This is a genomic window from Limimaricola sp. G21655-S1, assembly GCF_027213785.1.
Lineage (GTDB): Bacteria > Pseudomonadota > Alphaproteobacteria > Rhodobacterales > Rhodobacteraceae > Limimaricola.
The window spans coordinates 1-53,969 of the sequence record NZ_JAPWGO010000010.1 but is presented as its reverse complement, the minus strand read 5'-3'; the positions used below and the strand labels follow the sequence as shown (position 1 = coordinate 53,969).

56 protein-coding genes, 2 tRNA genes and 1 riboswitch are annotated in these 53,969 nt (G+C 69.1%); of the genes, 24 read left to right on the top strand and 34 right to left on the bottom strand.

The annotated features are described in order from the left end of the window. Positions 1 to 46: 46 nt before the first annotated feature. The 4 genes from O4G76_RS11490 to O4G76_RS11475 form a co-directional block, all read right to left on the bottom strand. Positions 47 to 268, bottom strand: coding sequence for a hypothetical protein (locus tag O4G76_RS11490; RefSeq protein ID WP_085895362.1), 222 nt, complete (start codon positions 266 to 268; stop codon positions 47 to 49). A gap of 100 nt (positions 269 to 368) precedes the next feature. Then, positions 369 to 992, bottom strand: coding sequence for a YjbF family lipoprotein (locus tag O4G76_RS11485; RefSeq protein ID WP_269397454.1), 624 nt, complete (start codon positions 990 to 992; stop codon positions 369 to 371). A 14-nt stretch (positions 993 to 1,006) separates the two neighbouring features. Continuing rightward, complete coding sequence (locus O4G76_RS11480; protein ID WP_269397453.1) at positions 1,007 to 3,154, bottom strand: YjbH domain-containing protein; 2,148 nt, start codon at positions 3,152 to 3,154, stop codon at positions 1,007 to 1,009. An 88-nt stretch (positions 3,155 to 3,242) separates the two neighbouring features. Next, the gene (locus tag O4G76_RS11475) at positions 3,243 to 4,427 is read right to left on the bottom strand and encodes a TIGR03862 family flavoprotein (protein ID WP_269397452.1); all 1,185 of its coding nucleotides are present in this window, start codon (positions 4,425 to 4,427) and stop codon (positions 3,243 to 3,245) included. A 94-nt stretch (positions 4,428 to 4,521) separates the two neighbouring features. Here O4G76_RS11475 and O4G76_RS11470 point away from each other — a divergent pair, with 94 nt between their 5' ends. Next, positions 4,522 to 4,869, top strand: coding sequence for an HNH endonuclease (locus tag O4G76_RS11470; protein ID WP_269397451.1), 348 nt, complete (start codon positions 4,522 to 4,524; stop codon positions 4,867 to 4,869). Positions 4,870 to 4,875: 6 nt separating this feature from the next. Here O4G76_RS11470 and O4G76_RS11465 read toward each other — a convergent pair whose 3' ends face one another. Continuing rightward, positions 4,876 to 5,619 (bottom strand): SDR family oxidoreductase, encoded by a 744-nt coding sequence (locus tag O4G76_RS11465; protein ID WP_269397450.1) that lies wholly within the window; start codon positions 5,617 to 5,619, stop codon positions 4,876 to 4,878. A gap of 124 nt (positions 5,620 to 5,743) precedes the next feature. On the opposite strand from O4G76_RS11465, the gene O4G76_RS11460 reads away from it, so the two are divergent. From O4G76_RS11460 to lpxK, 6 genes are all read left to right on the top strand, one after another. Continuing rightward, positions 5,744 to 7,255, top strand: a complete 1,512-nt coding sequence (locus tag O4G76_RS11460) for a DUF2125 domain-containing protein (protein WP_269397449.1) — start codon at positions 5,744 to 5,746, stop codon at positions 7,253 to 7,255. Between the two features lie 79 nt (positions 7,256 to 7,334). After that, the gene (locus O4G76_RS11455) at positions 7,335 to 8,681 is read left to right on the top strand and encodes a TldD/PmbA family protein (protein ID WP_269397448.1); all 1,347 of its coding nucleotides are present in this window, start codon (positions 7,335 to 7,337) and stop codon (positions 8,679 to 8,681) included. Continuing rightward, positions 8,668 to 9,471, top strand: a complete 804-nt coding sequence (locus O4G76_RS11450; RefSeq protein WP_269397447.1) for a 3'(2'),5'-bisphosphate nucleotidase CysQ — start codon at positions 8,668 to 8,670, stop codon at positions 9,469 to 9,471. The genes O4G76_RS11455 and O4G76_RS11450 overlap by 14 nt, the downstream gene beginning before the upstream one ends. Before the next feature lie 76 nt (positions 9,472 to 9,547). Beyond that, on the top strand, positions 9,548 to 9,793 hold the full coding sequence (locus O4G76_RS11445; protein WP_085895354.1) for a DUF4170 domain-containing protein: 246 nt from the start codon (positions 9,548 to 9,550) through the stop codon (positions 9,791 to 9,793). Then, on the top strand, positions 9,790 to 10,935 hold the full coding sequence (locus tag O4G76_RS11440; RefSeq protein WP_269397533.1) for a 3-deoxy-D-manno-octulosonic acid transferase: 1,146 nt from the start codon (positions 9,790 to 9,792) through the stop codon (positions 10,933 to 10,935). Before O4G76_RS11445 ends, O4G76_RS11440 begins: the two co-directional genes overlap by 4 nt. Next, positions 10,935 to 11,936: a tetraacyldisaccharide 4'-kinase gene (gene lpxK, locus O4G76_RS11435; RefSeq protein WP_269397446.1), complete on the top strand. Its 1,002-nt coding sequence runs from the start codon at positions 10,935 to 10,937 to the stop codon at positions 11,934 to 11,936. Before O4G76_RS11440 ends, lpxK begins: the two co-directional genes overlap by 1 nt. Here lpxK and O4G76_RS21920 read toward each other — a convergent pair. After that, positions 11,923 to 12,801 carry a DsbA family protein gene (locus O4G76_RS21920; protein WP_306467279.1) on the bottom strand — a complete coding sequence of 293 codons (879 nt, stop codon included), beginning with the start codon at positions 12,799 to 12,801 and terminating at the stop codon, positions 11,923 to 11,925. The genes lpxK and O4G76_RS21920 overlap by 14 nt on opposite strands. A 13-nt stretch (positions 12,802 to 12,814) precedes the next feature. Further along, positions 12,815 to 13,324: a DUF721 domain-containing protein gene (locus O4G76_RS11425; protein WP_269397445.1), complete on the bottom strand. Its 510-nt coding sequence runs from the start codon at positions 13,322 to 13,324 to the stop codon at positions 12,815 to 12,817. 46 nt (positions 13,325 to 13,370) lie between these two features. Here O4G76_RS11425 and mutY point away from each other — a divergent pair, with 46 nt between their 5' ends. Together mutY and O4G76_RS11415 are read left to right on the top strand one after the other, a co-directional pair. Beyond that, positions 13,371 to 14,447: an A/G-specific adenine glycosylase gene (mutY, locus tag O4G76_RS11420; RefSeq protein WP_269397532.1), complete on the top strand. Its 1,077-nt coding sequence runs from the start codon at positions 13,371 to 13,373 to the stop codon at positions 14,445 to 14,447. 10 nt (positions 14,448 to 14,457) lie between these two features. Next, positions 14,458 to 15,600 carry an alkane 1-monooxygenase gene (locus O4G76_RS11415; protein WP_269397444.1) on the top strand — a complete coding sequence of 381 codons (1,143 nt, stop codon included), beginning with the start codon at positions 14,458 to 14,460 and terminating at the stop codon, positions 15,598 to 15,600. Here the strand turns inward: O4G76_RS11415 and O4G76_RS11410 are convergent. The 3 genes from O4G76_RS11410 to O4G76_RS11400 all read right to left on the bottom strand — a co-directional run bounded on the left by O4G76_RS11410 (position 15,597) and on the right by O4G76_RS11400 (position 18,627). Continuing rightward, positions 15,597 to 16,706: a site-specific DNA-methyltransferase gene (locus O4G76_RS11410; protein WP_085895348.1), complete on the bottom strand. Its 1,110-nt coding sequence runs from the start codon at positions 16,704 to 16,706 to the stop codon at positions 15,597 to 15,599. The genes O4G76_RS11415 and O4G76_RS11410 overlap by 4 nt on opposite strands. A 90-nt stretch (positions 16,707 to 16,796) precedes the next feature. Beyond that, positions 16,797 to 17,426, bottom strand: a complete 630-nt coding sequence (locus O4G76_RS11405; protein WP_269397443.1) for a ribonuclease HII — start codon at positions 17,424 to 17,426, stop codon at positions 16,797 to 16,799. Between the two features lie 196 nt (positions 17,427 to 17,622). Then, entirely contained in the window at positions 17,623 to 18,627 is a 1,005-nt protein-coding gene (locus O4G76_RS11400; RefSeq protein WP_269397442.1) for a hypothetical protein, read from the bottom strand. Between the two features lie 181 nt (positions 18,628 to 18,808). On the opposite strand from O4G76_RS11400, the gene O4G76_RS11395 reads away from it, so the two are divergent. Next, positions 18,809 to 19,093 carry a hypothetical protein gene (locus O4G76_RS11395; protein ID WP_085895345.1) on the top strand — a complete coding sequence of 95 codons (285 nt, stop codon included), beginning with the start codon at positions 18,809 to 18,811 and terminating at the stop codon, positions 19,091 to 19,093. After that, complete coding sequence (locus O4G76_RS11390) at positions 19,065 to 19,769, top strand: hypothetical protein (protein ID WP_269397441.1); 705 nt, start codon at positions 19,065 to 19,067, stop codon at positions 19,767 to 19,769. The genes O4G76_RS11395 and O4G76_RS11390 overlap by 29 nt, the downstream gene beginning before the upstream one ends. A gap of 27 nt (positions 19,770 to 19,796) precedes the next feature. Here O4G76_RS11390 and O4G76_RS11385 read toward each other — a convergent pair whose 3' ends face one another. Both O4G76_RS11385 and O4G76_RS11380 read right to left on the bottom strand, forming a co-directional pair. After that, positions 19,797 to 20,513, bottom strand: coding sequence for a Crp/Fnr family transcriptional regulator (locus O4G76_RS11385; RefSeq protein ID WP_269397440.1), 717 nt, complete (start codon positions 20,511 to 20,513; stop codon positions 19,797 to 19,799). Between the two features lie 172 nt (positions 20,514 to 20,685). Beyond that, positions 20,686 to 20,762: transfer RNA gene (locus O4G76_RS11380), tRNA-Arg, on the bottom strand. Positions 20,763 to 20,868: 106 nt separating this feature from the next. On the opposite strand from O4G76_RS11380, the gene O4G76_RS11375 reads away from it, so the two are divergent. Continuing rightward, the gene (locus O4G76_RS11375) at positions 20,869 to 21,894 is read left to right on the top strand and encodes a LacI family DNA-binding transcriptional regulator (protein ID WP_269397439.1); all 1,026 of its coding nucleotides are present in this window, start codon (positions 20,869 to 20,871) and stop codon (positions 21,892 to 21,894) included. Between the two features lie 158 nt (positions 21,895 to 22,052). Next, the gene (locus O4G76_RS11370; protein ID WP_269397531.1) at positions 22,053 to 23,045 is read left to right on the top strand and encodes a histidine kinase dimerization/phosphoacceptor domain -containing protein; all 993 of its coding nucleotides are present in this window, start codon (positions 22,053 to 22,055) and stop codon (positions 23,043 to 23,045) included. Positions 23,046 to 23,195: 150 nt separating this feature from the next. Here O4G76_RS11370 and O4G76_RS11365 read toward each other — a convergent pair. After that, positions 23,196 to 23,271 (bottom strand) — tRNA-Lys (locus tag O4G76_RS11365). A gap of 95 nt (positions 23,272 to 23,366) precedes the next feature. On the opposite strand from O4G76_RS11365, the gene dapF reads away from it, so the two are divergent. The 3 genes from dapF to O4G76_RS11350 all read left to right on the top strand — a co-directional run bounded on the left by dapF (position 23,367) and on the right by O4G76_RS11350 (position 26,249). Next, positions 23,367 to 24,185 carry a diaminopimelate epimerase gene (gene dapF, locus O4G76_RS11360; protein WP_269397438.1) on the top strand — a complete coding sequence of 273 codons (819 nt, stop codon included), beginning with the start codon at positions 23,367 to 23,369 and terminating at the stop codon, positions 24,183 to 24,185. Then, positions 24,185 to 25,456 carry a tRNA (N(6)-L-threonylcarbamoyladenosine(37)-C(2))-methylthiotransferase MtaB gene (mtaB, locus tag O4G76_RS11355; RefSeq protein WP_269397437.1) on the top strand — a complete coding sequence of 424 codons (1,272 nt, stop codon included), beginning with the start codon at positions 24,185 to 24,187 and terminating at the stop codon, positions 25,454 to 25,456. The genes dapF and mtaB overlap by 1 nt, the downstream gene beginning before the upstream one ends. Before the next feature lie 184 nt (positions 25,457 to 25,640). Next, entirely contained in the window at positions 25,641 to 26,249 is a 609-nt protein-coding gene (locus O4G76_RS11350) for a glutathione S-transferase N-terminal domain-containing protein (protein WP_269397436.1), read from the top strand. 22 nt (positions 26,250 to 26,271) lie between these two features. Here the strand turns inward: O4G76_RS11350 and O4G76_RS11345 are convergent, their stop codons facing one another. Beyond that, positions 26,272 to 26,919: an outer membrane protein gene (locus tag O4G76_RS11345; protein ID WP_085895338.1), complete on the bottom strand. Its 648-nt coding sequence runs from the start codon at positions 26,917 to 26,919 to the stop codon at positions 26,272 to 26,274. A 329-nt stretch (positions 26,920 to 27,248) separates the two neighbouring features. Between O4G76_RS11345 and petA the strand changes: the two genes are divergently transcribed. The 3 genes from petA to O4G76_RS11330 are packed head-to-tail and all read left to right on the top strand — an operon-like array spanning position 27,249 to position 30,024. Continuing rightward, positions 27,249 to 27,809, top strand: a complete 561-nt coding sequence (gene petA / locus O4G76_RS11340) for a ubiquinol-cytochrome c reductase iron-sulfur subunit (RefSeq protein WP_085895337.1) — start codon at positions 27,249 to 27,251, stop codon at positions 27,807 to 27,809. 11 nt (positions 27,810 to 27,820) lie between these two features. Then, the gene (locus tag O4G76_RS11335) at positions 27,821 to 29,164 is read left to right on the top strand and encodes a cytochrome b N-terminal domain-containing protein (protein ID WP_269397435.1); all 1,344 of its coding nucleotides are present in this window, start codon (positions 27,821 to 27,823) and stop codon (positions 29,162 to 29,164) included. 14 nt (positions 29,165 to 29,178) lie between these two features. Continuing rightward, the gene (locus O4G76_RS11330; RefSeq protein ID WP_269397434.1) at positions 29,179 to 30,024 is read left to right on the top strand and encodes a cytochrome c1; all 846 of its coding nucleotides are present in this window, start codon (positions 29,179 to 29,181) and stop codon (positions 30,022 to 30,024) included. 174 nt (positions 30,025 to 30,198) lie between these two features. Here O4G76_RS11330 and O4G76_RS11325 read toward each other — a convergent pair whose 3' ends face one another. From O4G76_RS11325 to O4G76_RS11315, 3 genes are read right to left on the bottom strand one after another with little or no spacing between them, the layout of a single operon-like run. Continuing rightward, entirely contained in the window at positions 30,199 to 30,894 is a 696-nt protein-coding gene (locus O4G76_RS11325; RefSeq protein WP_269397433.1) for an ATP-binding cassette domain-containing protein, read from the bottom strand. Further along, the gene (locus O4G76_RS11320; RefSeq protein ID WP_373568033.1) at positions 30,881 to 32,425 is read right to left on the bottom strand and encodes a thiamine/thiamine pyrophosphate ABC transporter permease ThiP; all 1,545 of its coding nucleotides are present in this window, start codon (positions 32,423 to 32,425) and stop codon (positions 30,881 to 30,883) included. The genes O4G76_RS11325 and O4G76_RS11320 overlap by 14 nt, the downstream gene beginning before the upstream one ends. An 8-nt stretch (positions 32,426 to 32,433) precedes the next feature. After that, on the bottom strand, positions 32,434 to 33,420 hold the full coding sequence (locus O4G76_RS11315) for a thiamine ABC transporter substrate binding subunit (protein ID WP_269397432.1): 987 nt from the start codon (positions 33,418 to 33,420) through the stop codon (positions 32,434 to 32,436). A 34-nt stretch (positions 33,421 to 33,454) separates the two neighbouring features. Further along, a riboswitch (TPP riboswitch) is annotated at positions 33,455 to 33,553 on the bottom strand. 93 nt (positions 33,554 to 33,646) lie between these two features. Between O4G76_RS11315 and aroC the strand changes: the two genes are divergently transcribed. Beyond that, a complete protein-coding gene (gene aroC / locus O4G76_RS11310; protein ID WP_269397431.1) occupies positions 33,647 to 34,747 on the top strand; it encodes a chorismate synthase in 1,101 nt (366 codons plus the stop codon). A 102-nt stretch (positions 34,748 to 34,849) separates the two neighbouring features. Here aroC and O4G76_RS11305 read toward each other — a convergent pair whose 3' ends face one another. The 4 genes from O4G76_RS11305 to O4G76_RS11290 all read right to left on the bottom strand — a co-directional run bounded on the left by O4G76_RS11305 (position 34,850) and on the right by O4G76_RS11290 (position 39,117). Beyond that, positions 34,850 to 35,206: a PRC-barrel domain-containing protein gene (locus tag O4G76_RS11305; RefSeq protein ID WP_269397430.1), complete on the bottom strand. Its 357-nt coding sequence runs from the start codon at positions 35,204 to 35,206 to the stop codon at positions 34,850 to 34,852. A 207-nt stretch (positions 35,207 to 35,413) separates the two neighbouring features. After that, positions 35,414 to 35,704 carry an HU family DNA-binding protein gene (locus O4G76_RS11300; RefSeq protein WP_017927686.1) on the bottom strand — a complete coding sequence of 97 codons (291 nt, stop codon included), beginning with the start codon at positions 35,702 to 35,704 and terminating at the stop codon, positions 35,414 to 35,416. A gap of 132 nt (positions 35,705 to 35,836) precedes the next feature. Then, the gene (locus tag O4G76_RS11295; protein WP_269397429.1) at positions 35,837 to 37,312 is read right to left on the bottom strand and encodes an AMP nucleosidase; all 1,476 of its coding nucleotides are present in this window, start codon (positions 37,310 to 37,312) and stop codon (positions 35,837 to 35,839) included. 5 nt (positions 37,313 to 37,317) lie between these two features. Then, positions 37,318 to 39,117: an adenine deaminase gene (locus tag O4G76_RS11290; RefSeq protein ID WP_269397428.1), complete on the bottom strand. Its 1,800-nt coding sequence runs from the start codon at positions 39,115 to 39,117 to the stop codon at positions 37,318 to 37,320. 197 nt (positions 39,118 to 39,314) lie between these two features. Here O4G76_RS11290 and O4G76_RS11285 point away from each other — a divergent pair, with 197 nt between their 5' ends. From O4G76_RS11285 to O4G76_RS11275, 3 genes are read left to right on the top strand one after another with little or no spacing between them, the layout of a single operon-like run. Further along, entirely contained in the window at positions 39,315 to 40,295 is a 981-nt protein-coding gene (locus O4G76_RS11285) for a DNA topoisomerase IB (protein ID WP_269397427.1), read from the top strand. Further along, positions 40,292 to 40,702: a DUF1810 domain-containing protein gene (locus tag O4G76_RS11280; protein ID WP_269397426.1), complete on the top strand. Its 411-nt coding sequence runs from the start codon at positions 40,292 to 40,294 to the stop codon at positions 40,700 to 40,702. Before O4G76_RS11285 ends, O4G76_RS11280 begins: the two co-directional genes overlap by 4 nt. 24 nt (positions 40,703 to 40,726) lie before the next feature. Continuing rightward, positions 40,727 to 41,584 (top strand): SDR family oxidoreductase, encoded by an 858-nt coding sequence (locus O4G76_RS11275; RefSeq protein ID WP_269397425.1) that lies wholly within the window; start codon positions 40,727 to 40,729, stop codon positions 41,582 to 41,584. Positions 41,585 to 41,636: 52 nt separating this feature from the next. Here O4G76_RS11275 and dxs read toward each other — a convergent pair whose 3' ends face one another. From dxs to O4G76_RS11245, 6 genes are all read right to left on the bottom strand, one after another. Beyond that, positions 41,637 to 43,577 (bottom strand): 1-deoxy-D-xylulose-5-phosphate synthase, encoded by a 1,941-nt coding sequence (gene dxs, locus O4G76_RS11270; protein ID WP_269397424.1) that lies wholly within the window; start codon positions 43,575 to 43,577, stop codon positions 41,637 to 41,639. 16 nt (positions 43,578 to 43,593) lie between these two features. After that, on the bottom strand, positions 43,594 to 44,460 hold the full coding sequence (locus tag O4G76_RS11265; RefSeq protein WP_269397423.1) for a polyprenyl synthetase family protein: 867 nt from the start codon (positions 44,458 to 44,460) through the stop codon (positions 43,594 to 43,596). Beyond that, the gene (locus tag O4G76_RS11260; protein WP_085895322.1) at positions 44,453 to 44,695 is read right to left on the bottom strand and encodes an exodeoxyribonuclease VII small subunit; all 243 of its coding nucleotides are present in this window, start codon (positions 44,693 to 44,695) and stop codon (positions 44,453 to 44,455) included. Before O4G76_RS11260 ends, O4G76_RS11265 begins: the two co-directional genes overlap by 8 nt. Beyond that, entirely contained in the window at positions 44,692 to 45,618 is a 927-nt protein-coding gene (locus tag O4G76_RS11255) for a histone deacetylase family protein (RefSeq protein ID WP_269397422.1), read from the bottom strand. Before O4G76_RS11255 ends, O4G76_RS11260 begins: the two co-directional genes overlap by 4 nt. A gap of 145 nt (positions 45,619 to 45,763) precedes the next feature. After that, entirely contained in the window at positions 45,764 to 46,465 is a 702-nt protein-coding gene (locus tag O4G76_RS11250) for a response regulator (protein ID WP_269397421.1), read from the bottom strand. Continuing rightward, positions 46,462 to 46,971 carry a MarR family winged helix-turn-helix transcriptional regulator gene (locus O4G76_RS11245; protein ID WP_085895319.1) on the bottom strand — a complete coding sequence of 170 codons (510 nt, stop codon included), beginning with the start codon at positions 46,969 to 46,971 and terminating at the stop codon, positions 46,462 to 46,464. Before O4G76_RS11245 ends, O4G76_RS11250 begins: the two co-directional genes overlap by 4 nt. Before the next feature lie 156 nt (positions 46,972 to 47,127). Between O4G76_RS11245 and O4G76_RS11240 the strand changes: the two genes are divergently transcribed. Further along, entirely contained in the window at positions 47,128 to 47,997 is an 870-nt protein-coding gene (locus O4G76_RS11240) for a branched-chain amino acid aminotransferase (protein WP_269397420.1), read from the top strand. A 63-nt stretch (positions 47,998 to 48,060) separates the two neighbouring features. On the opposite strand, the gene O4G76_RS11235 is transcribed toward O4G76_RS11240, so the two are convergent. From O4G76_RS11235 to mtgA, 7 genes are all read right to left on the bottom strand, one after another. Further along, on the bottom strand, positions 48,061 to 48,519 hold the full coding sequence (locus O4G76_RS11235; protein WP_269397419.1) for a DUF1294 domain-containing protein: 459 nt from the start codon (positions 48,517 to 48,519) through the stop codon (positions 48,061 to 48,063). 9 nt (positions 48,520 to 48,528) lie between these two features. Continuing rightward, positions 48,529 to 49,440, bottom strand: coding sequence for a DMT family transporter (locus tag O4G76_RS11230; protein ID WP_269397529.1), 912 nt, complete (start codon positions 49,438 to 49,440; stop codon positions 48,529 to 48,531). 196 nt (positions 49,441 to 49,636) lie between these two features. Then, positions 49,637 to 49,822: a hypothetical protein gene (locus tag O4G76_RS11225; RefSeq protein ID WP_085895315.1), complete on the bottom strand. Its 186-nt coding sequence runs from the start codon at positions 49,820 to 49,822 to the stop codon at positions 49,637 to 49,639. Between the two features lie 128 nt (positions 49,823 to 49,950). Then, positions 49,951 to 51,153, bottom strand: coding sequence for a PQQ-dependent sugar dehydrogenase (locus tag O4G76_RS11220; protein ID WP_269397418.1), 1,203 nt, complete (start codon positions 51,151 to 51,153; stop codon positions 49,951 to 49,953). Positions 51,154 to 51,174: 21 nt separating this feature from the next. Further along, a complete protein-coding gene (gene queG / locus O4G76_RS11215) occupies positions 51,175 to 52,239 on the bottom strand; it encodes a tRNA epoxyqueuosine(34) reductase QueG (protein WP_269397417.1) in 1,065 nt (354 codons plus the stop codon). 46 nt (positions 52,240 to 52,285) lie between these two features. Continuing rightward, positions 52,286 to 52,972, bottom strand: a complete 687-nt coding sequence (locus O4G76_RS11210; RefSeq protein ID WP_269397416.1) for a glutathione S-transferase family protein — start codon at positions 52,970 to 52,972, stop codon at positions 52,286 to 52,288. A 46-nt stretch (positions 52,973 to 53,018) separates the two neighbouring features. After that, positions 53,019 to 53,789 (bottom strand): monofunctional biosynthetic peptidoglycan transglycosylase, encoded by a 771-nt coding sequence (gene mtgA / locus O4G76_RS11205; RefSeq protein ID WP_269397415.1) that lies wholly within the window; start codon positions 53,787 to 53,789, stop codon positions 53,019 to 53,021. Positions 53,790 to 53,969: the final 180 nt, after the last annotated feature.

Genomic DNA, 53,969 nt, shown 5'->3' with positions numbered 1-53,969 from the left:
GCCCGCCGTCTCAAGCATCCGGCCCGAAGGCCGGATGGTCCTGAAATCAGGAGTCGTCCGAAGCGGCCAGAGCGACCAGACCGGCGACAGCGGCCAGCGGCAGCAGGAAGCCGAGCGGGCCAGCCAGGGTGCCGCGGGGCTCGGCTTCGGGCTCGACCACGACGACCGGGGGCTCGACGATCTCGACGGCCAGGCCACCGGCGAAAGCCGAAGAGGCGGTCATGGTGCCGGCGAGGGCGGCGGCGACGAGGGTCTTGGTGAGGCGCATGTCTCTACTCCAGTTGATAACAAAGCGTTAGGTCGGCTATAGCCAAGATAGGTGTATCACACAAGCTGGATGACCAGTGTGGCGCGGCCCGAATGCGAAACTAAAGATCGCTGCTGCGCAAATATGCAACACTTTGGCTGATGAACTGACGTGACGAAATGATCTCCCCCGCAGCGTCAAGCCAATAATAGTTCGTGAAGATCAGGCCCGTGCCTTGGCATTCCTCGTCGAAGCGCCGGGCGGTCACCTGACGATTGCCGAGATTAACGGCCTCGGCCCCTTGCAAGCTCACGGTGCAGTTGAACTCGGCCCGCTCGATTCGATCCAGCCCGTCGAGCGTCTCGTGCACCCGCAATGCCTGCCCGCCGCCGGCGCGCAGCGCGGCGCGGCTCTGGCGGGCATCGGCGGCCATCAGGTCGGGGCCGAGGCCGCGGGTCGAGACCAGCATCCCGTCACGCAGCGTGTAGGTGAAGCCGGCCGGTCCCGAAAAGCTCTTCGAGACACCGTTGTCGATCACCTGCCGCGCCGTGCCCGACAGGCCGAGCGCCGCGATCTCGACCCGGCGCGAGGTCGCGGGATCCGCAGGGGCAGCGGCGGCCGCGGCCCCCGCCGGGGCCGCCTGCGTGCCGACCAGCGGCGCGATCGCACCTTGCAGCGCCGCGGTGACCCCCGCGCCGCCACCGCAACCCGCCAGCAGCGCCAGAGCCGTGAGAGCGCCCGTCATCCTGATCCGCATCGTCATTTCCAGAACCGTCCCCAGCCATCGTCGAGATCGTTCAGGTGGCCGTCGCGGACCACCTCGTAGAGCCGCCCGTCCACGCGCAGCTTGGCGCCGCCATCGCGCTGCAGAGAGGCGAGCGCGCTCGACGCCTCGCGGCGCGTCGGCTGGCCGACCACGTAATCGAGCGGAATCGTCACCCGGATGCCCTTGTCGAAGGAGCCTTCGCCGTAATCCTCGAACGGCACGTCGGTCAGGGTGAAATAGCCCCCGACGCTCCAGCCGTTCTCGAATTCGCGGTCGAGCGTGAAGGTGGCACCCCAATCCCCGGCGAGATAGCGGCCGACATCGATCTGGCCGTAGAAGCGGTTGTCGAAGTCGTAATAGGCCGAGGCATGGCCCGTCACGACGTCGTAATCCTGAAAGCCGAAGCCGAGGTCGAAATCGCGCTGCCGCGCGTAGTTGACCTCCGCGCCGAGGCCGAGACGGCTGTCGGCGGGCTTCCACAGCACCTCGGTCGAGACGCCGCCATACATCTCCTCGAGATAGCCCAGAGTGGTGCGGGCGTAGACGTCCGGCGCGAGGCGTCCGTATTGCGCCAGCGTCAGGTCGCGGAAGCCGGTGGTGCCTTCCTTGGCGTAGAGCGCGGCGTTGCGGCGCACCGGATAGGGCTCGTCGCCCTCGGCCACGATCAGCTCGGGATCCTCGCGGTTGGTATAGAGCTGCTGGCGCAGCGTGCCCGAGGCGACGAGGCTGTCGGTGATCTCGTAGCTGGCGGTGACCTGCGCGCCGAGCTCGACCTGGAACGGCGCGTCGCCGTCGAAGACGGTGATACGGGCATAGGGCGCGAGCCCCCAGGAGAACCGGTCATCGACGCGCGGCAGCGGCTTCAGCCCCACCGACGGGCCCGCATCGTCGAGCACGAGGCGCCGGGACAGCGCCTCGGTGCCGCCGGCGGTGTCGGCGAAGGCCTCGATGTCCGACCGGCTCAGCGTCACGGCGGAGAGCGGCACGCCGCGCTGCATCGGCTCGAGCGTGAAGCTCTCGATCGAATCGGGCAGGCCGATGCTCAGCATCCGCGCGATCCGCCCCATCGCCTGCGCCTCGGCGCGGTAGCGGGTGTTGGTATAGCGCAGCCGCACGGCGCGGTCCGACAGCTGGATCGAGGACAATTCGACCCCTTCGGCAGCCAGCGCCTGCTGCAGCGCCGTGCCGATCGTCGCTTCGGGCAGCGCCGCGCGATTCCAGCTCTGGGCCGCGCGGGCGTCGCCCTGGCGGATCTTCACCGGTGCCGGAGCGGGGTCGAGACCGGGCCCATAGGGCCGCTCGCTCGGATCGATCAGGAAGGTGCCGGTCAGCGCCAGCTCCGAGCCGTAGAGCCAGGACGCGCCGAGCTGCACCCCCGGCAACGGCCGGTAGACCGCCCCGAAATTAAGCGGGGAATCGCGATCGATCAGCCCCAGCTCGGTCTCGCGCTCATAGGCGTCCGAGGAGTATTCGGCCTTGAGCGTGAGCTTTTCGGTCGGGGCGTATTCGAGCCCCGCGAACAGCGCCGCGTCGCCCCTGAACAGCTGGTCGAAGGCCAGCGTGCCGCCTTCCTCGAAATCGAGATCCGGACGTTCGTCGAAATCCGAGGCAAGCACGCCCAGCGGGTTGTCGAAACCGTTATGGGAGCCGAAGCGACCCCAGCCGAGACCCGCCGAAACCCGCAGCGTATCGCCGAAGGTCTTGGTCGCGACGAGATACTCCGCCCCATAGGCACCGGTCCCGAGGAAATCCTGCAGGCCGATGGCAAAGGCGGGCATCACCGCCGTCTCGTCGTTGAAGCGATAGCGCAGGTCGAAGCTGCGGTCGAAATAGGTGTCTTCCTGCCCCCGCTGCCCCGGCAGGCTGTAATCCTCGATCCGGCTGTAGCGGAAGCTGCCCGAGAGGCGCGGCAACAGCTGGAAGGTGAATGTGGTGCGGGTCTGGCCGTCGAAATTGCCGATCGTCGCGGCGATCTGGCCATCCTTGGCGCTCAGCGCCGAGGGCATCTCGATCAGCCCCGGCGTGCCATAAAGCGTGTAGCTCAGGCCCCTGTCGGACACCGTCTGGGCGTTCACCGCCCCGGCCGCCAGAAGGGCCGCAAGGCTGGCCGCCCCGCCCCGGCGCATCGCTCGGATCGTCATGTCGTGCTGCACTCCCTGCTCGCTCGCCGCACCCTAGCCGCGCGTCGGTGCAATTGAAAGCCGGGCCGACCGGGCGCGCGGCCGTGCCTTAGCCCTCGGCGCGGGGTCCCGCCCCGGCCCAGGCCGCCGCCGCGCGCCCGGCATGGCGTCCGGTGGCCAGACAGGCGGTGAGCAGGTATCCGCCCGTCGGCGCCTCCCAGTCGAGCATCTCGCCCGCGGCGAAAACGCCGGGCCGGTCGCGCAGCATCAGGCCCGCGTCGAGCGCGTCGAAACGCAGCCCGCCCGCGGTCGAGATCGCCTCGTCGAGCGGGTGCGGCCCGGTGAGCGGCACCGGAAGCGCCTTGACCAGCGCCGCCAAGGTGTCGGGATTGTTCGGCAGGGGCCGCGCGAATTCCTGCAGCAGCGCCAGCCGTACAGGGTCGAGCTTCAGCGCCTTGCGCAGATGGTTGCCGAGGCTCGTCTTGCCGCGCGGCCGCGCCAGCTTTCGCGTCACCGCCTCGGCGTCGAGATCCGGCAGCAGGTCGAGCGCCAGCGCCGCGCCGTCGCGCAGATCGGCCGAGACCGCATAGAGGCCGCCGCCCTCGAGCCCGCGCGCCGAGATCACGCATTCGCCCCGCACCCGGCGCGCCCCGGCGATCAGCGCCACCGGCTTGACCGGTGCGCCGAAATGCGGCCGCATATGCATCGACCAGTCGATGCCGAAGCCCATATTGGCGGGACGGAACGGCGCGACGTGGTTCGGCAGCAAGGTGGCCCAGGCCCCGTCGGAGCCCAGCCGCGACCAGCTTGCCCCGCCCAGCGCCAGCACCGTGACGTCGGCTTGCGCGACCTGCCGCCCCTCCGGGGTCTCGAACGCGGCCCCGCCTTCCTCCCAGCCCACGAAGCGCCAGCGGGTGCGCAGCTCCACCCCGGCCCCGGCCAGCCGCGCCAACCAGGCCCGCAGCAGCGGCGAGGCCTTCATCACGGTGGGAAAGACGCGGCCCGTCGAACCGGTGAAGACCTCCTGCCCGAGCCCGCGCGCCCAAGCCTGCACCGCCTCGGGACCAAATCCGGCCAGCGCCGCCCGCAGCGCCCCGGGCACCGCGCCATAGGCCGCCTCGAACGCCTCGCGCGGCTCCTCCTTGGTCATGTTGAGCCCGGACTTGCCGGCCATCAGCAGCTTGCGCCCCATGGTCGGCATCTGCTCGGCCAGCAACACTTGGAGACCCGCGCCCGCCAGCTCCTCGGCCGCCATCAGCCCCGCCGGTCCGCCGCCGATCACCAGTGCCCGCACGCCATGCCTCCCCGCGGCCCCCGCGGACCGCCTTCGTACCTGCGGCCCGAGGCCGCGCTTGAGGACGTCATCGCCGCGCCCCATCTTCTTCCCCATGCCAAGCCGCCGCGAGAAACGCCAGACCGAGGCCCTGTCCGTCGCCACACCGCGCGCCGATCCGCTCTGCGCGCTGTGCCGGCGGCCGATCCCCCCCGGGGTGCCGCAAAGCGCGCATCACCTCGTGCCGAAGCTCAAGGGCGGCACGCATGGGCCGCAGGTGCTGCTGCACCACATCTGCCACAAGGAGATCCACGCGACGCTGAGCGAAGCGGAGCTGGCGCGCGACTACAACACGCCGGAGCGGCTGCGCGCGCATCCCCGGCTGGAGAGGTTCATCGCATGGGTGTCGAAGCGGCCGCCGGGCTTTTCCTCGAAGGTGCCGGGCAAGCGTCGCGGCCGCTGAGCCCTCTCAGCGCAGCCCGATGCGCCGGCGGATCTCCTCGTCGCGCAGCGAGACCTCCTGACCGACCTGGTCCTGCGCCTTGTCGGAGCACATCCAGACCAGCGCGCGGGCCGGCCATTCCGGCGGGATGTGCACCGACCAGTCGAGCCGGCTCACCGCGTTGATGCCCGATGCCTTGATCTCGCGCTGCATCTGCGTGGCGACGGTGCCGGGGCTCAGCCCCATCGCGCGAATGCCGCGACCGCGATATTCGAGATCAAGCGAGCGGGTCAGCATCGCCGCCCCGGCCTTGGAGGCGCAATAGGCCGACCAGCCCTCGACCGCGTTGTGCGCGGCGCCCGACGAGACGGTGATGATCGTGCCGCCGCCCTGCTCGAGCATCACCGGCAGCGCCGCGCGCATGCCGTTGAAGACGCCCTTGAGGTTGATGTCGATCACCTTGCCCCAGGCCTCGGGGTCGAGCCCGCCCATGGCGCCGATCGGCTCGATCGCGCCCGCGTTGTTGACCATCACGTCGAGCCGCCCGAATTCCTTGACGCAGGCCTCGACCGCCGCCTCGACCTCCCAGTAGCGGCTGACATCGCAAGGAATGGCGAGACCGGCCTCGCCCAGCTCCTTGGCGATGTCCGAGAGCGCCTCGGCGCTGCGCGCGAGCAGCGCGACGCGGGCCCCGGCCCCGGCGAAGGCGCGCGCGGCGGCGGCTCCGATGCCGCGGCTGGCTCCGGTGATCAGTACCGTCTTCCCCTGCATCGCGCCCTCCCCGCGCTTTGACCTTTCGTCCAGCGTAACGGGGGCCTAGTCTCCGGTCCAGACGCCCCGGTCACCGGCGCGACGGGCCCGGCCCGTGGAACTGCGAATGCGAGGAGGGCCCGACATGGCCGCATTGTCCAAAACCGCGCCGATCGGCGCGCTGATCCTGTTGGCCGGCGCCGCACAGGCCGAGGTCACCGCCGAGCAGGTCTGGCAGGACTGGCAGGAGGGGGCGGCCCGGCTCGGCGATACCCGGATCGAGACCGGCGCCGAGACCCGCTCCGCCGACGGGCTGACCGTCACCGACCTCGTGCTGACCATGCAGGGCGAGGATGGCGAACTGGTGGCGCGGGTGGCCGAGATCACCTTCACCGAGGCCGGCGACGGCACCGTCGCGGTGTCGCTGCCCGACAGCTACCCGGTCGTCATCACCGGCATGGACGAGGACGGGGTCGAGACCGAGATCGACCTCGGTGTGCGGCAGGACGGGCTCGAGGTGACGGTCAGCGGCGATCCCGGCGCGATGCGCTACGACTATGCCGCGCGACGCTACGCGCTGGTGCTCGAGGCGTTGCGCGAGGACGGGGTGCAGATGCCGGCCGAGGCGACGCTCGCGCTCAACGTCCTGCGCGGCAGCTACCTGTCCGAGACCGGCGCCGAGGGGCTGCGCCGCACCGATTACGACATCGCCGCCGAGACGCTCGAACTGTCGATCGAGGGCGAGGACCGCGAGGAGGGGGGCACCGTTTCGATCAAAGGCAGCGTCGCCGAGATCGCCCTGTCCGGTGCGCTGGCGCTGCCCGAAGGCATGGAAGAAGCCGAGGCGCTGCCCGAGGGATTCGCGCTCGGCTTCGACTACGCCACCGGCCCGGCGCTGGTGGAGTTCGAAGGCGAAGGGCCCGAGGGGCGTGCCGCCGGCACCGCGCGCACCGTTTCGAGCGCGGTCGAACTGACGCTCGACCCGGCCCGCGCCGCCTATGCCTCATCGACCAAGGGGCTCGACCTGCGGCTCACCGGGCCGCTGCCCTTCCCGGTCGAGATCGCGGTCGGCGAATACGGCTTCGGCCTCGACGCGCCGCTGGCGGCGGGCGAGGCGGCGCAGGATTTCTCGGCGCGGGTCACGCTCGACAGCCTGACGCTCGGCGACCCGGTCTGGATGCTGTTCGATCCCGCCGCGGTGCTGCCGCGCGAGCCCGCGACGCTGATCGCCGAGCTGTCGGGCACCGCCCGGCTGCCGCAGGATCTTACCGATCCCGACACCGCCGAGGCGGTGGGCGAGGAGGCCGCGATGGCCGAGGCCGCGCCCGAGATCGAGAGCCTGATGCTGGACCGGCTGGTGCTGCGTCTCGCCGGTGCCGAACTTCTGGGCGACGGCGCCTTCACTTTCGACAACGAGGATTTCGAGACCTTCGAGGGCTTTCCCCGTCCCGAGGGCAAAATCGAGCTGAAGATCGCCGGCCTGAACGCGCTGATCGAGAACCTCTCGACGCTGGGCGTGATCCCGGCCGAGCAGCTGATGGGCGCGCGGATGATGCTGGGGCTGTTCACCACCCCGATCGGCAATGACGAGCTGCGCTCGGAGATCGAGATCAACGCCGAGGGCCACGTCATCGCCAACGGCCAGCGGATCAAGTGAGGCGCACCGCCCGCGGCCTCGCTTTCCAGCGCGGCGCGGGCGCGCTAGATGGTCGGGCGACAGCCCGAAAGGATGCGCCATGACCGTCTCGCTCGCCGACCTGACCGACAGGATGCTCGCCGCCGCCCGCCGCGCCGGGGCGGAGGCCGCCGACGCGGTCGCGGTGGACGGCACCTCGGTGTCGATCGACGTGCGCGAGGGCCGGCTGGAGCAGGCCGAGCGCGCCGAGGGGGTCGATATCGGCCTGCGGGTGCTGATCGGGCGGCGGCAGGCGGTGGTCTCCTCGTCGGATGCGCGCGACGCCACCATCGAGACCATGGCCGAACGCGCCGTCGCCATGGCGCGCGAGGCGCCCGAGGACCCGCATGCCGGGCTCGCCGATCCGTCGCAGCTGGCCCGCGACACCGATTCGTCGCGGCTCGAGATGTACGACCCCGCGCCGGAGCCGGACCCGGCCGCGCTCGAGGAGGATGCGCGCCGCGCCGAGGCGGCGGCGCGCGGCGTCGAGGGGGTGACGCAGGTGCAGGGCGCCAGCGCCGGCTATGGCCATCGCCGGATCCATCTCGCTGCCACCAACGGCTTTTCGGGCGGCTACGAGCGCTCGGACCGCGCGATCTCCTGCGTCGCGGTGTCCGGCAGCGGCACCGGCATGGAGCGCGACTATGACGGCGACAGCCGCATCTTCCAGTCCGAGCTGCGCAGTGCGGAGGAGATCGGCCGCACCGCCGGCGAACGCGCCGCCGCCCGACAGAACCCGCGCCGCCCGCGCACCGGGAAATACCCGGTTCTGTTCGACGAGCGCATCTCCTCCTCGCTGATCGGCCATCTGCTGGCCGCCGCCAATGGCGGAGCGATCGCCCGCGGATCGAGCTGGCTCCTGGGCCGCGACGGGTCGCAGGTCCTGCCCAGGGGGCTTTCGGTGATCGAGGAGCCGCATCGCCCGCGCGCCTCCGGCTCGCGGCTGTTCGACGGCGAGGGACTGCCCACCGCCGAGCGGGTGCTGGTCGATGACGGGGTGCTCACCGGCTGGGTGCTCGACCTCGCCACCGCGCGCAAGCTGGGGCTGGAAAGCACCGGCAACGCCGCGCGCGGCACCTCGGCGCCGCCCTCCCCCGCCGTCACCAATCTCCGGCTGACCGAGGGCAGCGCCACGCGCGCCGATCTGATCGCGCAGATGGGCACCGGCCTTCTGGTCACCTCGATGATCGGCTCGACCATCAATCCCAACACCGGCGACTACTCGCGCGGCGCCTCGGGCTTCTGGGTCGAGAAGGGCGAGATCGTCCATCCGGTCAATGAATGCACCATCGCGGGCAACCTGCGCGAGATGCTGATGACCCTGCTGCCCGCCAACGACGCGCGCCAGCATCTGAGCCGCGTCGTGCCCTCCCTGCTCGTGGATGGAATGACCCTTGCCGGCGACTGATCCCAGCGACGATCTGGCGCTGCTTGTCGCGGCGGCGCGTGAGGCGGCGGTCATTGCCTGCGGCTTTCGCGCGCCGCAGGTCTGGGACAAGCCCGATGAGGGCGGCCCGGTCTGCGAGGCCGATCTGGCGGTGGACGCGATGCTGCGCGAACGGCTCGGTGCGGCGCGCCCCGACTATGGCTGGCTGTCCGAGGAGACGGCGGATGCGCCCGAGCGGCTTGAGGCCGATCGGATCTTCATCGTCGACCCGATCGACGGCACCCGCGCCTATCTCGAGGGCAGCCGCGATTGGGCGCATTCGCTGGCGGTGGCCGAGAACGGCCGGATCACCGCCGCCTGCGTGCTGCTGCCACAGCGCGATCTGCTCTATACCGCGACGCTGGGCGGCGGCGCCTTTCTCAACGGCGCGCCGATCCGCGCCAGCGCCGAGACCGATCCCGCCCGCGCCACGCTCTTGGGCCCGCGCCTCGCCATGAGCCCCGAGCACTGGCTGGGCGGCGAGGTGCCGCCCCTGCGTCGCGCGTTCCGCTCGGCGCTGGCCTGGCGGCTGTGCCTGCTGGCAGAGGCCCGCTTCGACGCGATGCTGACGATCCGCCCGACCTGGGAATGGGACATCGCGGCGGGCAGCCTGATCCTGACCGAGGCCGGCGGCACCGCCACCGACCAGCGCGGCGCCGAGCTGGGCTTCAACAAGCCGCATCCGCAGAGCGACGGCGTGCTGGCGGGCGGGGCGCTACACGGCGTGCTGCTGCCGCTGCTCGCCGCCTCCCCCGTTCCGCCTCCGGCCTGACCCCGGCCTGACCCCGGCTTGACCCGGGCCCTTCGACGCGTAATTTGCCGCGAAAGCCCCAACCCCGAGGATTCCCATGACCCAGCGCCTGCATCTCGTCTTCGGCGGCGAGCTGATCGATCCGTCGAAGAACGTGTTCCGCAACACCGACGACATCCACATCGTCGGCATGTTCCCCGATTACGCCTCGGCCTATTCGGCCTGGAAGAGCGAGGCGCAGCGCACCGTCGACAACGCCCACATGCGCTACTTCATCGCGCATATCCACCGGCTGCGCGACGAGGAGGCCGCCGCCTCCCCGACCGAGGAACTCGGCAACTGAGACAGCCGCCCGCCGATCCCGCGAAGCGTCCCGAGGGACCGCTGGTCTGGGTCCATTGCCCCGACCCGGCGCGCAGTGCCGCGGTCGCGGCGCTGGCCCGGCGCTTCGACGAGGATCGCGACCCGCTGACGCTGCTGCTGACGGCACCGGCGCGGCTGCGCGACGCGCCGCGCAAGCTGCTGCAATGGCCGCCGCTGGCCGACAGCCGTTCCGCCACGCAGGACTTCCTAGCGCGCTGGCGGCCCGACCTTCTGGTCTGGATGCGTGGCCCGGTGCAGCCCTCCGTGCTGTTCGAGACCGCCAAGGCGGGACTGCCCGCCCTGATGGTCGATGCCGAGGCCGACATGATCGCGGTGGCTGGCGGTGGCTGGCGGCTCGGCACGAAGCGCGCGGCCTACCAGCAGTTCGAGCGGCTGCTCGCGGCCGACGGCACCGCCGCGGCACGGCTGCGCCGCATCGGCGTCGAGCCGACACGGATCGAGATCATCGGACGCCTCGATGCCACGCGGCCGCTCCCCGATTGCTACGAGCGCGATCGGGCCGATCTCGCCGCGGCGATCGGCTCGCGGCCGGTCTGGCTCGTGGCGAGCGGGGTCGAGGCCGAGATCGACGCCATCGCCGCGGCCCAACGTCAGGCCAGCAAGCGCGCGCACCGGCTGCTGATGATCGTCGCCCCCGCGAGCGAGGCCGCCGCGCTGCCGATCGCCCGCGCCCTGCGCGCGCGGGGCTTCATCGTGGCCGAACGGGCGGAAGGCGACGAGCCGGACGAGGCGACCGAGATCTACGTCGCCGACGGGCCGGGCGAGATCGGGCTTTGGTACCGACTCGCACCGATGACCTTCCTGGGCGGAACGCTCTCCGACCTGCCCTGCCGCGACCCGATGGAGCCCGCGGCGCTTGGCTCGGCGGTGCTGCACGGCCCGCGACAGGCGCTGCATGCCGCCGGATTCGGCAGGCTGGCCGCCGCCGGGGCCTGCCGCATCGTGCGCGGCCCCGCCGATCTCGGACAGGCGGTCGAGGCGCTGCTCGCGCCCGACCGCGCGGCGATGCTGGCCCGCGCCGCCTGGGACGTGGCGACCGAGGGCGCCGAGGCGACCAACCGAACCATGGAACTGGTTCGCCAGGCCCTGGAGCGGCGCTGATGAGGGCGCCGGCCTTCTGGGATGGCGACCCCGCGCGCCCCGGACCGCGCGCCTGCGCACTGGCGCCGCTCGCCGCGCTCTATGCCACGGCCACCGCGCGGCGGGTCGCGCGGCCCGGCTGGCGCGCGCCGGTGCCGGTGATCTGCGTTGGCAATCTCAACGCCGGCGGCACCGGCAAGACGCCGACCGCCATCGCGCTGATGCAGCGCCTCGCCGAGCGCGGGATCGAGGCCCATGTGGTGAGCCGGGGCCATGGCGGACGGCTGGAAGGGCCGATCCGGGTCGATGAACGCCGCCATGCGGCGGATGAGGTCGGAGACGAGCCGCTGCTTCTCGCGGCCTTCGGCCCGGTCTGGGTCGCGCGAGACCGGGCCGCAGGGGCGCGGGCGGCGGTGGCCGCCGGCGCACGGGCGCTGATCCTCGATGACGGCTTTCAGAACCCGGCGCTCGACAAGGATCTCTCGATCGTGGTGGTGGATGCCGCGCGCGGCTTCGGCAATGGCCGGGTCATCCCGGCCGGACCGCTGCGCGAGCCGGTCCCCGCCGGGCTGGCGCGCGCCGACATGGTGCTCTCGATCGGCGGCGCGGCGCAGCAGGCCCGCTTTTCCGAGCGCTGGGGCGCGCAGCTGGCCGGTCTGCCGCATCTGACGGGCCGCCTTGCGCCGCTGATGACCGGCATGATGTGGGAGCGGATGCCGGTACTGGCCTTTGCCGGCATCGGTCACCCGGAAAAGTTCTTCGCGACGCTCAAGGGGCTTGGCGCCGATCTGCGCCGGGCCGAGGCCTTGGGCGATCACCAGCCGCTGACGCCGGCGCTGATGACGCGGCTCGAACAGGAGGCGCGCGCCTTGCCGGCGCAGCTGGTCACGACGGAAAAGGACGCGGTGCGCCTGCCCGCGTCCTTCAGATCCAAGGTGCTGACCCTGCCGGTGCGGCTCGAATGGGGCGATCCCGCCCCGCTCGATGCCGCGCTGGACCGGCTGGGGCTTACTCCTCGATAAGCCCGTCGATGATCTCGGCCATGTCGGCCCAAGCCATGTTCGAGTGCTTCTCGCCATTGATCAGGAAAGTCGGCGTCGAGGTGATGTCGTCGGCCTTGGCGTTTTCCTCGAACCAGCTCACCAGCTCCTGCGCCTTGTCGCCATCGGTCAGGCAGGCCTCGAGCTGCGCCTCTTCGAGCCCGGCCTTGAGGCCGATCTCGCGCAGCTTCGCGGCGATCGCCGCCGGGTCGCCGCCGGCGGCCCAGTCGCGCTGCTGCTCGTAGAGCATGTCGGAGATGCCGAAGAACTTCTGCTCGCCGCCGCAGCGCGCGATCATCGAGGCCCAGAGGCCGGGACGGTCGAAATACACCTCGCGATAGACGAAGCGCACCTTGCCCTCGTCGATGTAGTCCTTGAGCTGTGGATAGCTGGTCTCGTGCCAGTTCGCGCAATGCGGGCAGGTGTAGGAGGCGTATTCCATCACCGTCACCGGCGCGTCTTCGGCGCCCTGCACCATCTCGACGATGCCGTCCTCGGCCGGGGTGGCATCCTCGTCGGAGGCAGTGGCCGTCCCGGTTTCGGCCTCGGCGCCGGCTTCCGCCTCGATTTCGGTCTCGGCGCTTTCGGCTTCGGCCTCCATCTCCGGTTCGACTTCGGCTTCGGCCTCCATCTCCGTTTCGGCTTCGGTTTCGGCCTCCATCTCCGTTTCGGCTTCGGCCTCGGCTGCTGCGTCGGCTTCCTCGGTTCCGGCCTCGGCCTCTACGGCGGTCTCCTCGGCGGTCGTCTCGGTCTCGGCCTCGGTGGCCTCCTGCGCCGAGAGCGGGGCGGCGAGGGCCATCCAGCCCAGCGCGGCGGTCAGGGCGATGGTGGAGCTTGCGAGTTTCATGCGGTGTCCTGTCTTAATTCCGACGTTTGGACAGGACATTGGCAGCCAAGGCCTCGAGCGCAAGTCGCAATTCCGTGTCCCCGACACCCTCGGCGGTCTTTGCCGCCTGTGCCCGCACCTCGGGATCCGGCGCGCGCGGCGCCGCCTTGGGGGCGGGAGCGAAGGCCGCCTGGCCATCGGCGAATCCCGTCGGCGCGGTCTGGGTGATCCGCACCTTGGAGATGGCGCGGTAGCCGTAGCAGGCATTGACCCGCTCGCGGATCGTCTCGGCCTGCATCGACAGCATCGGCGCCTGCGCGCCGGTGGTCAGAAGCGTCAGCGTCGCGCCCAGACCGTCGCGGCCATAGCCGATCTTCACCGGCTGCGCGATCCGCGCCGTGTCCTCGCCGACGATCTCGGCCCAATGGGTCAGAAGCCGCGTGACGGCAAAGCCGCGCGCCTCGGAGGCGCCGCGGATGCGCGACTGCAACAGGCCCGAGGCCTGCGCAAATCCGCGTGTGGTGGAGGCGCGTCGCTGTTTCATGACAGCCCCCATCCTACTAGATCGGGCGGGGGCCGGACCAGAGGGGATGCGCGTGACCGAGACCGAAATGACCGAGGCGCTGCGCGACTGGTACGACCGCCACGCCCGGACCATGCCATGGCGCACCGGGCCGGCCGAAAAGCTGGCGGGCGCGCGTCCCGACCCCTACAGCGTCTGGCTGTCCGAGGTGATGCTGCAGCAGACCACAGTGGCCGCGGTGAAGAAGTACCACGACCGCTTCGTCGCGCTGTGGCCGAGCGTGGCCGATCTCGCGGCGGCCGAGGATTCGGAGGTGATGGCCGAATGGGCCGGGCTCGGCTACTACGCCCGGGCCCGCAACCTCCTGAAATGCGCCCGCGCCGTGGTGGCCGATCACGGTGGCCGGTTTCCCGACACGCATGACGCGTTGATCGCGCTTCCGGGCATCGGCCCCTATACCGCCGCCGCCATCGCCGCGATCGCCTTCGACCGGCCCGAGACGGTGGTGGACGGCAATGTGGAGCGGGTCATGTCACGGCTCTTCGACGTCGCCACGCCCTTGCCCGCCGCCAAGCCCGAGCTCACCGTCCATGCCGCCCGGCTGACGCCGCGCGACCGCCCCGGCGATCACGCGCAGGCGGTGATGGATCTCGGCGCGACGATCTGCACGCCCCGCAACCCCGCCTGCGGCATCTGCCCGCTGCGCGAGCCCTGCCTCGCGAGGCAGCGCGGCACGCAGGGCGAACGCCCGGTGAAGGCGCCGAAGAAGGCCAAACCGCAACGCCGCGGCTATGCCTATGTCGGGCGGCGCGCCGACGGCGCCTGGCTCATGGAAACCCGGCCCGACAAGGGGCTTCTGGGGGGCATGCTGGGCTTTCCCGGATCGGACTGGACGCAGGCGCCCGAGCCCGCGCCGCCGGCCGCAGCCGATTGGCGCGAGGCGGGCGAGGCCGTGCACGTCTTTACCCATTTCGCGCTGACCCTGACCGTGATGGTGGCGGAACTGCCGCCCACCAATCCCGAACGCGGGCATTTCGTGGCAGCCGAGGCGTTCCGCCCCGGCGCCCTGCCGACGCTGATGCGCAAGGTGCACGACGTGGCGACGCCGCATCTCGCCGTTGAGCGGCCCGGAGCGGCGGGCTAGGCTCTCGCGCATGACCACGCTGCCGGCGCCGCGCGCCCCGATCCTGTCCGCCCTGCCCTTTTGGGTGTCGCTGCTGACCCTGCCCCTCGCGGCCATTGCCGCGCATATGGGGGGCTGGTGGGTGCTGCTGCTGCCCGCCTTCGCCTGGCTCTTGTTCGACATCCTCGACCTCGTCGGCGGGCTCGACCGCTCGAACCCCGACCCCGAAACGCCCGAGAGCGCGCTGTTCTGGCACCGGCTGCTCACCATGATCTGGGGCCCCGCGCAGGCGGTCATGACCTTCGGCCTCGTCTTCTATGCCAGTCGCGCAGGCCATCTCGGGACATGGGAGAAGATCGGGCTCTTCGTGGGACAGGGCGTGATCTCGGGCGCGGTCGGCATCGTCTATGCGCATGAACTCCTGCACCAGCGCGACCGGCTGGAGCGATGGCTGGGCGACATCCTGCTCGCCATGGTGCTCTGGTCGCCGTTCCGCTCGCATCATCTGCGGGTGCATCACCTGCATGTCGGCACACCCGCCGATGTGGTGACGGCACGCTACAACGAGGGCTTCCATCGGCACTTCTTCCGGGTGCTGTGGCGGATGCCGCGCGATGCCTGGCGCGCCGAGGCGCGGCTCCTGGCGCGCAAGGGGCTCAGCATGCGCAGCGCCAAGAACCCGTTCTGGCGCTACGCCGCGCTGCAGGCGGGGATGCTGGGGCTGGCGCTGGCCCTGGGCGGCATCGAGGGGCTCGTGCTGTTCGCGTTGCAGGCCTTCGTCGCGATCTGGCAGCTGGAGCTGGTGAACTACATCGAGCATTACGGGCTGACGCGAAAGCATCTCGGGGAGGGGCGCTACGACCATGTGCAGCCGCGCCATTCCTGGAACGCCGAGCACCGCGCCTCGAACCGGCTGCTGATCAACCTGCAGCGCCATTCGGACCACCACTACAAGCCCGACCGCCGCTATCCGCTGCTACAGACCTACCCCGAGGACGAGGCGCCGCAGCTGCCGCAGGGCTACCCGATCATGGGGGTGGCGGCGCTGATCCCGCCCGTCTGGCGGCGCATGATGAACCCGCGCGTGCGCGCCTGGCGCAGGCGCTTCTACCCGGAGGTCACCGATTGGGGACCGTACAAGCGGGGCGAGCTGCCGCGGCCGCGCGGCGCCTAGTCGCCGGCCATCTCCGCGCGCACCTGCTGACGCAGCAGGTCGATCGGCACCGTCGCGCCGTCGCGCTTGAAGTGCCAATAGGTCCAGCCGTTGCAGGACGGCGCGCCCTCGAGCTGGGCCCCGACCTGGTGGATCGAGCCCTTGGCCTCGGAACAGACCAGCGTGCCGTCGGCGCGCACCCGGGCGCGGTGACGGCCGTTGAGGCTGTGCAGCACCTCGCCCGGCCGCAGCATGCCGCGCTCGACCAGAACGCCGAAGGCGACGCGCGGCTCGGCCCGCTTCGAGGTCGAGACCTGAAGCGCATCCGAATCGTAGGGGCGAACCTGCGCGATCCGGGCCTCGGCGACGCGGCGATAATCGGCCTCGCGCTCGATGCCGATGAAATCGCGGCCCATCGCCTTGGCCACGGCGCCGGTGGTGCCGGTGCCGAAGAACGGATCGAGGATCACGTCGCCGGGGTTGGTGGTGCCGAGAATCACCCGATGCAGCAGCGATTCGGGCTTTTGCGTCGGATGCGCCTTCTGGCCGTTCTCGTCCTTGAGCCGCTCGCCCCCGGTGCAGATCGGCAGCACCCAATCCGAGCGCATCTGCACCCCTTCGTTCAACGCCTTCAGCGCCTCGTAATTGAAGGTGTATTTCGCGCCCTCGGATTTCGAGGCCCAGATCAGCGTCTCATGCGCGTTGGTCAGCCGCTTGCCGCGGAAGTTCGGCATCGGGTTCGACTTGCGCCAGACCACGTCGTTGAGAATCCAGAACCCCTGGTTCTGAAGCTCGGCGCCCAGGCGGAACACGTTGTGATAGCTGCCGATCACCCAGATCGCGCCCTCGGGCTTGAGCACGCGGCGCGCCTGTTTCAGCCAGGCGCGGGTGAAGGCATCGTAGGTCTTGAAGCTGGCGAAGCTGTCCCAGGCATCATCCACCGCATCGACGCGGGAATTGTCCGGGCGCATCAGTTCGCCCCTGAGTTGCAGGTTGTAGGGCGGGTCCGCGAAGACCAGATCGACGCTCGCATCCGGCAGCTTCTTCATCTGCGCGACGCAGTCGCCGGCCAAAACGCTGTTCAGGGGGAGCGTGGCCGCCCCCCGGCTTGTCGTCTTCGTGGTCATGGAAACGCCTCTGATCCGCGGCGGTGGCCCGCTTCGTGCTTGTGGATAAATATGAGTCAGAGGTGAGTCGGTGTCAAAATCTTTTTCGAATCAGTCGGTTGCGATTGCGGGTTGATACAAGATGTTGTGGATGGGTTTGAAGCCACGCCTATGATGAGGCGTCACCCCCAGATCCAGTAGCGCTGCCATGTGCTGGGCCGTCCCATAGCCGGAATTCCGCTCCCAGCCATAGCCCGGATGACGCTGGGCCAGCTCCGCCATGATCCGGTCGCGCGCCACCTTGGCAACGATCGAGGCGGCGGCGATCGACAGAGACCGCGCATCGCCGCCCACCATGGTTTCGCTGGGGTAGTCCAAGCCGCGCGGTACCATGTTGCCGTCGACGAGCACGTGGCAGGGCGGTGCCGAAAGGCCGGCCACGGCACGAACCATCGCCAGATGCGAGGCGCGCAAGATGTTGTGGCTCTCGATTTCCTCGACGCTGGCATGGGCGATCGAAACCTCGGCCACCGCCGCGATCTCGGCGGCCAAAGCGAGACGGCGGCGCGCGGTGAGCCGCTTCGAATCGTCGAGCCCGTCCGGAATGCGCTCGGGATCGAGAATCACCGCGGCGGCGGTGACCGGGCCGGCGAGCGGGCCGCGGCCCACCTCGTCGACGCCGCAGATGCGGACGAGCCCGCGGGTGCGGGCGGTGGTTTCTGCTGTGAAATCGGGTGGCATGCGGGGGTTCTGGCGCGACGACGACCGGCGATCAAGAGCCGTGTCGGGGAAAACAGGGGCGGGGCATGAGGACACCGCCGCCCCCCACTCGTCACCAGGGTCACCGGGGAAAAATGATTAGGGGGTGGAAGCCAGGCTTCCACCCCCGGGGGCGATGCGGCAACTGGGGCAAGAGCCGCATCTCTGCTCGACCGTTTTACCGGACGGCAATTCTGTAGCCGCGATCGCGCAGGCACTGCGTATCGTAGCCGGAGGTGATCCGGCCCTCCTCGCGGCCGGTCACGGCGCAATCGAGCGGGAAACTGCGGGCCAGCACCGGGTAATCGTCGAGGCAGTCGCCATCGACCAGGGAGGCGGATTCGAAGCCGCTCTGCTGCCGGCGCAGGCAGGCGAAGGGAATCTCTCCCGTGGCGACCGGGGTGGTCGTCTCGGGCAGGGTCTGCGCAGAGGTCGTGGCCGGCTTCCAGTCGCGCAGGAGATCCGGGGTCACCTCGTCGCGCGGTATCGGCGGCAGCGCCTCGGGTGCCGGGGCCACCGGGCTTCCTTGCGCTTCGAGCCGGGCGTGTGCCTCGGCGCGGCGCCGCTCTTCGGCGGCGCGGGCGATCTCGGCCAACCGGGCCTCCTCGGCCTGGCGCACGATCTCGGCGCGGCGGGCTTCGGTTTCGGCGCGCTCGCGTTCGGCCGCCAAGGCCTCCTCGCGCGCGGCTGCCTCGGCGCGGGCCTGCGCCTCGGCTTGGGCCCGGGCCTCGGCCTGCGGATCGCTCAGGTCGAGCCCGAACTCGCGCGCGATCGCCTCGATCCCGGTGCCGGCGCCCTGCCCGGCGATGATCGCGCTCAGGGCGCCCAGCGCCGCGCGGGTGCGGGCATCGGACTCGCTTTCGCGCTCTTCTTCCTCTTCGCGGCGCTCCAGCTCGCGCTTCAGGCGCTTCTCGGCTTCCTTGCGCTCTTCCTTCGCGGCCTTGCGGGCCTCCTTGCGCTTCTCCTTGGCCTCCTTCTCGGCGGCCTTGGCCTTTTTCTCGGCGCGCTCCTTGTCCTTGTCGCGCTGCTGCTTGGCGGCGGCACCGATCACGCCGAGCGCCACCAGCCCGCCGATCAGCCGGCCCATGCTCGCATTGTCGTCCTGCGCCATGACCGGCGCGGGGGCGAGGCCGGACAGCCCGAGCGATAGCGAAAGCGTTGCGGCGATGAGGCGTCGTGCCATGTCGGTCTCCGTCATGCGGCTCCCGGCGGAGCGAATACCCTGCTGCCGGCCGATCGTGCGGGGCCGGGGGGAGGCAGGTCTTGTGAGGCAAAGTTGGCCCGATTGCTCCGTCAGGCAATAACGCGGCGTCCCGCGGGGCGCGTTATTGAATAGCGCCGGGCCGCGCCGCATGGTGAAGCCCATGAAAACCCTCGCCCTCACCCTCTCGTTCATCGTCGTCGGCGCCGCATCGGCGCAGGCGGCCTGTTACGCCGATTACAAGGCCAAGCGCGACGATCCGCTCAGGCTGCATTACGGCGTTGCCGAAATCTCCTCGCCATGCGACCAACCCGACGCCGCCGCGGACGAACTGCGCCCGCGGCTCGGCTCGGATGGTTGGAAGCTCCTTGCCATCGTGAGCCTGTTCGGCGACGAGGGTCTGGAGAAAAGGCGGGACAGTGCAGGCGATTACTTCCTCCGCTACTGAGGCGCGACAAGCAGGCAACAAGATCGTCACCGCGGGACTCGCGGCGATCGCACTGTTGCTGATCGGCGCGGCGATCCTGCTCTTCGTAAACCTGCCCGACGCCAACGCCTTTAACGCCCGGGTCGAACGGCTCTTCGTCGAGAATGACGACCTGACCGCGCAGGCCGAGATCAAGCTCCTGGAGATCCTCGCGCAGTCGGGCACCGCCTTTTCGGAGGTGCTGTCGAGCTACCGCTTCGTGATCTTCGTGCTGCTGACCTTCGCGATGGCGATGCTGGTGGCGGCAGTGGCGTTCCTGCTGATGCTGATCCAGCTCAACCGCCGCATGGGCCGGATCGAGCGCAAGGGCATCGAGGTGAACAGCCTCGTCATCAGCCGCGACCAGAACGCGGTGCATCTCAACGATTTCGAGTTCAAGCTGACACCGGCGGCGATCGAGACGCTATCGGTGCTGGCCGAGGCGCGGATGGATGACGAGGTGCTCTCGGGTTCGGAGATCGAGGCGGTGATCTCGGGCCGCTCCGCCGCCGATTGCGACGAGGCCGCCGGAGCCACGCGGATCAAGCGGCTGCGCGACACGCTGGGCAACCAGCTGGTGAGCGAGCTTCTGGTGAAGAACATCGCCAAGCGCGGCTACGTGCTGGCGATCGACAAATCGGTGATCCGGATGCAGTGAGGCCGGGCCCGGCTCCTCGGTCCTGCCTCAGTCGCGCATCAGTCTCGCGTATTCCGCCTCGGGCGCGCCGTAGCAGCCGCCGACCATCTCTTCGAGCCCACGACGGTTCAGGATGCGGATCTGCCCGCGCGTGGCACGCACCAGCCCCTGCCCTTCGAGAATGTGCAGCGACACGGTGACGCCGGCGCGGCGCACGCCGAGCATGATCGACAGGAAATCATGCGTCAGCATCACCTCGTCCCCGTCGATCCGGTCGTGACACATCAGCAACCAGCGCGCGAGCCTGGCATCGAGCTTGAGCTTGGCGTTGGCCAGCGCGGTATGCGCGGTCTGCACCGACAGCGTATGGCAGTAATGCAGCAGCCGCTCGCGCAGCGGCTCCTGCTCGAGCGCGTCGCGCAGCCGGTCCGCTTCGAGCCGGTAGCCGGTCCCGGCGATCTGCACCGTGGTCTGATGCGGCGACCGGTCGGTGCCCATCACCACCATGGTGCCCGACATGCCCTCGCGGCCAACCAGCCCCGCCTCGATCTGGGCGTTGCCCTCGCCGTTCATCGCCACGATGGAGATGACGCCGCCCGTCGGGAAATAGATGTGCTCGACCGGTTCGTTGGGCTGCTCGATCACGAGCCCCTGCGGCAGGCTGACGGGTTCGAGATGGGCGAACATGAGGTCGGCAAGCGCTGCGGGCATCCGGGCCAGCAGCTGGTTGCCTTCACCCCGTGTACCTTGTTCCTCGACCTTCATCGGCGCCTTCTCGTCGCGGGCGGTCGCACGACGTTCGTCGCAGCCCCGGCGGATGCATCCCGTATTCGTCCTTGCAACCGCAGTACTGTGCTACTGCGCCATAATAATAAACGCCAGTAACCCAAGAGGTTCCGTGCGGAGCCGCACAAAGTTCGAACATCGTATCGGTCCATGGTGACCCCGGCAGGACTCGAACCTGCAACCTATCCCTTAGGAGGGGATTGCTCTATCCAGTTGAGCCACGGGGCCACGGTCCCTTCCATGCCCGGCTTTGCCGGGCCCGTCAACGTCGCTTGGACAAGCCCGGCGCCGCATCCTATAGCTCGTTCCGTTCTCCCCCACCGGACCCGTTGCCATGACCATTCCGCCCCGCCGCCCCCTCACGCTCCGCGACGTCTCGGAGGCGTCAGGCGTGAGCGAAATGACCGTGAGCCGGGTCCTGCGCAACAAGGGCGATGTCAGCGAGGCGACCCGCACCAAGGTGCGCGCCGCCGCCAAGAAGCTCGGTTACGTGCCGAACCGGATCGCCGGATCGCTGGCGTCGAGCCGGGTCAATCTGGTCGCGGTGATCATCCCGAGCTTGGGCAACATGGTCTTTCCCGAGGTTCTGTCCGGCATCTCCGAGACGCTGGCCGGAACCGGGCTGCAGCCGGTGGTGGGGGTGACGGATTACCTGCCCGACACCGAGGAGCGGGTGCTGTTCGAGATGCTGTCCTGGCGGCCCTCTGGGGTGATCATCGCCGGGCTGGAGCACACCGAGGCGAGCCGGGCGATGCTGATGCGCGCCGAGATCCCGGTGGTCGAGATCATGGATACCGACGGCGCGCCGATCGACGCCTGCGTCGGCATCAGCCACCGGCGGGCCGGGCGCGAGATGGCCGAGGCGATCCTGCGCGAGGGCTATCGTCGGATCGGCTTTCTCGGCACCAAGATGCCGGCCGACCACCGGGCCCGCAAACGCTTCGAAGGTTTCACCCGCCATCTCGCCCGCGCCGGCATAGAGATCGCCGACCAGGAATTCTATTCCGGCGGCTCGGCGCTCAAGAAGGGCCGCGAGATGACCGAGTCGCTGCTCACCCGCACGCCGGATCTCGATTTCCTGTATTTCTCCAACGACATGATCGGCGCGGGCGGGCTGCTGTGGCTGCTCGAACAGGGCATCGACATCCCCGGACAGATCGGTCTCGCCGGGTTCAACGGCGTCGAGCTTCTCGACGGGCTGCCGCGTCAACTGGCCACCATGGATGCCTGCCGCCGCGAGATCGGTCGCGAGGCGGCGCGGATCATCGCGGCGCGCTGCGCCAACCCGTCCGAGGGCGGTGCCGAGCGGGTCGAACTGACGCCGCTTATCGCCCGGGGCGACACGCTGCGGCGACACTGAAAGCCCCCTTGGACCAAAAACAGACGTACGAATCGGCACTTATGTGCAGTTCGGCCGATCTTTGCTTCGCATAGGCCGCGATTCGGCATAGCCTGTTTTCCACAGGCCGCTTCCGGGAATGAGCGGCCCGGACGGGGGAGTGGTTTGCCGTGACCAAGATGCCGCTGCAGTTGTCGGCGCGCGAAGTCGACATGTTCATCGGATTTCTCGATGACGGCTTCTGCACCTGCGAGATGATCACCGACAGCGAGGGTCAGCCGGTCGATTACAGGTTCCTCCAGATGAATCAGCAATTCGAGGAGATGACCGGCCTCTATGGCGCCAAGGGGCGCACCGCGCTGGAAATGGTGCCGAACCTCGAACCGTTCTGGATCGAGACCTATGGCCGGATCGCCCTGAACGGTGAGTCGCGGCGCTTCCAGCAGGGCTCGCTCGCCATGGGACGCTATTTCGACGTCTACGCCGCGCCGATCGAGCCGCATGGGCGTTTCGCGATCCAGTTCAGGGACATCACCGAAACCAAGCGTATCGAGGCGGAGCGTGAAGCGGCGCTGGCCGAGGCGCAGCAATTGCTGGCCGAGTTGAACCACCGGGTGATGAACAGCCTTGGTACGATCTCCTCAATCATCTCGATGGAATCGCGGGCCCGCGCCGAAGGCGAGGGGCGCGAGGCGCTGCGCCGGATCAGGGCCCGGGTGCAGGCCGTGGCCAGCCTGTATCGCCGGCTCAATGCCTCGGGCTCGATCGACACGGTCTGTTCGCGCGACTACCTCGACAAGATCGTGGAAGGGCTGTCCGAATCCATCGGCAGCGACAGCGTCCTGCTCGAACCCCGGATCGCGCCGATGAAGCTCTCGACCCGGATCGCGGTGCCGCTGGGGCTGATCGTCAACGAGCTGGTGACGAACAGCCTCAAATACGCCTTCGCACCGGGCGGGACCGGCAAGGTCGTCGTGGCGCTCGAAGAGCTGCCGGATAAACGATTGCAACTCACGGTCGAGGACGACGGCTGCGGGCTTGGCGCGGATCGGCGTTCGGATAGCGGCATCGGTCAGCAACTCGTGCATGCCTTCGCCACGCAACTCGGCACCACCCCGGTGATCGAGAGCGGCCCCGGCGGTACCACGGTGACATTGCGGTTCGACGGCTGAAACCGGCCGGGTTTCGACGAAGCGCGCTGCAATGCGGCATGACGCGGATTGACCGAAGAGCGGAGCCGCACATCGGAAAGGCACGATGCCGCGGTTGGGGAAGGCATGCGCTCCCGCCCCGTCCGCGATCGATGATCCTGGAGTGATCAGTGGTGAGCCGTGCAGGATTCGAACCTGCGACCCACTGATTAAAAGTCAGTTGCTCTACCAACTGAGCTAACGGCCCACTGGGCGGCTAACTACGGTTAGTGGCCGGGGGGGTCAACCGCAAAAATACGCTTTTTCTGGATAAAGTTCGCGGGCTTTGCTATGGGCCCCGCCATGCAGGACAACAGCCCCCTCCCCGGCCTGCCGTTCATGAAGATGCACGGCCTCGGCAATGATTTCGTCGTCATCGACGCGCGCCGAGAGGTGCCGGAGATGTCGCCCGATCTTGCGCGCGCCATTGCCGACCGCCATCGCGGCGTCGGTTTCGATCAGCTGGCGACGATCCATGCGAGCGCCGATGCCGACCTGCATCTCGTCTTCTGGAACGCCGATGGTTCGCGTTCGGCGGCCTGCGGCAACGCCACGCGCTGCATCGCGGCATGGGAAATGGCGCGCAGCGGCAAACCCGCGCTCGACCTCACCACCGAGCGCGGCCGCCTCGCCGCCCGTGACGCCGGCGACGGGCTGGTCGCGGTGAACATGGGACAGCCGCAGCTCGATTGGCACGAGATCCCGCTGGCACGGGAGACGGATACGCTGGAGCTGCCGATCGAAGGCGCGCCCACCGCCACCGGCATGGGCAATCCCCATTGCAGCTTCTTCGTCGCGGATGCCGAGGCGATCGATCTCGACAGTTTCGGCCCGGCGCATGAGCATCACCCGCTGTTCCCCGAGCGCACCAACGTGCAGGTGGCGCAGGTCACCGGCCCCGACCGGATCCGCATGCGGGTCTGGGAGCGCGGCGCCGGGCTGACGCTGGCCTCGGGCTCGTCCTCCTGCGCCGTGGCCGTCGCGGCCGCGCGACGCGGACTTACCTCGCGCGCCGTCACCATCGATCTCGACGGCGGCACGCTTCACATCGACTGGCGCGAGGACGGGGTCTGGATGACCGGCCCGACCGCGCATGTCTTCGACGGAGTCTGGAGGCTCTGATGGACCGCCCCGAATCTTCCAAGGCACCGATCTTCGCCACCATGGGCTGCCGCCTCAACGCCTACGAGACCGAAGCGATGAAGGATCTCGCCGCGCGCGCCGGGGTCGAGGATGCGGTGGTGGTCAACACCTGCGCCGTCACCGCCGAGGCGGTGCGCAAGGCCGGGCAGGAAATCCGCCGCCTGCGGCGCGAGAACCCGACGGCGAAGATCATCGTCACCGGCTGCGCCGCGCAGACCGATCCCAAGCGCTTTTCCGACATGGAAGAGGTCGATCTGGTCATCGGCAACACCGAGAAGATGCAGCCCGAAACCTGGAAAGGCATGGCGCCCGACCTGATCGGCGCGACCGAGCCGGTGCAGGTCGACGACATCATGAGCGTGACCGAAACCGCCGGCCACCTGATCGACGGCTTCGGCAGCCGTTCGCGCGCCTATGTGCAGGTGCAGAACGGCTGCGATCACCGCTGCACCTTCTGCATCATCCCCTTTGGTCGGGGCAATTCCCGATCGGTCCCGGCGGGCGTGGTGGTCGAACAGATCAGGCGGCTGGTGGATCGCGGCTACGAGGAGGTGGTGCTGACCGGTGTCGACCTGACCTCCTGGGGCGCCGACCTGCCCGCGCAGCCGAAGCTGGGCGATCTGGTGATGCGCATCCTCAAGTTGGTGCCGGATCTGAAACGGCTGCGCATCTCCTCGATCGATTCGATCGAGGTCGACGAGAATCTGATGCAGGCAATCGCCACCGAGCCACGATTGATGCCGCATCTGCACCTGTCGCTGCAGCACGGCGACGACCTGATCCTCAAGCGGATGAAGCGGCGCCACCTGCGCGACGACGCGATCCGCTTTGCCGAAGAGGCGCGCCGGCTGCGGCCCGACATGACCTTCGGCGCCGACATCATCGCGGGCTTTCCGACCGAGACCGAGGCGATGTTCGAGAACTCGCTGAAGCTGGTCGAGGAGTGCGACCTGACCTGGCTGCACGTGTTTCCTTATTCGCCCCGCCCGGGCACCCCGGCGGCGCGGATGCCGCAGGTGAACGGCCGGGCGATCAAGGCGCGCGCGGCGCGGCTGCGCGCCAAAGGTGATCTGGCGGCGCAGGCGCATCTGGCCGCGCAGGTCGGCAGAACCCACCGCGTGCTGATGGAAAGCCCGCGCATGGGCCGGACCGAGCATTTCGCCGAGGTGGATTTTGCCAGCGACCAGCCGGAAGGGCGCATCGTCGAAGCCACGATCACCGGGGTGTCCGGCACTCGCCTCACCGCCTGAGCGGCGAGCCTGGTTCGTCTTCTCGCAGATACGCGGATCTCTTCCGCCTTCGACCGGTGCGCATGCCGCGAGGGGGTGCCATGCGTATTTGAGGAAAGATGAACCATGGGGCGCGCGCTCCCGGTCGGCCTTGCGCCCGGCGGGCGCCGCTGCTTGACTGCGCGGGCCAACCGGAGCGTTCCACATGAAACTTCTCACCTCCCCCGCCTCGCCCTTCGCGCGCAAGGTCCGCGTCGTCCTGCACGAGACCGGGCAGGCCGAACAGGTCACCGAGATCGCCGCCGCGACCGATCCTCTCGGCGATCCGGTCGATGTGATCCATGCCAATCCGCTGGGCAAGATTCCCGCGCTGGTGCGCGATGACGGGCCCGCGCTCTATGACAGTCGGGTCATCACCCGCTATCTCGATGCCCGCGCCGAGGGGCGGCTCTACCCCGAGCGTCGGATCTGGGAGGTGCTGACGCTCGAGGCGACGGCGGACGGCATCATGGACGCGGCGCTCGCGATGGTGCTGGAGGCCCGCGTCCGGCCCGAGGGCCAACGCTCCGAGAAATGGGTCGCCGGGCAATGGCGCAAGATCGAGCGCGCGCTCGACGCGATCGAGGCGCGCTGGATCAGCCATCTCGAAGGTCAGGTCGACATGGGCCAGATCGCCGTGGCCTGCGCGCTGGGCTATCTCGACCTGCGCCATGCCGCGCGCGACTGGCGCGCCGGGCGCCCGCAGCTCGCCGCCTGGGCCGAGCGCTTCGCCACCCGCGAGAGCATGATCGCCACCGCCCCGCCCGCCGCCTGAGGCGGGCGCCGGCCGGGTCGTATCAGAAGTTGAAGCTGACGCCGAGGTTGAGCGCGTTGGTCACGATGTCGGATTCCAGCGTGCCGCCGCCGACCAGGTCGGCCTCGTTCTGGGAATAGGTGCCCTTGTACTCGCCGAACACCGAGACCCGGTCGCTGAACTCGTAGCTCGCCCCGGCCATCAGCGCCACCGCCGGACCGGTGATCTGGTATTCGTCGGTACGGCCTTCGCCGTCATCATATTCGACCCGCGGCGCCGCGATGCCGAGACCGCCGCCGACATAGGGCGTCAGCCCGTAGGCGGCATCGGGAAAGCGGCGATAGGCGTTGAGTGTCAGGATGTTCAGCCCGTCGGTGAATTCCAGCGTCTCGAGCCCCTGCTCGGCGAGGGTGTCATCGTCGGCATAGACCTTGGTGTGGTTCAGATCGACGCCGAAGCCGAGATTGTCCTCGCGCCACCAGGTCGCGCGCAGGCCGTAATAGGGCGGCGCGTCGAAGGAGTTGCCGTCCCAGCCGGCGGTGAAGTCGCGGTCGTTGGCGGTACCGGGCCGATCGACGTCGACGCCCGAATGCGGCGCGCCCTGGACACCGCCATAGAAACTCAACTCGACCTCGGCATTGGCCAGGGCGGGGGCGAGGATCAGGAGCAGCGGCGCGGCAAGGCGGAACATCGGATACGGCTTTCGGACAGGCGGTGGCGGAGGAGCGGAATCGGGAATAGCGATGCGCCATTATCACCCGGATTTGGGATCTGCGGAGTCAAACCGCAACGTAACGGCAATTCACATCGGCGTTGTCGCTTTCGCGCAACGCGACGCGTGTCTTCCCGCCCCTTGTCGGGGCGGATCACACGGCATAGCTGCCTCCGGCTGCGCGGTATTGTCCGCTGGACGGGCGCGGGATTGATGGCTAAACAGCGCGAAAACGCCAAGCGGGTCACGGCCCGCGGTCTTTTGCCGTCCGGGCGATGCCGCCCCAGCCATACCGGAGATCCACCCCCGTGTCACACGCAGACGATCATCAGGGCACCCGCCGCGATTTTCTCTACTATGCCACCGCCGGGGCGGGCGCCGTCGTCGCCGGTGCCGCGGTCTGGCCGCTGGTCAACCAGATGAACCCCTCGGCCGATGTCCTGGCCCTGGCTTCGATCCGGGTCGACGTCTCAGGCGTCCAGCCGGGCACCCAGCTGACCGTGCTGTGGCAGGGCAAGCCGGTGTTCATCCGCGCCCGCACCGAGGCGGAGATCGCCGCCGCGCGCGAGGTCGATGTCGACTCGCTGCCCGACCCCGTTGCCGGCAACGAGAACCTCGCCGGTGCCGCGCCCGCGACCGATGAGAACCGCGCCCTCGACGAGACCGGCACCTGGCTCGTGCAGATGGGTGTCTGCACCCATCTGGGCTGCGTGCCGCTGGGCGAACAGGGCGATTTCGGCGGCTGGTTCTGCCCGTGCCACGGCTCGCACTACGACACCGCCGGGCGCATCCGCAAAGGGCCCGCGCCGAAGAACCTGCCCATCCCCGTCGCCGAATTCGTCGACGAGACGACCATCAAGCTCGGCTGAGGAGACCTCTGATGTCCGGTATTCCGCACGATCACTACGAACCCAAGACAGGCGGCGAGCGCTGGCTCAACAACCGCCTGCCGGTCCTCGGCCTGCTCTACGACACGCTGATGATCCCCACGCCGAAGAACCTGAACTGGATGTGGATCTGGGGGATCGTCCTCACCTTCACCCTGGCGCTGCAGATCGTCACCGGCATCGTGCTGGTGATGCACTACACGCCGCATGTCGACATGGCCTTCGCCAGCGTCGAGCACATCATGCGCAACGTGAATGGCGGCTTCATGCTGCGCTACATCCACGCCAATGGCGCATCGCTGTTCTTCGTGGCGGTCTATGCGCACATCTTCCGCAGCCTCTATTACGGCAACTACAAGTCGCCGCGCGAGGTGACATGGATCATCGGCATCCTGATGTACCTGCTGATGATGGGCACCGCCTTCATGGGCTACGTGCTGCCCTGGGGCCAGATGTCGTTCCACGGCACCGCGGTGATCACCGGCCTGTTCGGCGCGATCCCCTTCGTCGGTGAATCGATCCAGACCTGGCTCTTGGGCGCTTCGGCCGTCGGCCAGCCGGCGCTGAACCGCTTCTTCTCGCTGCACTACCTGATGCCCTTCATCCTGGCGGGCCTGACCATCGTCCACATCTGGGCCTTCCACTCGACCGGCAACAACAACCCCACCGGGGTCGAGGTGCGCCGCACGTCGAAGGAAGAGGCCAAGCGCGACACCCTGCCCTTCTGGCCCTACTTCGTGATGAAGGACCTGTTCGCGCTGGCGATCGTGCTGATGATCTTCTTCGCCATCGTCGGCTTCATGCCGAACTATCTGGGCCACCCCGACAACTACATCGAGGCGAACCCGCTGGCGACGCCCGCGCACATCGTGCCGGAATGGTACTTCCTGCCCTTCTACGCGATCCTGCGCGCCTTCACCGCCGACGTCTGGGTCGTGATGTTCGCCAACTGGGTGACCTTCGGCATCGTCGACGCCAAGTTCTTCGGCGTGCTGGCGATGTTCGGCGCCATCGCGGTGATCGCCCTCGCGCCGTGGCTCGACACCTCGAGCGTCCGCTCGGGCCGCTACCGGCCGATGTTCAAGTGGTGGTTCGCGCTGCTCGTCGTCGACTTCTTCGTGCTGATGTGGGTCGGTGCGATGCCGGCCGAGGGGATCTATCCCTACATCTCGCTGATCGGTGCCGCCTACTGGTTCGGCTACTTCCTCGTGGTCCTGCCGCTGCTGGGCGTGATCGAGAAGCCGCTGCCGATCCCGGCGACGATCGAAGACGACTTCAACGCGCATTACGACCCCAAGACCGGCGGCACCCACACCGCCGTCAAGCCGGCCGAGTGAGAGAGGCAAGACAGATGCTGAGAACCGTCACGCTGGCCGCGATCGCGGCGATGGGCCTCGCCGGCACCGCCATGGCCGCCGAGACCGAGACCCACATCACGGACTACGACTTCCCCTATGAGGGTCCCTTCGGGGCCTTCGACCAGATGCAGCTGCAGCGCGGCCTGCAGGTCTACACCGAGGTCTGCGCCGCCTGTCACGGCCTGCAATACGTGGCCTACCGCACCCTGCATGACGAGGGCGGCCCCGGCCTGCCCGAGGATCAGGTGCGGGCCTATGCCGCGCAGTTCGAGACCTTCGACGAGGAGCTCGACGACTTCCGGCCGGCGACCCCGGCCGACAACTTCGCCAAGAGCGCCATGCCCGAGGCGCCCGACCTGTCGCTGATGGCCAAGTCGCGCGCGGGCTTCTCGGGCCCCTACGGCTCGGGCCTCAACCAGCTCTTCAAGGGCATGGGCGGACCGGAATACATCGCCTCGCTGCTGACCGGCTACGAGGAAGCGCCGGCCTGCGCCCCCGAGGATTTCCCGGGCTACTACAACGTCGCCTTCGCGGCCGGCGGCTACCCCGAGGAATGCATCGACGAGGAGGGTCACCACGTGGCGCCCGGCTCGTGGATTGCCATGCCGCCTCCGCTTCTGGGCGACGACGTCGTCTACGAGGACGGGCACGAGGCCTCGGTGGTCGAGGAATCGAAGGACGTGACCGCCTTCCTGATGTGGGCGGCCGAGCCGAAGATGATGGCCCGCAAGCAGGCCGGCTTCACCGGCGTGCTGTTCCTCGGCCTTCTCGCCGTGCTGCTCTACTTCACCAACAAGCGGATCTGGTACCGCGCCAAGTACGGCCCGCGCGACGAGTGATCGCAGGGCCATGACGGCAAACGGGGCGTCCCTTCGGGGGCGCCTTTTTTTTATGCGTGGGACCGGGAGTTTCTCGGTCTCCGAAGGCGGGCAAGAGCGCACCCCTCGCGCTCATGCGTTTCCACACCACCCGCATGACGCAGCATTGCCACCGACACGATGGCGGCGGAGGTCTCAGCGTCCCAGATAGCTCCTGAGCGCCTGCGGCGGATCGGCCAGAAGCGGCCCTGCCGCCTCGGGCGCGGCGGCGACGCCATCGTGGACGAGGATGATATGGCTGGCGATGCGCGCGGCGTCCTCGGGCGCGTGGCTCACCATCAGCAGCGTCCGCCCCTCCCCCGACAGCACCTCGCGCGCCAAATCGAGCATCTCCATCCTGAGCCCCGGCCCCAACGCCGCGAACGGCTCATCGAGCAGAACCAGCGCGCGGTCCATCAACAGCGCCCGCGCCAGCGCCGCCCGGCTCTGCTGGCCGCCCGACAGCGCCGCGGGTTTCCGGGCCCCCATGCCGGCAAGCCCTACCCGGTCCAGCACCTCGGCGATCCGCTGGCGCGAGCCGGCGTCGAGCCGCCCGCGCGGGTCGAGCCCGAGCGCGAGATTGCGCTCCACCGTCAGGTGCGGGAACAGGTTGTTGTCCTGAAACAGGATCGAGATCGGCCGCCGCGCCGGGGGCAGTGCGGTCAGGTCGTGCCCGTTCCAGGAGACCCGCCCCGATGTAGGCGCGAGAAACCCCGCGATCACCGCCAGAAGAGTCGACTTGCCGCCGCCCGAGGGCCCCATGACCGCGCAGACCGCGCCGTCGGGCAGCGCCCAGTCCGCCCGCAGTTCGAAATCTCCCTGCCGGATCTCCAGCCCCTCAAGACGCAGCATCGACGCGCCCTCCCCTGTCGAAGATCCAGAACAGCGCGAGGCTGAGCGCCAGAAGCACCAGCGCGACACCCGCCGCCTGCTCCATTCGGTAGGCCGACATCAGCCGCACCATCAGGAGCGGCAGCGTCGCCTCGCCGTCGCCCGCGAACAACGCGATCACGCCCAGATCCCCCATCGACAGCGCCGCCGTGAGACCGGCGGCAAAGCCCAGTGGCCGGCGCAGGCGCGGCAGGATCAGCCAGCGCAGCCGGGCCCAGCCGACAAGCCCGAGCGAGGTCGCGAGCCGCCCATACGCGGCCTCGGCCTGCGCCAGCGCGGGAACCAGCACCCGCGCCGCGAAGGGCAGCGCCATCGTCGCGTTGACCAGCCCGGTGACCACCAGCGCCGCGTCGCGCGGCGCGACCACAGGATAGAGCAGCACGAAGAGGCCGGTGCCCATCACGAGGCTGGAGGCCGCCAGCGGCAGCAACATCGCAAGTCGGGCCAGCGCGCCACCGCGCAGCGCAAGAGCCAGCGCCATGACGAGGGTCAGCGCCGTCGCACCCAGCGCCACCGCGATCGATCGCAGTGCCGCGCCCCAAAGCCCCGCCGGCAAGTCGAGCAGGCCCGGCGCGCCGCGCGCCACGATCATCGCCAGCGGCGCCATCAGGAACAGCGCCGCCAGCGCGACGACCATGGCATCGCGCCGCCGCCCGCCCGGCTCGAACCGCTCGACCACCCGATCGAGCCCGGCGCCCAAGGCGTCGGGTGCGCCTGCGGCGCGCACCATCAGCGCCGCCGCAGCGCAAAGGCCGAATTGCACCATCGCCAGCACCGCCGCACGCCCCAGGTCGAATTCGAATCGCACCGCCTGGTAGATTGCCAGCTCCACGGTGGTGGCGCGCGGCCCGCCGCCCAGGGTCAGGGCCACGGCAAAGCTGGTCAGGCAGATCAGGAAGATGACCGCGAAGGCCCCCGGCGCCACGGCGCGCAGCATCGGCCATTCGAGCAGTCGGCCCACCGGCGCGCCAAGCGAGGCGGCAAGGCGAAACCGCTCGGCCGGGATCGAGAGCCAGCCCTGCAGGATCAGACGCACCGCCAGCGGCAGGTTGAAGAAGACATGCGCCAGCACCACGCCGTGCCAGCCATAGACCGAGACCGGGCCCAGCCCCACGAGCGCCAGCGCGTCGTTGAGGATGCCGCCGCGCCCGAACACGCCGATCAGCCCGATCACCGCAACGATCACCGGCAGGATGAAGGGCGCGCCCAGCAGCGTCACCAGCGCCCCCCGCCCCGGGAAGCGCCGTCGCGCCAATGCCCGGGCCACCGGCACGGCGAGCGCCACCGACAGCGCCGCCGAAAGCGCGGCCTGCCAGGTGGTGAACCAGATCGCGGAAAGATCGGCAGGGCCGAGGCCCAGCGCGAAGCCGGCCCGCCAGGCGACCGCGCCCAGCGTGCCCAGCGTCAGCGCCAGTACCAGCCCGGCGGCGAGACCGCCCGCCCAGCGCGTCGGATTGTCCCCCCGCCACTGCGCGGAGGGCGCTGCGCCCAAGCCCGGCGTTATCGCGACATCCCCTGCCGCCAGGCCTCGATGGCCGGTGCGCGCAGCGCGTCGGCCTCGTCCTCGGGCAGCCAGATCGCCTTTTCGGGCATGTCGAGTTCGCGGAAGCCCTCGGGCCATTCGGCCTCGGGCAATGCCGCCGGGTAGGACCAGTTGGAGGTCGGGATCAATGACTGGAAATCGGGGCTGACCACGAAATCCATGAATTGCTGCGCCAGGTCGGCGTCATCGGTGCCCTTGAGCTGGGCCGCCAGCTCGATGGTCATGTAATGCCCCTCGTCGAAAATCGCGGCCGAAACGGTGTCATCGGTCTCGGCAATCGCGTGATAGGCGGGCGACGTGGTGTAGCTCAGCACCATGTCGACCTCGCCCTCGGTGAACAGGCCATAGGCTTCGGACCAGCCGGGCGTTACCGTGGTGATCTTGGGCGCGAGTTCGGTCCACTTGGCCTCCGCCTCGTCGCCGAACACCTCCTCGGCCCAGAGCACCAGCGACAGGCCCGAGACCGAGCTGCGCGGATCCTGGATCGCGATGCGCAGGTCGTCGGGCGCCGCGACCAGCTCGGCGAAGCTGCCCGGCACATCCTCCAGCGCCTCGTTGTCGTAGACGAAGGCGAGATAGGACCAGTCGAAGGGCAGGAACACCTCGTCGTCCCAGTCGATCGGCAGCGTCAGGGCGGCGGTGTCGACCCCGTGCGGCGCGAAGAGCCCGGTCTCGCGCGCCTTCTTTATCTCGGTGGAATCGAATCCGATGGCCACGTCGGCCTCGGTGCGTTCGCCCTCGAGCAGCAGGCGCGGCAGCAGGTCGCCGGTCTGGTAGTGGAGCGTGCAGCCGCAACGCGCCTCGAAGGCCTGCTTGATCGCCGGGCCGGGCCCCCATTCGGAGGCGAAGTAGTCGGGCGCGTAGACGGTAAGGGTCTTGTCCTGGGCGATCGCCGGCAGGGCGGCGAGCGACAGGGCGAGACCCGCGATCAGGCGATGGTGCATGGTCATCCTCCGATGCGGGCGAAGAGCAAGGAGGACCTGTGTCCGCGACCTTCCCTCCGCCGGTGTGATCCGGTTCAGGTTCAACGGGTCCGCGCGATGCGCATCTCAGCCAGGGGCCCCCCGAGGTGGCCGCGACACTACGCCATCGCGGCCCATGCGCAAGCCCCCGCCCTTTCCCCCGCGTTCGCCCCGCGCTACACCGGCCCCGCCACAAGGAGAGCGCCCCATGTCCCTCAACAGCTTCGGCCACCTGTTCCGCGTCACCACATGGGGCGAAAGCCACGGCCCCGCGCTCGGCGCCATGGTCGATGGCTGCCCGCCGGGGGTGAAGATCCGCGAGGAAGACCTTCAGGTCTGGCTCGACAAGCGGCGCCCGGGACAGAACAAGCACACCACCCAGCGCCGCGAGCCGGACGCGGTGGAGATCCTGTCGGGCGTGTTCGAGGGTAAATCCACCGGCACGCCGATCCAGCTGATGATCCGCAACACCGACCAGCGGTCCAAGGATTACGGCGACATCGCCGAAACCTTCCGGCCCGGCCATGCCGACATCGCCTATCACCTGAAATACGGGCTGCGTGACTATCGCGGCGGCGGACGTTCGAGCGCCCGGGAGACGGCGGCGCGGGTCGCGGCGGGCGGGGTCGCGCGTGCGGCGCTGGCGGCGCTACTGCCCGAGCTGAAGATCACCGGCTACATGGTGCAGATGGGCGAGAAGGTGATCGACCGCTCGAAGATCGACATGGAAGAGATCGCGCGCAACGACTTCTGGTGCCCCGATACGGCTGCGGCGGCCGAATGGGCCGACTATCTCGATGCGCTGCGCAAGGACCACAACTCCGTCGGTGCGATGATCGAGGTGACGGCCTCGGGCGTGCCCGCCGGCCTCGGCGCGCCGGTCTATGGCAAGCTCGACACCGATCTTGCGGCTGCGATGATGTCGATCAACGCCGTGAAGGGGGTGGAGATCGGCGAAGGCATGGCCGCCGCCGCCCTGACCGGGCGCGACAATGCGGACGAGATCTTCATGGGCGAGAACGGGCCGGAATTCGGCTCGAACCATGCGGGCGGCGTGCTGGGCGGGATCAGCTCCGGGCAGGATGTGGTGGTGCGCTTCGCGGTGAAGCCGACCTCGTCGATCCTGAGTCCGCGCCGCTCGATCCGCATCGACGGCAGTCCCACCGAGGTGGTCACCAAGGGGCGGCACGATCCCTGCGTCGGCATTCGCGCGGTGCCCGTGGCGGAGGCGATGATGGCCTGCGTATTGCTCGATCACTACCTGCTCGATCGCGGCCAGACCGGCGGCGCGCGCGGCCGGATCGGCTAGAGCCGGACCCTTTCAAGGGTCCGGACCGATCTCTTGGAAGAGATCGGAAACAGGCCGCCGAGGCTGTGCCGGCGGCCTCGTCGCGTCCCGGTCGCGAGGGGCTTAGATCCAGTAGTAGGGCGCGCCGTAATGGGCATAGGTCGCCTCTTCCCAGCGGCGGTCCTCATACCAGCGTTCGGGCCGTTCCGGCGCCCCCTTGAGCTGGCTTTCAGTGATGTCCGTGCGGTAGCCGTTCAGCCCGGTGTCGTATTCGAGCTTGGCCCAGGGGATCGGGTGATGCTCCTCGCCCATGCCGAGAAAGCCGCCGAAACCCATCACGGCGTAAGTGATCTTGCCGGACTTCTTGTCGATCACGAGATGGTCGATATGGCCGATCTTCTCGCCACCGGCGCCGTAGACCTCGGTACCGTTGACCCGGTCGGACGAGATCGTGGAATGACTGTCGCTGTAGTCGAACATGATGTCCTCCTGTGCTGTGCCGGTAAAACCGACAGCGCCGCTCGGCTGTTCCACAGGCTGCATCGATGCGCCGGTTTTCGCTCGCAAGATGCGCCCGCACCCATCCCGTTTTGCATTTATCGACACGATTGGCACGCAAAGAAAAAGGGCCGCCACGAGGGCGACCCTTTCCTGATCCGCTCCGCACCGTGCGGGCGCGAGAGGCGATCACTCCTCGTTGACGCTGTCCTTGAGCGCCTTGGCGATGGTCATCTTGACCACCTTGTCGGCGTCCTTCTTGATCTGCTCGCCCGTGGCCGGGTTGCGGACCATGCGCTCGGGGCGCTCGCGGCAGTAGATCTTGCCGACGTTCGGCAGGGTCACGGCGCCGCCCTGCGACACTTCACGGGTGATGATGGCGACCAGCGCGTCCAGATGGGCGCCGGCGGTCTTCTTGTCGCCGCCGGTCTCGTCGGCGATGGCGCTGACGAGCTGCGCCTTGGTCATCGGTTTGGCCATTCGAGGTCTCCTTGCCACAGCCCGCTCGGGGCTTGTCCTTGCACCGCTTGGCGCGGCGTGTTGCCTAGACCCACAATGAAACAAGCGTCATTGCAAGCAAAAACCGCTGTTTCCTTGCGGTATCGGCGGGTTTCAGAGGAAAGCCGTCTCTTCGAAGCTACGCAGCTTGCGACTATGGATGCGCTCCAGCGGCATCTCGCGCAGCCGTTCCATCGCCCGGATCCCGATCATCAGGTGGCGCGCCACCTGTGTCTTATAGAAATCCGAAGCCATGCCCGGCAGCTTCAATTCGCCATGCAGCGGCTTGTCCGAGACGCAGAGCAGCGTGCCGTAGGGCACCCGGAAGCGAAAGCCGTTGGCCGCGATGGTCGCGCTTTCCATGTCGAGCGCCACGGCGCGCGACTGGCTCAGACGCTGCACCGGACCGGACTGGTCGCGCAGTTCCCAGTTGCGGTTATCGATGGTGGCGACGGTGCCGGTGCGCATGATCCGCTTGAGTTCATAGCCCTCTAGCGCGGTGACCTGCGCCACCGCGTCCTCGAGCGCGATCTGGATCTCGGCCAGCGCCGGGATCGGCACCCAGACCGGCAGGTCGTCGTCGAGCACGTGATCCTCGCGCAGATATCCATGCGCCAGAACGAAATCGCCCAACCTCTGGCTGTTCCTGAGCCCGGCGCAATGCCCGACCATCAGCCAGGCATGCGGCCGCAGCACCGCGATGTGGTCGGTGGCGGTCTTGGCATTCGAGGGGCCAACGCCGATGTTGACCAGCGTGATCCCCTGCCCGTTGGCGCGCTTGAGGTGATAGGTCGGCATCTGCGGCATCTTCGCCGGGATGTGCATCGCCCCCTCGGGGTCGCGGATCACCTGGTTGTTCGGGCCGACGAAGCTGGTGTAGCCGCTCTCGGGATCGGCCAGCACGTGGCGGGCATAGGCCTCGAATTCCTCGACGTAGAACTGGTAGTTCGTGAACAGCACGTGGTTCTGGAAATGCGTCGGATCGGTCGCGGTGTAATGCGCCAGACGGGCCAGCGAATAGTCGATCCGCTGCGCCGTGAAAGGCGACAGCGGCCGCGCCCCGTCGGGATAGGTGAAGCCGTTGCCATTGACGATGTCGTCATGGGTGGTCGAGAGATCCGGCACGTCGAACACGTCGCGCAGGTGGAAATCCATCGCCCCGTCCTGCGGCACCGTCACGCTCGCGTCATTGGCGACCGCGAAATGCACCGGCATCGGCGTCTCGGAGGCACCGATCACCACCGGCACGCCGTGGTTCTCGATCAGGAGCCGCATCTGCTGCATCAGGTAGTTTCCGAACAGCTCCGGCCGGGTGACGGTCGTGGCATAGGTGCCGGGCTCGGCCACGTGGCCGAAGCTCAACCGGCTGTCGGCCTGCGCGAAGGTCGCGGTCGAGAAGCGGATCTCCGGATAGAAGGCGCGGAACCGGGTTTCGGGCACGCCGCCCCGCAACGTCTCGGTGAATCTTTCGCACAGGAAGCGCGTGGCCGTCTCGTAGATCTCCTTGAGACGCGCCAGCGCCGCCTCGGGATCGGTAAAGGCCTCGGCGGCGGGGCTGGGGGGCGTCTGGATCTTCAGCGTTCTCTCCATATTGGTCAGTCCTGTCCCTCGAATGGTGTCGTGATCTCGAACCGGGTGACGTCCACCAGCCCGAGATCCGATATGCGCAGCTCGGGGATCACCACGAGCGCGAGCAGCGAATGCTGCATGTAGGCGTTGTTGAGCGTGCAGCCAGCGTCGCGCATCGCCGCGACCATGTCATCGGCGGCCGCGGCCACGTCGCGCGCCGGCGCATCCGACATCAGCCCGGCGATCGGCAGCCGCACCAGCGCCCGCTCGGCGCCGTCGCGCCAGACCGTGATGCCGCCGCCGACTTCGCCCAGGCGGTTCGCGGCGGCTGCCATCATCTCGGCATCGGTGCCGACGACGATCATGTGATGGCTGTCATGCGCGACGGTGGAGGCGATCGCCATGCGGCCCTCGTAGCCGAAGCCCTCGACGAAGCCGTTCACCACGCCCCCCGTGCCGCGGTGCCGTTCCACCAGCGCGATCCGCGCTACCGGGCCGTCGGGCATCACGCAGCCACCCTCGACGGGAAGCTCGCGCACCAGCGCCCTGGTCGGCGCCTGGTTCTCGACCACGCCGATCACCTTGGCACGGACCGTCTCCACCCCTTCGGGCGCCGCGACCTTGAAATCATCCGCCACCAGTTCCCGGCCCAGATGCACGGTGTTCCGTGCGCTTTCGGGCCAATCGTAATGCGGGCATGTGACACGCAGGTCACCGCTTTCGGCAACCAGCTGGCCCCGCGCGAAGACGGTCTCGATCGGCAGGGTGGCGAGATCCGAGGTCAGGATCACGTCGGCGCGCCGCCCCGGCGCGATGCTGCCCAGCTCGCGCTCCATGCCGAAATGCGTGGCCGAGTTGATCGTCGCCATCTGCAGCGCCACCACCGGGTCGCAGCCGCATTCGATGGCGTGGCGTACCACCCGGTCCATGTGGCCGTCATTCACCAGCGTGCCGGAATGGCAGTCATCGGTGCACAGCACGAAATTGCGCGGGTCGAGACCGCGCTCGGTGACGGCGGTGATCTGGCTCTCCACGTCGTACCACGCGCTGCCCAGCCGCAGCATCGAGCGCATGCCCTGCCGGACCCGGTCGATCGCGTCCTGCTCGCGCGTGCCCTCGTGATCGTCGGCGGGACCGCCCGCGACATAGGCGTGGAACGGCACGCCCCGGTCGGGGCTCGCGTAATGCCCGCCCACGGTCTTGCCCGCGCGCATGGTGGCTGCGATCTCGGCCAGCATCTTCGGATCGCCCGCGACCACGCCCGGGTAGTTCATCATCTCGCCCAGACCCACGATGCCGGGCCATGACATCGCCTCGGCCACGTCCTCGGGGGATATCTCGTGGCCGGTGGTCTCGAGCCCCGGCGCCGAGGGCGCGCAGCTGGGCATCTGGGTGAACATGTTGACGGGCTGCATCAACGCCTCGTCATGCATCATCCTGACGCCCTCGAGCCCCAGCACGTTGGCGATCTCGTGCGGGTCGGTGAACATCGTCGTGGTGCCATGCGGGATCACCGCGGCGGCGAACTCGGCCGGGGTCAGCATGCCGCTCTCGACATGCATATGCGCGTCGATCAACCCGGGGATCAGGTAGCGGTCGGCGGCATCCACCACCTCGGTGCCCTCGCCGATGCAATGGCTCGCATCGGGGCCGACATAGGCGAAGCGGCCCGCGGCCACCGCCACCTCCCAGCCATCGAGGATTTCGCGGCTCTGCACGTTGACGAGACGACCGCCGCGGATCACGAGATCGGCGGCCTCGCGGCCTGCGGCCACGGCGACGAGACGGGGGGCAGCTTCGGCCCAGGAGCTGATGGCATGTTCCATCTTCGGATTTCATACCAACGGGCGAGCCGCCGCAACCCCGCCGGATGCTGGGCGCGAGAGGCCCCGGGCGAGCGCCCTGCGGCACCGCCGCGCATGCGTATTTGAGGAAAGATGAACGAGCGACGCGCGCGAGCGTGATCGTCGTGCCGGGAACGGGCGCCGCGCGCCCGGCGTTGCACGGCCGAGGAGATCCGCCGATGCCGCCCCCCGCCAAGCTCGTCTACTATCCCGATTCAGAGCCGGGAATCGCGCGCCGCCGCTGCGGGCGCGGTTTCTCCTATACCGCGCCTGACGGCACCACCATCGAGCGCGGGGCCGAGCGCCGGCGGATCGAGGCGCTGGCGGTACCGCCTGCCTACGAGAAGGTCTGGATCTGTCCCAAGCCGCATGGCCACCTTCAGGCAACGGGTCTCGATGCCCGCACCCGCAAGCAATACCGCTATCACCCCGAATGGCGCGCCTGGCGCGAGTCGCACAAGTTCGACCACCTGTACGAGTTCGGGGCGGCCCTGCCCGCGATCCGGCGCCGCATCCGCCGCGACCTCTCCGGCGAGGCGGGCGAGCTTGATTTCGCCATCGCCGCGGTTCTGGCCCTGATCGACCGGGTCTCGATCCGCGTGGGCAACCCGGCCTATGCGGCCGAGAACCGCACCTATGGCGCCACCACCCTGACGGGCCGGCACATCCGGCTCGATGACGGCGAGATGCGGCTGCGCTACATGGCCAAGGGCAACAAGAAGGTCGACCGCAAACTCAAGGACAAGTCGCTGATGAAGGTGCTGGGCAAACTGCACGACCTGCCCGGGAAGCAGCTCATCGGCTGGATCGACGAGGAGGGCGCGCCGCATGGCGTTTCCTCGGGGCAGGTGAACGACCGGCTGGCCGAGATCACCGGCTCCGATCATGTCACCGCCAAGACCTTCCGTACATGGGCGGGCTCGGAGGCGGCCTTGGCCTGTGCGCTCTCGGATGAGGCGCTCTCCATCAAGAGCATGAGCGAGGCCGCCGCCGAGCGGCTGCACAACACCCCGACCATCGCGCGCAACAGCTATATCCACCCGAAGGTCATCGCGCTGCACGAAGCCGCGCCCGAAGACCGCGCCGCGCTGCTCCAGGACCTCCCCGAGACCGACGGGCTGCGACAGGCCGAGCGGGCGCTGCTGAGGCTGCTGTCATGAGCCTCGATCGATTTATCGAGGCGCAGCGGGACAGCTACGCCACCGCCCTGTCCGAGATCGAGACCGGGCAGAAGCGCAGCCATTGGATGTGGTACATCTGGCCGCAGATCCGCGGTCTCGGCCATTCGCCGATGGCGCAGCATTACGGGATCGCGGACGCGGCAGAGGCGCGCGCCTACCTCGCCCACCCGACCCTCGGCTCCCGGCTGGTCGAGATCTCCCGCGCCATGCTGGCGCATCGTGGCCGCGCGCCCGAGGACATCCTCGGCGGCATCGACGCGTTGAAGCTCAGGAGTTCGGCCACGCTCTTCGCGGCGCAGCCCGGTGCCGACCCGGTCTTCGGAGAGATACTGGAGACCTTCTATGACGGGCCCGACGGCCGGACCCTCGCGCTGCTGGACCGCTAGCGCCGCATCGGGCACATATTGCCCATGAAGACGCTCCTTTCCTTCGGCCATGGCTATTCGGCCCGCGCCCTTGCCCGCCTGTTGCCGCGCGATACGTGGCGGATCGTCGGGACCACCCGCTCGGCCGAGAAGGCCGAAGACTTGCGCGCCGAGGGCGTCGAGCCCACGATCTGGCCCGGCACCGATCTCACCGGGGCGCTCGACGCGGCCACGCATCTTCTCGTCTCCGCGGCGCCCGATGCCGATGGCGACCCGGTGCTGCGCGAATGGCGCGGCGCCATCGCCGCGCGCGCAAGCCGCTTCGCATGGGTGGGCTATCTTTCGACCACCGGCGTCTATGGCGACCGCGACGGCGATTGGGTCGACGAGGACAGCGATCTGCGCCCCGCGACGGCGCGCGGCCGGGCGAGGGTCGAGGCCGAGGCGGCGTGGCGCGCCGTTCCCGGCCTGCCGCTGCACATCTTCCGCCTCGCCGGCATCTACGGGCCCGGTCGCGGCCCGTTCGAAAAGGTGCGGCAGGGCACGGCGCGGCGCATCGTCAAGCAGGGGCAGCTGTTCAGCCGCATCCATGTCGACGACATCGCGCAGGTGCTGAAGGCCAGCATCGACCGCCCGAACCCCGGCGCGATCTACAACCTGTGCGACGACGATCCGGCGCCGCCGCAGGACGTCATCGCCCATGCGGCCGAGCTGCTCGGCCTGCCGGTGCCGCCCGAAGTGCCGTTCGAACAGGCCGAGATGACGCCGATGGCGCGCAGCTTCTACGCCGAATCAAAGAAGGTCCGGAACGACCGGATCAAGAACGAGCTGGGTGTGGAGCTGATCCACCCCGATTACCGCTCGGGGCTGGCGGCGCTGCTGCGCGCCGAAACCGGCAGCTGATCCGCGGCAGCCCGCCGCAAGGGGGCTCGATGCCCCCGCGCGGCGGCACCCCTCAGGCCCGCTTGCCGATGACCTCGACGCCCAGAACCGACAGCACCTTTTCCTCGATATGCCGGGCCGAAAGACCGGCGGTCTCGTACATGTCCGAGGGGCTGGCCTGATCGATGAAGATGTCGGGCAGCACCATCGAGCGGAACTTCAGCCCAGCATCGAACACGCCCTCATCGGAAAGAAGCTGCGCCACGTGGCTGCCGAAACCGCCGACGGCCCCCTCCTCGATGGTGATCAGCGCCTCGTGCTCCCGCGCCAGTGTCAGGATCATCTCCCGATCCAGCGGCTTGGCAAAACGCGCATCGGCGATGGTGGGCGTGATGCCACGCGCCGACAGCGCCTCGGCGGCCTTCACCGCCTCCGACAACCGCGTACCGAAGGACAGGAGCGCGACGCGACTGCCCTCCTGCACGATCCGGCCCCGGCCGATCTCCAACGGCTCTGCCTCGGCCGGGATCTCGACGCCGACGCCTTCGCCGCGCGGAAAACGGAAGGCGATCGGCCCGTCGTCATGCGCCGCCGCCGTCACCACCATGCGCACCAGCTCCGCCTCGTCGGCGGCGGCCATCACCACCATGCCCGGCAGGTTGGCCATGAAGCCCACGTCGAAGCTGCCGGCATGGGTGGCGCCATCGGCGCCGACGAGACCCGCGCGGTCGATCGCGAAGCGCACCGGCAGCCGCTGGATTGCCACGTCGTGCACCACTTGGTCGTAGCCGCGCTGCAGGAAGGTCGAGTAGATCGCGCAGAACGGCTTCATCCCGCCCGCCGCGAGGCCCGCCGCAAAGGTCACCGCGTGCTGCTCGGCGATGCCGACATCGAAGCAGCGGCTGGCATAACGATCCATGAACCGCGCCAGCCCGGTGCCGTCGGGCATCGCCGCGGTGACCGCGACGATCTTCTGGTCGTTCTCGGCCAGCTTGACGAGCGTGTCCGAGAACACCGAGGTATAGGATGGCGCGTTGCTCTTGGCCTTGGCCTGCGCGCCCGAGACCACGTCGAACTTGGCCGTCGCGTGCCCCTTGTCCGAGGCCGCTTCGGCCGGGCCGTAGCCCTTGCCCTTCTTCGTGATCGCATGGATCAGGATCGGCCCGTCGGCGCGCGACTTGACGGTGCGCAACACCGACAGGAGCTGGTCCATGTCGTGACCGTCGATCGGGCCGATATAGGAAAAGCCCAGCTCCTCGAACAGCGTGCCGCCGACGGTCATGTGCTTGAACACGTCCTTGGCCCGCTTCGCCCCCTCCTGGAACGGCGGCGGCAGGAAGCTCACCGCGCCCTTGGCCAGCGCCTTGAACTCCTGGAACGGCGCCCCGGCATAGAGCCGCGACAGGTAGGAGGACATCGCGCCCACCGGTGGCGCGATCGACATCTCGTTGTCGTTGAGGATGACGATCAGCCGCTTGCCCAGATGGCCCGCGTTGTTCATCGCCTCATAGGCCATGCCGGCGCTCATCGCGCCGTCGCCGATCACCGCGATGCAGTCGCCGACGCTCTCGCCCTCGAGACCGCGCCCGCCGAGATCGCGCGCCACCGCAAGGCCCAGCGCCGCCGAGATCGAGGTCGAGCTGTGCGCCGCGCCGAACGGGTCGTAGGGGCTTTCGGAGCGCTTGGTGAATCCCGACAGCCCGTCCTTCTGGCGCAGGGTGCGGATCCGGTCGCGCCGACCGGTGAGGATCTTGTGCGGGTAGGACTGGTGGCTGACATCCCAGATCAGCCGGTCGCGCGGCGTGTCGAACACCGCGTGCAGCGCCACGGTCATCTCGACCACGCCGAGGCCCGCGCCGAGATGGCCGCCGGTCTCGCTCACCGCCGAGATCGTCTCGGCGCGCAGCTCGTCGGCGAGCCGCCGCAGCTCGGCATCGCTCAGCCGCTTCATGTCGGCGGGGATCTGCACCCGGTCGAGGATCGGTGTGACGGGGCGGTTCGGCGTCTGGGTCATGGCGGGCCCCCTCTGATCAGTTGTCGCGCGCGATAACGAAGCGGGCGGCGTCGCGCAAGGTTGCCGCCTCGGCGCCATAGGGCGACAGGGCATCGCAGGCACCGTCGACGAGCTCGGCGGCGCGGGTCTTCGCCGCGTCGAGCCCGAGCAGCGAGACGAAGGTCGCCTTGCCGGCGCCGGCATCCTTGCGCACGGCCTTGCCCAGCTTCGCGGCATCCCCCTCCACGTCGAGAATGTCGTCGGCGATCTGGAAGGCAAGGCCCAGCGCCGCGGCGTAGCGCCCCAGCGGGCGCGGGTCGGCGCCGGCCATCACCGCGCCGGCCTCGGCCGACCAGCGGATCAGCGCCCCGGTCTTGCCCTGCTGCAGCACGGTGATCTGGTCGATGTCGAGCGGCATGGCCGCGGTCTCGGCCATGATGTCGCGGGCCTGCCCCCCGACCATGCCGGCGATGCCGGCGGCCCGCGCCAGCGACAGGCACAGATCGGCGCGATGCGGCCCGACATCCGGGTCGGCGCAAAGCTCGAAGGCCAGCGTCTGCAAGGCGTCGCCCGCGAGGATCGCGGTCGCCTCGTCCCAGGCGACATGCACGGTGGGCTGTCCCCGGCGCAGATCGTCGTCATCCATCGCGGGCAGGTCGTCATGCACGAGGCTGTAGGCGTGCAGCGCCTCGATCCCGGCGGCGGGCAGCAACGCCGCCGCGCGTGTTACGCCGTGCAGCCGCGCGCCTTCGAGCACGAGGAACCCGCGCAGACCCTTGCCGCCCGCGACCGCGTGTTCCATCGCGCGGGCCACGGGCAGGTCGTACCCGGAGAGCCTTTCGCGGAGCAGTCCTTGGGTCTCGCGCCCGGCCTGTGCCAGCGCGGCGGCAAAGCCCTCAGCCATCGAGCGGCGCGGTGCCCTGCGCCTGGCCGTCGGGGCCTTGGGTGATCTTCGCGACCTTCTCCTCGGCCTCGGCGAGCTGCTTCTCGCAGCGCGCCTTCAGCTCGGCGCCGCGCTGGTAGAGCGCGATGGATTCGTCGAGCGCGACATCGCCGCGCTCCAGCTTGCCCACCACCTGCTCCAGCTCGCGGATCGCCGCCTCGAAGCTCATTTCGTTCACGGGTGTCGCGTCGGTCATCGCCCACGTTCCTCCAATATCCTGACATGGGCAGCCGCAGAGGCGCCCAGCGCCTCGAGGTCATAACCGCCTTCGAGCGCGGAGACCACGTGCCCCGAGCACAGATCCGCCGCCAGATCGCAGATCCGCGCCGTGACCTTCGCGAAATCCTCCGCCTTGAGCATCAGCCCCGCCAGCGGATCGTCGCGATGCGCGTCGAACCCGGCCGAGACGAGGATCAGCTCGGGTCGGTGCGCCACGACGCGCGGGAACACCTTCTCCTCCAGCGCCGCCAGCATCCCCGCCCCGTCACAGCCCGCGCGCAGCGCCACGTTGACCACCGTGCCATGCGGGCCGGTGTCCGATGGATCGCCTGTGCCCGGGTAGAGCGGCATCTCGTGGGTCGAGCAGAACAGGATGCGGGGATCGTCCTCCACGAGGTCCTGCGTGCCATTGCCGTGATGCACGTCGAAATCGATGATCGCCACGCGGCTCAGCCCGTGATGGTCGAGCGCGTGTTTCGCCGCCGCCGCGACGTTGCCCAACAGGCAGAACCCCATCGCGGTCTCGGTTTCGGCGTGGTGGCCGGGCGGGCGCATCGCGCAAAAGGCGTTGGCCGCCTCGCCCCCCAGCACCGCATCCACGGCGCGGATCGCCGCCCCGGCGGCGCGCCACGCCGCCCCGAGGCTGCCGGGCGACAGCCAGGTATCGGCGTCGAGCTGGCGGCGGCCATGCTCGGGTACGTCCTCGTGCAGCCCGTCGAGATAGGATTTCGGATGCACTCTCAGAAGGTCGGCCTCGGCCGCCATCGGCGCCTTGAGCCGCAGCAGGTCCATGCCCTCCAAGGCACCCAGCACCGCGTCGAGCCGCGCCACCTGCTCGGGGTGGCCGGGCGGCGTGGAATGGTTGAATCCATCGGGATGGGTGATCAGCGCGGTAGTCATCCCCGCAGGCAAGCGCAGATCACGGGCGGGCGCAAGCGCATCGCGATCACCGTCGCGCGTGCGGCAGAGTGTGGCTCGGGGGACGAGATCAAAGGGGCCGCACGCCCCTGCTTCATCTTTCCCGAAATACGCAGATCCCGCCGCTTCAGTCGGGCGCCAGCATGTATCCTTCGCCGCGCACAGTCTGCAGGTAGCGCGGCTGGCGCGGATCGGCCTCGAACTTGCGCCGCAGCCGGGTGATCTGCACGTCGACCGCGCGCTCCTGGCTCTGGCCGCCGCCGCGGCCCAGCTCCTCGACCAGCCGCGCCCGGCTCACCGCTTCGCCCGGACGCGCGGCAAAGATCCGCATGAGCTGCGATTCGGTGGCCGTGAGCCGGATCCGGCTTTCGCCCTCCCACATCTCGCCACGGGCCACGTCGTAGCGCACCGGGCCCAGCTCCAGCGTCGCGGGCCGCTCCGGCACCGGGTCGGGCGCAGGCTGGCGGCGCAGCACGGCGTTGATCCGCAACAGCAGTTCCTTCGGATCGAAGGGCTTGGCGAGATAGTCGTCCGCCCCGGCTTCGAGCCCGATGATGCGATCCTCGGTATCGCCGCGCGCGGTCAGCAGCAGGATCGGCACCGGCAAATCCTCGCGCAGCGCCCGGCACAGCGAGATGCCGTCCTCGCCGGGCATCATCACGTCGAGCACGATCAGGTCGAAATCGAGCCCGGTGAGCAGGCGACGGGCATGGCCCGCATCGCGGGCGCCGGTGACAAGGTAGCCGTGCCGGGCAAGGAACTTCTGCAACAACGCCCGCAGCCGCGCGTCGTCATCGACCACCAGCAGATGCGCGAGCTCGGTGCTCATTGGCCACCCCTTCCCGCCAGCGCCTCGTATTGGCGCCGGCTTTCCTCGTCCATCATCGCCTCCAGCACCTGCCGGAAACCCGCCACCGCCACGGGGCCGGCGGTGCGGTAGGCAGCGCGCATCCGCTCGCGCTGGGCATCCGAGAGCTCGCGCTCCAGCGCCGCGCCTTCGCGCGTCAGGTAGAGATGCCTTTCGCGCCGGTCGCGCCGCCCGACCCGCGCCTCGACCAGTCCCGCCGCGATCAGCGCCCGCAGCACCCGGTTCAGCGACTGCTTGGTCACGCCCAGAAGCGCCATCAGGTTCGACACGGTGGTGCCGGGAGAGCGGTGGATGAAATGGATCGCCCGGTGATGGGCGCGGCCCATCTCCCGCCCCTCGAGGATGCGGTCGGGATCGGCGGTGAAGCCGCGATAGGCGAAGAACATCGCCTCGATGCCCTTCCTGAGTTGTTCGTCGGTCAGGAAGAGAAGGCTCGATCCCCCCTGCGGCGCCGGTGCCTCGGCCATGCGGTCTCGTCCCCTTCGGTCGTTCGGCTTCGGGTCACAATACGTCAGCCTTGTTGACATTCCAAGGGCGAAGCGGTAGCGATCTGCCCCATAGGGCGCAATTTTCGGTCCCGGATGGCCGAATTCGCGCGCGACATCTTGACAGGGAGGCACGCCATGGCGGGCGGCTACGACGATCGCGACGGGAAGATCTGGCTCGACGGCCAGCTTGTGGAATGGCGCGACGCGAATGTGCACATCCTGACCCACGCGCTGCACTACGCCTCTTCGGTGTTCGAGGGCGAGCGCTGCTATGACGGCAAGATCTTCAAGGGGGTCGAGCATTCGCAGCGGCTGCGCAAATCGGCCGAGCTTCTGGATTTCGAGATCCCCTATTCGGTCGAGGAAATCGAGGCGGCGAAATACGCGGTGCTCGAGGCCAATGGCTGGTCCAACGCCTATGTGCGGGCGCTGGCTTGGCGCGGCGCGGGTCCCGACATGGGCGTGGCGAGCTTGCGCAACCCGGTCCGCATGGCGATCGCGGCCTGGGAATGGGGCAGCTATTACGGCGACGCCAAGATGAAGGGCGCCAAGCTCGACATCGCCAAGTGGAAGCGCCCGAGCCCCGAAACCGCGCCGAGCCAGGCCAAGGCGGCCGGTCTCTACATGATCTGCACCATGTCCAAGCATGCCGCCGAGGCCAAGGGCTGCTCGGACGCGCTGATGTTCGACTATCGCGGCTACGTGGCCGAGGCCACGGGCGCCAACATGTTCTTCGTGAAGGATGGCGAGGTCCACACGCCGCTGGCCGACTGCTTCCTGAACGGCATCACCCGCCAGACCGTGATCTCGATGCTGAAGGAGAAGGGCATCACCGTGCATGAGCGGCACATCATGCCCGAGGAGCTCGAGGGCTTCGAGCAGTGCTGGCTCACCGGCACCGCGGCCGAGGTCACCCCGGTGGGGCAGATCGGCGACTACAATTTCGAGGTCGGCGCGCTGACCCGCGACGTGGCCGAGAGCTACGAGAAGCTCGTCCGCGCCTGAACCGGACCGCAGGCGAAGATAGCAGGGGCGGTGCCGCAAGGCGCCGCCCCTTTTGCGTTGCCCTCACAGGCCGCGGTTGATCTTCACCGCATTGCCCGGCGCGGGTTCGGGCGCGGCCGGCTCCGCCCGGGGCCAGGCTTCGGCGGCACCCGCCACCGCCATGGCGACGGCACCGAGCGCCTGCTTGGCCTGAAGGCGCAGATGCGCCTGGCTCGCCAGCGCGAGGGTGAGCGCCAGCACCAGCACCGCCTGCGTCCAGACGATCATCTTCAAATGCCGCGCGAAGGGCTGCTTGCGCGTCTTGTGGCGCAGGTAGCGCTGCGCCAGCACCGTGCCCAGACCGCCACCCCAGAAGGCGATCCGCAACAGCCGCCGCTCGGGCCAGCGCCACAGCCTGCGTTCGGCGCGCCGCTTGTCCTGTGCCATGGCGGCGAAGCCTGCAAGGTTCATCAGCGCCAACAGGGCGGCCAATCCGAGCGCGCCCGCGATCCACTCCGTGCCCGTCGTCTCGTGTAGCGCCATGATCCCGCCCTAGCCGTTCGGGCTCATCGCGCGGCGACCGCGACCACGCTCCAGCCCGAGCTTGCGTTCGCGCCAGATGATCGCGATGCCCGCCGCGACGATGATCGCCGCGCCCAGCATCATCGTCCAGGTCGGCACCTCGTCGAACAGGAAATAGCCGACGCCCAGCGCCAGCAGCATCGAGGCGTATTCGAACGGCGCGATCAGCGAGGCGTCGGCGTAGCGGTAGCTGGAGGTGAGCAGGATCTGCCCCACCCCGCCCAGCAGCCCGGCCAGGATCAGCAGCGCGAATGTGCCCGCCCCGGGCAGTACCCAGCCGAAGGGAAGGGTCAGGAGCGCCAGGAGGCTCGCCGTGGTCGAGAACCAGAACACGATCGCCGCCGTGCCCTCGGTCCGGGTGAGCTTGCGCACGAAGACCTGCGCCAGCGCCGCGCAGAGCGCGCCGCCCAGCGCCACCACCGCGCCCAGCGTCTCGGCGAGGCTGAGCGGGTCCGAGGTGACCGAAAGCCGGGGCGACATCACGATCAGCACCCCCGCGAGCCCCGCCCCCACCGCCGAGAGCCGGAACAGCCGCACTTCCTCGCCCAGAAACATCGCGGCGAGGATCACCACCATCAGCGGTGCCGCGTAGCCGATCGCCGTCACCTCGGGAAAGGGCAGCAGCCCCAGCGCGGTGAAGCCCAGCCCCATCGCGGCGGTGCCGACGACGCCGCGCCACAGATGACCCATCGGGTTGGGGGTCTCGAGCCCGTGGCGCAACTCGCCGCGCCACAGCAGCCAGACGATGATCACGGGAAGCGCGAAGAAGGAGCGAAAGAACACCGCCTCGCCCGGCGGCACGTCGTTCGAGGTTGCCTTGATGATCGCGGCCATGGCGACGAAGACGCAGACCGAGGCGGTCTTGAACAGGATACCGCGCATCGGCTGCTGGACCGGAGCCGGTCGCGGCGCGGCGGGCGCCGTGGAGATGGCGGGCGTTTCGGGGCGGGGCATGAGGGATCCTTTCGCCCCGACCCTAGCCCCGCGCGCGGCAAGAGCAAGCGGCCGGCAGCGGCTTGGCGCTACCGGCCGGATCTCTCATGCGACCGAGGGGGTCTCACCCCCCGGCCGGTTGTCCTCAGGCTTCGTGACCGCGCTCGATGCGCAGGAACTGGCGCAGCCGGGTGGCGCCACGGGCGCCGAGGCTGCGGGCGTGGAGCCGTCGTACCGCGCGGTGCGGGCCCTCCTCGCGCTCGAGCCGCATGTATTCGCGGGCTTTGATATCGGAGCGGTCCTTGGGCTTGTCGATCACGTGCTTGGTCATCGATATGTCCTCCCTTGGGGATATCGCGGGTCTGCAACCTAACCGATCGGCGCGATTCGGTCTGCATCTTTCGATCGGGCCCCCGGGCCGGAGCCATTTGCCGACGCAGACCGGGATACGGCCGCGTGTCAGGATTTCGGCGACATGCGCAGGATCGCACCCGCCTCGCTGTCGATCAGGAACAGCACCGTGCCGTCCGCGGCGATCTCGACGTCGCGCACCCGGCCGTTGCCGCCCGCCAGCGCCTCCTCGCCGACCACGAGGCCCTCTTCGTCGAGGTCGAGCCGCACGACCTCGCCGGGTGAGAGCGAAGCGATGATCAGGTCGCCCTCCCAGCCCTCGAAGGCGTCGCCCTCGTAGAAGGCCATGCCGCCCGGCGCGATCACCGGATCCCAGTAATAGACCGGCTCCTCCATGCCCTCGGCGCGCGGCTCGCCCGTGCCGATCGGGGCGCCGTCATAGCGGATGCCGTAGCTCACCTCTGGCCAGCCGTAGTTCTTGCCCGCCTCGGGGCGGTTCAACTCGTCGCCACCCGCCGGACCGTGCTCGATGGTCCAGTAGTCGCCGGTCGCGGGCTGGATCGCCGCGCCCTGGATGTTGCGATGGCCGTAGGACCAGATCGCGTCCTCGCCCTCCTGCCCCACGAAGGGGTTGTCCTCGGGCACCGAACCGTCGGGGTTGAGCCGCACCACCTTGCCATAGGTGTTGTCGAGTTCCTGCGCCATCTTGCGGTACGCGTCGGTGAAATGCTCGCCGGTGGTGATGAAGACATGGCCGTCGCCGTCGAAGGTGATGCGCGAGCCGTAATGCATCGGCGCGTCAGAGGGCGGGCCCTGCACGAAGATGTCCTCGACATTCTCCAGCGCGGTCATGTCCTCGCTCAGCGTGCCGCGCGCGGCCGCCGTGGCGACGCCGCCATCGACGGGCTTGGCATAGGTGAAATAGACCATGCGGTCGGAGCCGAAATCGGGAGAGAGCGTCACGTCCAGCAGGCCGCCCTGCTCGCGCGCGTCGATCTCGGGCAGGCCGGAGATCGGCTCGTGCACCTCGCCTTGGGCGGAGACATGGCGCAGCCGGCCCGGCCGCTCGGTGACGAGATAGCTGCCATCGGGCAGCGGCGCGATGCCCCAGGGGCGCTCGAGGTTCTCGGCGAATGTCTCGATGGCAACCTCGGTCGCCTCCATCTGCGGCGCCATCTCCTGCTCGGGAAAGGCAGGCTCGTATTCGGCGTTGGGCGGGCCGCGATCGACCGGCTTGGCCTCGGTGTGCTGTTCGGCGAAGGCCGCGCCGGGCAGCAGCGCCGCCAGCACGATCGGGGATAGCGTTCTCATCTCGATCTCCTCTCCTGATTGTCAGGGGAGAGAGCTAGCCCCGCCCACCTTACCATCCAGACGCCTCACGGCCCATTGACCCGCCTCGGCCAGCACCGGATCCGGCTCCGCCGCGAGATCGCGGGCCACGGGCAGCAGGCTCGGATCGCCGGAATTGCCGATGGCATAGGCTACGTTGCGCAGGAACCTGTCGCGCCCGATCCGCTTGATCGGGCTGCCCGAGAACATCTCGCGGAAGGCCGCGTCATCGAGCCGGGCCAGATCGGCCAGCGGCGGCGCGTCGACCTTGCCGAAATAGCGCATCTCGGTGGCCTCTCGCGCGAACTTGTTCCACGGACAGACCGCGAGGCAGTCGTCGCAGCCATAGATGCGGTTGCCCAGCGCCTCGCGGAATTCCTCTGGCACCGGCCCCTTGTGCTCGATGGTGAGGTAGGAAATGCAGCGCCGCGCATCGAGCTGGAACGGTGCCGGAAAGGCATTCGTCGGACAGATATCGAGGCAGCGCGTGCAGGAGCCGCATTTCTCGGCCGCGGGCGCATCGGCGGGCAACTCCACGGTGGTGAAGATCGCCCCGAGGAAGACCCAGTTGCCGACCGAGCGGCCCAAGAGGTTGGTATGCTTGCCCTGCCAGCCCAAGCCGGCGGCCTGCGCCAGCGGCTTTTCCATCACCGGCGCGGTGTCGACGAAGACCTTGATCTGTTCGTCGGGACATTGCTCCAAGAGCCAGCGTCCGACCCGCTTCAGCCGCTTCTTGACGAGGTCGTGGTAGTCGCGGCCATGGGCATAGACGCTGATCGCGGCGCGGTCGCGCTGTTCCAGCACCTCCAGCGGGTCGTGGCGCGGCGTATAGGCTTCGGCGAGCATGATCACCGAGCGCGCCTCGGGCCAGAGCGCGGCGGGGTTGCCGCGCCAGCCCATGCGCTCCTCCATCCAGCCCATCTGGCCATGACGTCCCTCGCCGACATAGGTGGCGAGCCGTCCGGCGGCCTCCGGGATGGCGTCGGGGCGACAGATTCCCATCTCGGCGAATCCCTCGCCGAGCGCGGCCTCGCGCAGCCGGGTCTTGAGGGCGGCCCCCTGGTTCATCTTTCACCAAATACGCATTCGGGCCGCCGGCCCCAAGCGCGCGGCCTCAGAAATCGAGATCGGCGTAATGCGCGGGCTGCGGAAAGCCCGGCAGCTGATCGGCCAGAAGCGAGCGGAAGGCCGGGCGCGACTTGATCTTGGCGTACCAGTCCTTGACCGTCTCGGAGCGGTTCCAGTCCACGTCCGAGATGTAGTCGAGGCAGGACAGATGCGCGGCAGCGGCGAAATCGGCGAGGCTGAGTTCGTTGCCCGCGAGCCAGCGGCGCTGATCCAGGAGCCACGCCATGTAGTCGAGGTGATACTTGATCGCCCGCGCGCCGGCCTTGACGTTGGAGCTGTCGGGATAGCCGCCGCCCATGACCTTCTTGAAGACGCGCTCGCCCAAGAGCTTCGAGGTCACCTCGCGGTTGAACTTGTCGTCGAACCAGCCGACGAGCCGGCGCACCTCGTAGCGCGCATCCACCGATTGCGGCAGCAGCGGCGGATCGGGCTGCACCTCTTCGAGATATTCGCAGATCGCGGTGCTTTCCGACATCATGCGGTTGCCCAGCTTGAGCACGGGCACCTTGCCGGCCGGGTTGCGGCGCATGAATTCGGGATCCTGCTCCCAGTAGCGCTCTTCGACCAGCTCCACCTCGATGCGTTTCTCGGCGAGCGAGAGCCTCACCTTCCGCGAGAACGGCGAGAGCGGGAAATGATAGAGGCGGTGTGTGGCGGGACGGCTGTTCTGCATGCCCCCTATCTGCCGCAAGCGCGGCGCCGCTTCAATCCCGCGCGCGTCACTCGAAGCAGTCGTCTCGCCCGTCGCGGCGGATCGTTGCGGCGCCGTCGAGGATCGCGGCGGCGCGGCGGCGCACGAAATCGGAGGGGTTCGCGGCCGAGCGCCCCTTGGGGTCGGGCAGGATCGCGGCAAGGCGCGCGGCCTGCACATCCGTCAGATCGGCCGCCGCAACGCCGAAGTAATGCGGCGCGGCGCGGCCGATGCCGAACACGCCCTCGTCGAACTCGGCGACGTTGAGATAGACCTCGAGAATTCGCCGCTTGGTCCAGACCGCCTCGACCGCGGGCGTCATGCCCGCCTCGAGCGCCTTGCGAAACCAGCTGCGCCCCTGCCAGAGATAGACGTTCTTCACCACCTGCTGGCTGATTGTCGAGGCGCCGCGATTGCCGCCAGAGGCCATCGCGATGCGGATCGCCTTGAGATCGAGCCCCCAATGCAGGCAGAAATTCGCGTCCTCGGCCGCGACGGCGGCGCGAGCCATCACCGGGGCGATCTCCTCCATCGGCACCCAGTCATGGGCGATCTCGCCCAGCCGGGCGCGCTCGGACATCATGTAGGGGGTGGTCGGCGGGTTGAGGGTCGAGAACAGCAGGACCAGCACCCCGGCAAGGCCGATCAGCGCCACGCCGATCCAGAGCGCCACGTGAAGGACGCGCCGCGCCGCCGATCCGCGCTCCGCAGGGTCGGACGAGGTGCCGCGCCCGCGGGCGCCCTTTCGGCTGCGACGGGCCGCGGGGCCGGTTTTCGAGGTGTTCACGGGCTTGGCCATGCCGCCATAGACCCTGCCCGCCGGGGCCGGGTCAAGCCGAAGCTCGCCCATGCGAAAGGGGCCGGCGCGTCACCGCGCCGGGCCCCGTTTCTATGCCGCTCCGCGCCGCCGCCTTGGGCGGGCAGCGCCCCCGTCTCGGCGGGGGGCGGGGGCGGGGTGTGGCGCAGCAGCTCCGTGGGG

Excerpts from the sequence above, each read along its gene's own strand:
- O4G76_RS11245 (WP_085895319.1), bottom strand. The coding sequence starts at position 46,971 with ATGGCCGAGGCACCGGCGCCGCAGGGGGGATCGAGCCTTCTCTTCCTG.
- O4G76_RS11465 (WP_269397450.1), bottom strand. The coding sequence starts at position 5,619 with ATGCAGGGGAAGACGGTACTGATCACCGGAGCCAGCCGCGGCATCGGA.
- O4G76_RS11400 (WP_269397442.1), bottom strand. The coding sequence starts at position 18,627 with ATGGCACGACGCCTCATCGCCGCAACGCTTTCGCTATCGCTCGGGCTG.
- O4G76_RS11285 (WP_269397427.1), top strand. The coding sequence starts at position 39,315 with ATGCCGCCCCCCGCCAAGCTCGTCTACTATCCCGATTCAGAGCCGGGA.
- O4G76_RS11210 (WP_269397416.1), bottom strand. The coding sequence starts at position 52,972 with ATGCAGAACAGCCGTCCCGCCACACACCGCCTCTATCATTTCCCGCTC.
- dapF (WP_269397438.1), top strand. The coding sequence starts at position 23,367 with ATGCAGGACAACAGCCCCCTCCCCGGCCTGCCGTTCATGAAGATGCAC.
- queG (WP_269397417.1), bottom strand. The coding sequence starts at position 52,239 with ATGAACCAGGGGGCCGCCCTCAAGACCCGGCTGCGCGAGGCCGCGCTC.
- O4G76_RS21920 (WP_306467279.1), bottom strand. The coding sequence starts at position 12,801 with ATGAAACTCGCAAGCTCCACCATCGCCCTGACCGCCGCGCTGGGCTGG.
- O4G76_RS11490 (WP_085895362.1), bottom strand. The coding sequence starts at position 268 with ATGCGCCTCACCAAGACCCTCGTCGCCGCCGCCCTCGCCGGCACCATG.
- O4G76_RS11260 (WP_085895322.1), bottom strand. The coding sequence starts at position 44,695 with ATGACCGACGCGACACCCGTGAACGAAATGAGCTTCGAGGCGGCGATC.
- O4G76_RS11375 (WP_269397439.1), top strand. The coding sequence starts at position 20,869 with ATGACCATTCCGCCCCGCCGCCCCCTCACGCTCCGCGACGTCTCGGAG.
- O4G76_RS11345 (WP_085895338.1), bottom strand. The coding sequence starts at position 26,919 with ATGTTCCGCCTTGCCGCGCCGCTGCTCCTGATCCTCGCCCCCGCCCTG.
- O4G76_RS11480 (WP_269397453.1), bottom strand. The coding sequence starts at position 3,154 with ATGACGATCCGAGCGATGCGCCGGGGCGGGGCGGCCAGCCTTGCGGCC.
- O4G76_RS11445 (WP_085895354.1), top strand. The coding sequence starts at position 9,548 with ATGACCCAGCGCCTGCATCTCGTCTTCGGCGGCGAGCTGATCGATCCG.
- mutY (WP_269397532.1), top strand. The coding sequence starts at position 13,371 with ATGCGCGTGACCGAGACCGAAATGACCGAGGCGCTGCGCGACTGGTAC.
- O4G76_RS11405 (WP_269397443.1), bottom strand. The coding sequence starts at position 17,426 with ATGCCACCCGATTTCACAGCAGAAACCACCGCCCGCACCCGCGGGCTC.
- O4G76_RS11235 (WP_269397419.1), bottom strand. The coding sequence starts at position 48,519 with ATGGCGCTACACGAGACGACGGGCACGGAGTGGATCGCGGGCGCGCTC.
- O4G76_RS11275 (WP_269397425.1), top strand. The coding sequence starts at position 40,727 with ATGAAGACGCTCCTTTCCTTCGGCCATGGCTATTCGGCCCGCGCCCTT.
- mtaB (WP_269397437.1), top strand. The coding sequence starts at position 24,185 with ATGGACCGCCCCGAATCTTCCAAGGCACCGATCTTCGCCACCATGGGC.
- O4G76_RS11470 (WP_269397451.1), top strand. The coding sequence starts at position 4,522 with ATGCCAAGCCGCCGCGAGAAACGCCAGACCGAGGCCCTGTCCGTCGCC.
- lpxK (WP_269397446.1), top strand. The coding sequence starts at position 10,935 with ATGAGGGCGCCGGCCTTCTGGGATGGCGACCCCGCGCGCCCCGGACCG.
- O4G76_RS11425 (WP_269397445.1), bottom strand. The coding sequence starts at position 13,324 with ATGAAACAGCGACGCGCCTCCACCACACGCGGATTTGCGCAGGCCTCG.
- O4G76_RS11300 (WP_017927686.1), bottom strand. The coding sequence starts at position 35,704 with ATGGCCAAACCGATGACCAAGGCGCAGCTCGTCAGCGCCATCGCCGAC.
- O4G76_RS11295 (WP_269397429.1), bottom strand. The coding sequence starts at position 37,312 with ATGGAGAGAACGCTGAAGATCCAGACGCCCCCCAGCCCCGCCGCCGAG.
- O4G76_RS11395 (WP_085895345.1), top strand. The coding sequence starts at position 18,809 with ATGAAAACCCTCGCCCTCACCCTCTCGTTCATCGTCGTCGGCGCCGCA.
- O4G76_RS11460 (WP_269397449.1), top strand. The coding sequence starts at position 5,744 with ATGGCCGCATTGTCCAAAACCGCGCCGATCGGCGCGCTGATCCTGTTG.
- O4G76_RS11385 (WP_269397440.1), bottom strand. The coding sequence starts at position 20,513 with ATGAAGGTCGAGGAACAAGGTACACGGGGTGAAGGCAACCAGCTGCTG.
- O4G76_RS11305 (WP_269397430.1), bottom strand. The coding sequence starts at position 35,206 with ATGTTCGACTACAGCGACAGTCATTCCACGATCTCGTCCGACCGGGTC.
- O4G76_RS11255 (WP_269397422.1), bottom strand. The coding sequence starts at position 45,618 with ATGACTACCGCGCTGATCACCCATCCCGATGGATTCAACCATTCCACG.
- mtgA (WP_269397415.1), bottom strand. The coding sequence starts at position 53,789 with ATGGCCAAGCCCGTGAACACCTCGAAAACCGGCCCCGCGGCCCGTCGC.
- O4G76_RS11290 (WP_269397428.1), bottom strand. The coding sequence starts at position 39,117 with ATGGAACATGCCATCAGCTCCTGGGCCGAAGCTGCCCCCCGTCTCGTC.
- O4G76_RS11280 (WP_269397426.1), top strand. The coding sequence starts at position 40,292 with ATGAGCCTCGATCGATTTATCGAGGCGCAGCGGGACAGCTACGCCACC.
- O4G76_RS11315 (WP_269397432.1), bottom strand. The coding sequence starts at position 33,420 with ATGCACCATCGCCTGATCGCGGGTCTCGCCCTGTCGCTCGCCGCCCTG.
- O4G76_RS11410 (WP_085895348.1), bottom strand. The coding sequence starts at position 16,706 with ATGACCACGAAGACGACAAGCCGGGGGGCGGCCACGCTCCCCCTGAAC.
- O4G76_RS11325 (WP_269397433.1), bottom strand. The coding sequence starts at position 30,894 with ATGCTGCGTCTTGAGGGGCTGGAGATCCGGCAGGGAGATTTCGAACTG.
- aroC (WP_269397431.1), top strand. The coding sequence starts at position 33,647 with ATGTCCCTCAACAGCTTCGGCCACCTGTTCCGCGTCACCACATGGGGC.
- O4G76_RS11335 (WP_269397435.1), top strand. The coding sequence starts at position 27,821 with ATGTCCGGTATTCCGCACGATCACTACGAACCCAAGACAGGCGGCGAG.
- O4G76_RS11415 (WP_269397444.1), top strand. The coding sequence starts at position 14,458 with ATGACCACGCTGCCGGCGCCGCGCGCCCCGATCCTGTCCGCCCTGCCC.
- O4G76_RS11250 (WP_269397421.1), bottom strand. The coding sequence starts at position 46,465 with ATGAGCACCGAGCTCGCGCATCTGCTGGTGGTCGATGACGACGCGCGG.
- O4G76_RS11455 (WP_269397448.1), top strand. The coding sequence starts at position 7,335 with ATGACCGTCTCGCTCGCCGACCTGACCGACAGGATGCTCGCCGCCGCC.
- O4G76_RS11485 (WP_269397454.1), bottom strand. The coding sequence starts at position 992 with ATGACGGGCGCTCTCACGGCTCTGGCGCTGCTGGCGGGTTGCGGTGGC.
- dxs (WP_269397424.1), bottom strand. The coding sequence starts at position 43,577 with ATGACCCAGACGCCGAACCGCCCCGTCACACCGATCCTCGACCGGGTG.
- O4G76_RS11265 (WP_269397423.1), bottom strand. The coding sequence starts at position 44,460 with ATGGCTGAGGGCTTTGCCGCCGCGCTGGCACAGGCCGGGCGCGAGACC.
- O4G76_RS11350 (WP_269397436.1), top strand. The coding sequence starts at position 25,641 with ATGAAACTTCTCACCTCCCCCGCCTCGCCCTTCGCGCGCAAGGTCCGC.
- O4G76_RS11370 (WP_269397531.1), top strand. The coding sequence starts at position 22,053 with ATGCCGCTGCAGTTGTCGGCGCGCGAAGTCGACATGTTCATCGGATTT.
- O4G76_RS11330 (WP_269397434.1), top strand. The coding sequence starts at position 29,179 with ATGCTGAGAACCGTCACGCTGGCCGCGATCGCGGCGATGGGCCTCGCC.
- O4G76_RS11225 (WP_085895315.1), bottom strand. The coding sequence starts at position 49,822 with ATGACCAAGCACGTGATCGACAAGCCCAAGGACCGCTCCGATATCAAA.
- O4G76_RS11220 (WP_269397418.1), bottom strand. The coding sequence starts at position 51,153 with ATGAGAACGCTATCCCCGATCGTGCTGGCGGCGCTGCTGCCCGGCGCG.
- O4G76_RS11240 (WP_269397420.1), top strand. The coding sequence starts at position 47,128 with ATGGCGGGCGGCTACGACGATCGCGACGGGAAGATCTGGCTCGACGGC.
- O4G76_RS11230 (WP_269397529.1), bottom strand. The coding sequence starts at position 49,440 with ATGCGCGGTATCCTGTTCAAGACCGCCTCGGTCTGCGTCTTCGTCGCC.